This is a genomic window from Mucilaginibacter pocheonensis (genome assembly GCF_031456535.1).
GTDB lineage: Bacteria > Bacteroidota > Bacteroidia > Sphingobacteriales > Sphingobacteriaceae > Mucilaginibacter > Mucilaginibacter pocheonensis.
In genome coordinates, this window is sequence record NZ_JAVDUU010000001.1 from 1,152,596 (window position 1) to 1,210,266 (window position 57,671).

Below are 57,671 nucleotides of genomic sequence, written 5' to 3' on the forward strand. Positions count from 1 at the left end.
ATCAATTACGGACGCCTATGTGCCCTCGGGCAGTGTATCTTTTACGGTAGCTGATGCCTCGGGATTTAAGATTGGCGATATCATTAATATTAACCGGCCGGTAACCGAAAGCTGGGTGCATTTTATGGGGATGGATAATATGTGGCGCGATGGCAAAAAACAAACCTGGATCAGAACAGGCGCACATGGCGTTACCAAAAGAAAGATCATAGCAATTGCGGGCAATAAACTCACGTTGGACATCCCATTGGCTGATTCTTATGATGCAAAGTTTTTAAATCCACCGGGCGCAATAGTTGTAAAGGCAATGCCTGCCCCACGTGTTATGCAGGTTGGTGTGGAAAACTTGCATATTCAATGCCCGCCGCTTGAAATTGATTACGGGCATGCCCCTTACGCAGGTGTACGCGTTGGTGGCGATGATTGTTGGGTTAAGGATGTGTACTGCGAAGAAACGATGAACACAACCGTGCTTGCCGGCAACAGGATCACCATGGAAAAAGTTATAGTTAAGCATACTTATGCTAATCTGGGTGCATCAAAACCAACAGATTTTAGTTTGGAAGGTAGTCAAAACCTCATCGATAGGTGTGAAATCACTGGTGGCAATATGTATTTCGTGTGGACATCCTCATTAATTGCGGGTCCTAATGTTTTACTTAACTGTACGTTTAAAGGCATTGGCAGCCGCATCCAGCCGCATCAGCGTTGGTCTACCGGATTATTGGTTGATAATTGCACTGTACCTGATGGCGGTATTGATTTCATGAACCGCGGTATTGCCGGTTCGGGCCACGGTTGGACAATGGGATGGGCCGTAGCCTGGAATTGCATAGCCAAAACATATATTATTCAGAATCCACCGGGCGCTGCAAACTGGGCTATTGGCTGTATAGGTAAACGCGAACAAACTGCACGCTTGTTTGACAGCAACCCTGTTTTACCCGATGGAAACTTTGATTCGCACGGGTCGCCGGTTGGTATACAAAGCCTGTACCTGGCCCAGCTGGCAGAGCGCGCAGGTACGCAGGGCATTAAAAACATAGGTTATATTGCTAATTCAAAAAAAATGTTTCCTAATAAAGTGGTGAGTGTTTTACCGGTTAAAACAGATGGGGATAAAACATTGGGTTTAAATCTGGCCTTTGCCCGGCCGGTTAATACCAGTGATGTAAAAGGCAATACCCACGAGTTTGGGGGCGAAAAATCTGTTGATGGCAACCAAAACACTTATTGGTGTACCGATGATGGAGTTACAAAAGCAGCCCTCGAAATTGATATGGAAGGCCCGGTAAATATGAATGCCTTGCAACTTAGCGAAGCATTAGGCCAACATATTGAAGAATATAAGGTTGAAGCGCAATTAGATAGCGACTGGAAATTACTGGCGCACGGAACCACCATAGGGAAAAACCTGATCGTGAAGTTCCCCCCAACCATTGCCTGGAAAGTAAAACTAACCGTTCTTAAAGCTAAAACGAATGTGGCTATAAGTAATTTCGGATTGTATCTGGAAAACGGGAAATCAGGTAGTAAGATTTAACACCAACGAAAACGTTTTCGTAAAATTATCACCTGTCGTAATGGTACCAAACCTCACGATGATTGTACTATATAATGATAGTTAGTAGTACACCAACTGCTTACTATACCAATTAACTTGCTAACAAACATTATTATAAACCATTGCAGAGTTAGTTCTGCTACAAATAAAACCTTATGAAAAAACTTTTTATAGCGTGTTTGCTATCTGTATTTTTTATGCACTCCGCTTTTGCTCAAAAAGAACTTTCACGCGATGAGCGAATGAAATGGTGGCGAGAAGCCCGTTTTGGTATGTTTATACATTGGGGCGATTACGCCGAGCTGGCGGGCGTGTACAAAGGGCATGAAGTGGGCCGCGGCGGCGAATGGATCATGAACAGGGGCAAGATCCCCGTGGCGGAGTACCAGCAATTTGCCAAAAAATTCAATCCGGTAAAATATAACCCCGATGCCTGGGTTAAACTGGCTAAAGAAGCTGGTATGAAATATATTGTGATAACCGCAAAACACCATGACGGATTTGCCATGTTTAAATCAAAGGCCAGTAAATGGAATATTGTTGATGCAACACCTTATGGTAAAGATGTTTTAAAACCATTGGCTGCAGCTTGCAAAAAATATGGCATTAAATTAGGCTTTTATTATTCACAGGCACAGGACTGGAACAATCCGGGCGGGGCGGCTGCACGTAAGGCGAGCAGTGAAGGGTGGCCAAATCCTGATTCTGCAAAAATAGATGCTTATACGAAGGAAAATAGCGGCCATTGGGATCCGATGCAAACTTCTGCTACCATGGCCGATTATATTGACAGGGTAGCCGTTCCACAGGTAAAAGAACTGCTTACCAATTATGGTGATGTGGCCGTAATATGGTGGGATACTCCAACGGCTATGACCGATGAGTTTGCGCAGAAACTGCATGATGTTTTAACATTGCAACCCAACATTATCAGCAATGATCGCCTTAAACGTCCCAATTTTGCTGGTGATTACAAAACACCCGAACAAAAGATACCTAACCTCAGCGAGCTTGACGGAAAAGACTGGGAAACCTGTATGACCATGAACGGAACCTGGGGTTACAAAAGCTATGACCATAAATGGAAAACCCCCGAAACGCTAATCCATAACCTCATCGATATTGCTTCAAAAGGTGGCAACTATCTCTTAAATGTGGGTCCAGATGCCGAGGGCGAATTTCCGCAGGAAAGTATAACCTCGTTAAAAAGGATGGGCGAATGGATGAAAGTAAACGGCGAAGCTATATATGCTACTAAGGCAAGCCCACTGCAACCGCTAAGCTGGGGCCGTTGTACCCTTAAGCCAGGCGGTAAAAATACTGTTCTGTATTTCTCGGTATTTAATTGGCCTTCAGATGGCAAGCTGGTTGTTCCGGGGTTAAAGGGCGATGTTGTAAGCGCTAAAATGCTGGCTGGCGGAGCCGCTTTAAAAACTGAAGCCGCTAACGATGGGCTGGTTATAAATGTACCTGACAAGGCTACAGATACCACTGCCACTGTTATTAAGGTAGAGGTAAAGGGAACCATTGGCTCACAGGCTGCTAATTCAACCGGTAAAATGAAAACCGGCGCTCTCGATTAAATGAAATCAAAATTTATCATGTTTTTTAGAAGCCCGGCATTTTTAATTGTCGCATTACTACTGATAAACAACCTGCTGAAAGGGCAGGTTGTTTTGAAAGCCAACGGAAGTAATGATGCATATCAGCAAATATCTGGTGTATTGGGTGGTGACGCCTGTGAAGTGCCAGATTGCGCGCACCCTGTTAAACATATTACAGAAGTTTTTGATAAACAGCTAAATGAATATGTATTTGTTTTTCACAGCCACGTTAGAGAAGATAATGACCGGTGCAGAAATTATGACAGGGAGCGGGTAGAGATAAAAACTTATGGACCTTCTGCAGCTAAATTGAAGGGTGAGCAAGGTGAAACGGTTGTTTATAAATGGAAATTTAAAATAGATAGCGGCTTTAAGGCGCAGCCAACTTTTACCCATATACATCAAATAAAAGCCGGCGACGGGGATTCCGGGGCGCCTATTGTAACCTTTACTCCACGGTTTGGCGAGCCTGATAAATTTGAGATCATCCATACGGGTTCGGTAAAGGAAACGTCGCAAGGGGTTTTAATCCGCGTTAACCTGGCCGAATTTAAAGGAACCTGGGTTGAAGTGACCGAAAGATTACGATATGACAGTCACGGCACCTACAGCGCTGATATTAAACGTGTAGCCGATGGTAAGGTGTTGCTTAACTATACCAATAATGATATTGACCTGTGGCGAAAGGGTACATCATTTTGCAGGCCAAAATGGGGAATTTACCGAAGCTTAAAAAGCCCGGCGTATATCAGGGATGAAGATGTAAGGTTTGCTGATATAGCTGTCCTTGAACAATAACTATATAATTTATTTAACCAATAAAAAATCAAGTTGAATGAAGCCACATTTATTGAAAGTATCGGCCGGCCCTGCTCAATCGTTTAGTGTAAGGCAAGACCTCGTTCCCTGCATTAATAACCGATGGCATTATCACCCCGAAGTAGAACTGATCCATTTTAAAAAAGGCGGCGGCACACAGTTTATCGGTGATAACATACGGCAGTTTAAGGCTGGCGATATTGTGATGGTAGGTGCTTACTTGCCACATTACTGGCGGTTTGATGATAGCCATTTTTCGCAGGCCAACAGCGCCGAGGTTGATATACGCGTGGCTCATTTCAGTGAAAACTTTTGGGGAAATGGTTTTTTGCAGCTCCCGGAAAATAAGTTGATCAAAACTACGCTGGAAAAAGCCAGGCGTGGGATTCAAATTACCGGCAAAACGAAAAAAATTATAGCCGAAATTATGGAGATGCTGCTGACAGCCGGCGGCTCAAAAAAGATAATTTTATTAATGGAGGCTTTAAATGCAATTGCCGAGTGTGATCAGGCCGATTGTCTGTCGTCAATTGGGTTTAGCCCCAACGTTCAAAAATCGCAAAATGATTGCATCAATGTTATTTATGAATACTCACTGGCAAACTTCAAAAATAAAATACACATGGATGAGCTTGCCGACCTGGTAGGGATCAGTCCAAATTCGTTTTGTCGTTATTTTAAATCGCGTACGAGCAAAACGTATTCTAAATTTTTACTGGAGATAAGGGTTGGCCAGGCCTGTAAATTACTTATAGAAAATAAACTGCCCTTAAAACAGCTGTGTTACGAAAGCGGATTTAACAATTTCACAAATTTTCACAAGTATTTTAAGCTTATCACCGGCAAAAGTCCTTTAAACTATCAAAAGGAATTTATCCAGGTAAAGTCAAACCCTTTATATGAATAAATTTATACTGGCCGTTTCTTTTATTATTTTTTGCAGCGGAGCCGTTGTAACCGCGCAAAGCAATAAGCAAATCTTAATCAATACAAAAAACGTGAGTATGGTGCTCACGGTTGGCACCAATAACAGGGTTTACCAGTCGTATCTGGGGAAGCGGTTTTTAAATGATGAGGAAACCCGCTTGATTCCACAAGGTAAACATGAAGCCTATGTTGCCGGAGGAATGGAAGACCTGCTGCAACCCGCGATCCGTTTAACGCATAGCGATAATAACCCCTCGCTCGAATTAAAGTACGTTAGTCATACAACAAGAAACCCGGATGATAACGTATCAGAAACAAACATCATATTACAGGATCCAAAATACCCGGTTCAGGTAATCCTGCATTATCAGGCGTTTAACAAGGAGGATGTTATAAAATCCTGGGCCGAAATTAAAAACAATGAAAAAGGTGAAATAACACTGGAGGATTATGCCTCATCAATGTTGCACCTGGAGGCAAAGGACTATTGGCTTACACAGTTTCACGGTGATTGGGCCTCTGAAATGAAAATGCAGGAGAGTAAGCTTACAAGCGGTGTTAAAGAGATTGACAGTAAATTAGGCACACGTGCGGACATGTACCAAACTCCGGTGTTTTTCCTGGCACTGAATAAACCTACCGACGAAACAACCGGCGAGTTAATAGCGGGCACATTAGCATGGACCGGTAATTTTAAATTTCACTTTGAAATTGATGAGCGTAACGCCTTAAGGGTAATATCAGGCGTCAATTCTTATGCATCGGCCTATAAATTAAAGAAGGGTCAAATTTTTACTACGCCGGCCTTTATTTTCACTTATTCTGCCAATGGAAAGGGACAGGCCAGTCGTAATTTACATAAATGGGCTCGTAATTATGGTGTGCTCGACGGTAATAAACCGCGCTTAACGTTGCTGAATAACTGGGAGGCTACACACGTTAATTTCGATGAAAAGGAATTAGTGAATTTATTTGATGACGCCACTAAACTGGGTACCGATCTGTTTTTATTGGACGATGGGTGGTTTGGGAACAAATATCCGCGTAATAATGATAAAGCCGGTTTAGGCGACTGGCAAGAAAACAAAGCAAAATTACCAAACGGCATTGGTTACCTGGTAAAACAGGCGGAAGCTAAAGGTTTAAAATTTGGCATATGGCTGGAACCGGAAATGGTAAACCCTAAAAGCGAACTATATGAACAGCACCCTGATTGGATACTAAAGCTACCCAACCGCGAAGAAAATTATCAGCGCAATCAGTTAGTGCTTGATCTTACAAACCCCAAGGTAGCTGATTATGTGTATAGTATTGTTGATGATATGCTAACAAAAAACCCGGGTTTAGCCTATATAAAATGGGATTGTAACCGGAGCATGACCAACGCATGGTCGTCGTATTTAAAGGATCGGCAATCGGCCTTATATGTAGATTATACTTTAAGCTTGTATAAAATATTAGATAAGTTACGTCAAAAATATCCGCATTTGCCTATTATGTTATGTTCTGGCGGCGGCGGGCGTACAGATTATGGCGCCTTAAAGTATTTCACAGAATTTTGGCCCAGTGATGATACAGACCCCCTGGAACGCGTGTATATACAATGGGGTTACAGTAATTTTTTTCCGGCGCTAACCATATCCAGTCATGTTACCTCATGGGGCAAGCAGTCAATAAAATTTAAAACAGATGTTGCCATGATGGATAAACTTGGGTATGATATAAAGGTTAGTAAAATGACTGAAGAAGAGCTGCAGTTTAGCAAACAGGCAGTTAAAAACTATAACCGGCTTAGCAATATCATATGGTTTGGAGATCTGTATCGCATTATTTCACCCTACGAAGAAAACCGAATGGTAACCATGTATGTAAATGATGAGAGATCAAAAGCGGTTTTGTTCAATTATAACCTGAACACTCGTTATAAAGAGGTATTTAACCGGGTGCGTTTGCAGGGACTTGACGGGCATAAGTTATATAAGGTGCAGGAAACAAACCTTATGCCAGGCACAAAATCAAACCTTTCTGAAAATGGCCATACATTTAGCGGGAATTATTTAATGACCATGGGACTTAATTTAACACCTGGTAAATTAATGCCCCTAACCAGTATGGTCATAGAGTTAAATGCAGAAAATTAGATTTTATAATCATTTATACACTAAGTTATGTTTCAAGGTAATAGTGCTGATCTCGACCGTTAACGTTAACAATTGACAATGGCGCAAACGTTTTCGTAAATTTGTTTGATATTCTCACTCTTCTATTGCTCTTTTATTTCTACTTTAGTTTAACCAATTACAGCCCGACATGTCTGATCATAACCCTTACAAACGGTTACTGAACCTTTTACCTGCAAAAGTGCTGACTAAATGGACGAGCTGCTGTGCATGTTTACATAAGCTTAATTGATGCTGATTACATTTCGACAGCAATTTAGGAGTTTGGCACAGTGGTTTAATAGGCAAGGACAAGTCGATATGGCTATTGTTTAATCTTTAAAGAACTAAAAGTCTGATTCTTATGCCTGAAACAATTTCAATGGTGGCATTTCAAAATGGAGACAAGGAAGCTTTTAATCATATTTTTAATATGTTTTATAAGCGAGTTTGTTTTTTTGCCGCCGGGATTGTTAATGAAGATGGTGCCGAAGATATTGTTCAGGATGCCTTTGTGAAACTATGGGAACGCCGGAGGGGTTTTGATAGTTTGAACGCTGTAAAAGCTTTTTTATATCTAACTACAAAGAACAGTTGTATCAATACCTATAAACATCAAAAGGTTATTGACAAGTTTCCAAGCTTTCAGGTTGAAGTTGCAGAAGAATCAAATATAATTTATCGCCTTATAGAGGCTGAGGTATTAGAGGAAGTACAGCAAGCCGTACAGCAATTGCCGCAAAGCTACCGCAAAGTAATTTATCTCAGCTATTTTCAGGGCCTTAGTAACCAGGAAACTGCAGATTATTTGAATGTTTCTATCAATACAGTAAAAACTCAAAAGGTACGCAGCCTGCGTATCCTGCGCGAAATATTAAGGCATTCCCCAACCGCTTTAGTGCTATTGATGCATAAAATCTTATAATCCCACCAATTTGCATTATTCTGATTATTAGGATGGTATATATTTTTAGCCGCTTTTATTAAAAAAAGATTTATCACCTGTCACCCGTCTGCTCTCTTTAACTGTTTGTATGTTATTAAATGGAAAAAAACGAGCGTGATTTTTACGTAGCTGAATTGATCAGTAAACTCTTAACCGGTGATATTACACTGCAAGAGCATTTATGGTTAAAAAAATGGATTGATGAAAGCGCGGCTAACCGGACACATTTTGAAAAGCTGGCCGATCCTGACCACCTGCAAAAAAAACTGGATTTTTGGGATACTATTGATACTGAAGAGGCGTGGGGTAAACTGGAGAGCAAGTTGCAGCCCGATAAAAAAACAACGCACTTTAATTATTTATCGTTATTAAAATATGCAGCTGTAGCCATTTTAATATTAAGCGTTTCTATCTTACTATTCCGTCAAAACAGGCCTGTAAAAAAAACAAACGGACAACCTATAGCCCATAATCTAATTCACCCGGGAAGCAAGCATGCGATATTGATTCTGGGCAACGGCCAAAAGGTTGTGCTTAAAAAGCACGAACAATTGGCAATAAACGAAAATGATGGTACGGCGGTATCCAACCACAACAACGTACTGGCCTATAAAAATGATGAGCAGACCAACACCGGCCAAAAATTGATCTATAATACTATTGTGGTTCCGCGGGGGGGCGAATACCAGTTAATATTGGCTGACGGTTCAAAAATATGGATGAATTCTGCATCTACCCTGCGTTATCCAACCTCGTTTTCAGGCAAAGAACGAAGAGTTTATTTAACCGGCGAGGCATATTTTGAGGTAGCAAAAAATGCACAAATGCCTTTTATCGTAAAAACCAATAAAGCCGAGGTACAGGTTTTGGGCACCCATTTTAATGTAATGTCTTATGAAGATGAAGCTGACTGTAAAACTACGCTTTTAGAAGGTGCGGTGAGGGTTCAATCATCAACGGCAGTCAATGTGATCAAGCCGGGACAGCAGGCTATAACGAGCGGACAGGGCAGGCAGGAAGTAACCAGCAAAGTTGATGTTGACGAGGAAATAGCCTGGAAAAGCGGACTGTTCATATTTAAGAATGCTGATATAAAAAATATCATGCAGCAGGCATCGCGTTGGTATGACTTTGATGTGGTTTATAAAGGCGAGGTTCCTGAATTTCAATTTACTGGGCGCCTGTCCCGAAGGGTGGATTTTTCCGGATTTACCAATATTTTAAAATATGCCGGCTTAAACTTTACCATCAAAGGAAAAACGGTGATCATAACGAAATAACCAGGCCGATAAATGAGAAGATCAGCCTGTAAGATATAAATAAGCAATGACCAATTATTCACTTAAATTTTAAATAAATGAGAGAACATATACCTGCTACACCATAAGGGAACATACTCCACACGTAGTTATAACAACATTTGCATATAACACGATTTCCTGAAAACGATGATAAAAACCGGGAAGTGCTGGTAACACTTACCCGGTTGTATCTGGGCAAACCAATTATCCCTCGACAGCATAATTGAAAATTCAACGTCTAACCCAAACTGTACAAAAGTATGAAATTGATTTATAAGTCCGTGGCGGGCAGTTGGCCCGCCGTAACTAAAGTTTTATTGGTTATGAAACTGATTGCCATTATGATGATTACGGTCTTTACCAGTGTAAGCGCTAAAACTTTCAGTCAGGCCGTTACGCTTCATGAAAAGAATGTATCTATCAAAAAGATCTTAAAATCCATTGAAAAGCAAAGTGGCTATCAACTTATTCTGGTTAATGTAAAATCGGATATGGACCGTATACGGCTTACAAATATTGACATGGACCACGTTAAGGTTGAAGAAGCGTTAAATATTTGCTTCCGCAACCAGCCAATCACCTATAAGATTATCCAGGAAACGATAGTGGTTAAACAAAAGGGAGAAGAAACTAAACCTGATATAAAAGCCAGTATTGACATACAAGGTAAGGTAGTTGACACTAAGGGGCTGCCTTTAATAGGTGTTAATGTAAAAGTAAAAGGATCAGCAACAGGTACCATTACCGACGCGCAGGGACGGTACACTATAAAAGTACCCGATGAGCAAGCCGTGTTAGTATTTTCATATGTAAGCTTTGAAACACTGGAAATAACTGTTGGCAGCCAAAAGCTGATCGATGTGACCATGAAAGATGCTACAAATAACCTTAATGAGGTTATAGTAGTAGGATATGGTACGCAAAAGAAAGCCGATTTGACGGGGGCTGTTGCTACAGTAAGCGGTACCGAACTAAATAAAAGGGTAGCAACTGATCCTACTCAATTGCTGCAGGGAAAACTGCCCGGGTTGTCCGTTGTTCAGGGTTCTGGCGAGGCGGGTAATGAAGGTACAACCTTACGCATAAGAGGCAACGGTACTTTTAGTGGTGCAGGTAATTCACCATTTGTAATAGTTGACGGGTTACCAGGAAGTCTTACGGCGCTCGACCCGCAAAACATTGAATCGGTAACGGTATTAAAAGATGCGGCATCTGCATCCATATATGGAACACGCGCGGCAAATGGCGTTATACTGGTAACTACCAAACCAGGCAAGGAAGGTAAAATGCAACTTTCATATGACTATAATTTGGGAATAACCAGGGCAACGGCATTACCTGATAACCTGATCTATAATTCTGCACAGTACATGACCTTGTGGAACCAGGCTGCTACCAACTCAAATTATCCCAACAAATTTACGGATGCGCAAATAGCGCTTTATCAAAATCCTTCAGATCCAAAACTATATCCAAATTACAACTGGCTTGATGCCATATTTAACACAGTAAAGGTACAAACCCATCATTTGGGTATAAGTGGTGGCAGTAATGGTACTACTTATAACGTAGGCTTGGGCTTTGTTGACCAACCCGATGTTATGCTTGGCTATTATTATAAAAAATACAATTTGCAGTTTAACCTGAATTCTAAATTAAATAAATGGGCAACATTTGGTTCAAACATTACTTTAAATTATAGCGAAAGAGGTTTTACCTCAAGGGGCAGCCAGGATCAGTTTTTATCTACCCTTTCACAAACACCTTTATACGGCCCCGTATTGCCTGATGGCAGCGGCCGCTATGTAAATTCGGTTTTCCCAAGTGTTCAAACGCCTAATAAAAACCCAATAGCTATTGCTCAGAACGCCATCAATAAGCAAAACGACTATTATGTTCAAAGTAGTTTCTTCTTAAATATTCGTCTGTTGAAAGGCCTTGAATGGCGAACCAATGGTGGTTTTAACTTTGATTTTAATAAAACCACTGATTTTAAGCCGGTAATTAACCAATACAACTGGTTTGCGAAACCTGAAGACGCTCCTGAACGTACGCTTGATGTAAACGGACAGGGCATTGATGTAACCGATAACAATTCTTTTTACCCTATTGCTTATACACAACTTACGTATACCCGGTCAATCAATAACGAGCATAACTTCAAATTACTGGCCGGTACTCAGGTTGAATATAATAAATCACAAAATTTGGAAGGCATCCGCAATTTGCCTTTCGCAACCAATGCCCTGCGGGAAGTTGACGCGGGGCCTATAGCATCGCAGTTAGCTAATGGGACAAGCAATATTTACGCATTGCACTCCTATTACGGACGATTAAATTATGATTACAAAGAAAAATATTTATTGGAAGCCAACGCACGGTATGATGCATCGTCCAGGTTCCCGGCAAATAACCGATGGGCATTCTTTCCGTCTGTATCCTTAGGTTGGGTAGCTACCAAAGAGGATTTTTTAGCGAACGTGAGCTGGTTAAATAATTTAAAGTTCAGGGCCTCATTAGGTAGTTTAGGTAACCAGAATATTGGTAACTATCCGTACCAGGAAACATTCAATTTTAAAAGCTATTACAATACCAAAACAAGTTATGCTTATCCCTTTCAGGGTACCACGGTTACAGGCGGAGTAATTAATAACTCCTTAACTAATCCTAATATTAAGTGGGAAACTACCAGGGTATTTGATATCGGAACCGACTTTTCAGTACTCAACAACAAGCTCAGCTTTACAGTCGACTGGTACAATAAGCTAACCTCGGATATCCTGGAAATAGCTACTCCACTTACGCCGCTGTATTATGGTCTTACTGCGCCAACTATCAATTATGGTAAAATGAAAAATACAGGTATTGAAGCATCTTTTCAATATACTGACCGTTTTGGCCAGGTGGGTTTTTCTTTTGGCGCAACCATACAGGCCAATAAAAATATCCTGGTATCATACGGTGCCCCGGCCCCGAATACATCAACCAATACCATTAACCAGGAAGGGCAGCCTTATGGCAGTTTCTATATGCTCAAGTATGTGGGGATATTCCAATCAGCAGAGGAAATTGCCAATTCGCCAACACAGCAGTATAACCCTCAACCCGGTTATATAAAATATGCTGATACCAATAATGACGGGAAGGTTGATGATAATGACCGGGTGATAGTACCTGGTGCATATCCCAAATTTGATTACTCTTTTAATACGGGAGCAACATGGAAAAACTTTGACCTTACCGTTTTCTTTTACGGCTCTTATGGTCAAAAACTATATGTTAATGGCTGGGGCATACAACCATTTAACCAGGGATCGCCCCCACCAAAAGAATGGCTAAATGCCTGGACACCCACTAACCACAGCACTACCATGCCAATGGTGTATGTTTTAGGGCAGGGCAACATTAGCAGCAATGCCAATACGGCATCAACCTATTATTTACAAGATGCTTCTTTTTTAAGATTAAAAAACATTCAGCTTGGTTATAATTTACCGCAAAAGTTTGCCAAACATGTGTTCATGTCGGCACTGAGAATTTACTTTGCCGGCGATAACCTGTTTACTTTCACTAAGTTCCCCGGGCTTGATCCTGAACGGGTTGCTTCAAATACAAGGTTTGTTACACACCCGCAAAACCAGGTATATTCTTTTGGGGTAAGGGCAACATTTTAACATAATTTATTGAAATGACGATGAAAACAGCGATAAAATATTTGATACTCTTTTTTATGGCCACCTTAATGTTTGCTTGTAAAAAGAATCTTTTAGATCAAAATCCGCCTGCTGATATTGACAGCAAGGTTTTTTGGAAAACAAAAAATGATGCTGATATAGCTTTGGCTGGTATATACAGTTTCTTTATTCAGGGATTTAACTATACTGCGTCTGGTAATACAGGTCAGGGCTTTGGCGCGGGTACTCCATATTGGGAAAGTTTGAGTGATAACGCTTATAGCGGTGCTTATTCCAACATAGCGCAGGGTGCTATTACGCCAACTGTTGGTGGTTTGCAAACAGATGCCTACACTACATCATACAGGGCTATACAGGCATGCAATACTTTTTTAGCCAACGTCCGAAAAATTAATCTGCCTTCAGCTACTTTATATCAATACATAGCTGAAGTTAGGTTTGTAAGGGCCTATTGGTATTTTATGCTTACCCAGTTATATGGTGATGTGGTTTTGTCTACCAATCAAATAACCCTTAACCCGGCCAACAGCCAATTAGGAAGGTCACCAAAATCGGTTGTTACTGATACCATATTAAATGACCTGACGTTTGCAGCCAATAACCTGCCCAATACAGCCTACAGCGGTCACGCCGTAAAAGCAACCGCTTTGGGTTATATGGCGAAGGTGTATTTGTCAAGACATCAATATCAGCTGGCAGCTGCCACAGCCAATACGATCATTACCGATGGTAAATTCAGCATTTACACAGGCGGTTATAAAAACTTGTTTCTGAAACCCGGACAAAACGGCAACCCCGAAATTATCTTCTCCGGCCGTTATCAGGTCCCCACGGCTTTTAGTCCTGCCGATTATTTGTACACCTATAGTTCCAGTTTCCAGCCGTTAAGTTACCTGGTTAATGATTATGAATGTACAGACGGGCAACCTATTACCACATCGCCTTTATACAACCCGGCAAAACCATATGTTAATCGCGACCCCAGGTTACTGGCTACTATATTAACTCCGGGGGTTTTATACAAAGGTGGCATTCCCTTTGTTCCGGCAGATCTTGGCGCCACAGCTGGATTCCTCAATAAAAAAGGTATCGATTCTACCCGTGCAACAGTTATTGGTACGCAAAGCGATCAGGATTGGGTTTATTTAAGATATGCCGATGTTCTGTTGATGTATGCCGAAGCCCAAAACGAAGTTTCGGGCCCTGACGCCAGTGTTTATACCGCTGTTAATGCGGTACGCACGCGCCCGGGTGTAAACATGCCGCCAATACCGGCCGGCCTTTCCCAGGCAGATATGCGCGCGCGGATACGTCATGAGCGAAGAATTGAGCTTGCCCTGGAGGGACAAAGGTACTTTGACCTCAAACGCTGGGGATTAGACAGGGTGATTATACCTACTATTAAGGACCCCAACGCAGCCCAGCGGACATTCCCGCTGCGCGATACCATCTGGCCCGTTCCGCAAACTGAAATTGATATTGCTAAAGCGGTGGGTAATACCGCATTTAAGCAAACACCGGGTTATTGACCTTAATTGACAGTGTTTATCCTAATTATACATGGAAACGATAAAAAGATTAAGACTGGCCATAGGCATGATATTTTTAGCATGTAGCTATAAAAAACAGGCAGTTGTCAATACATCGGCGCTACAGATCAGTAAACGAAACCTGCCTTTGGTACGGAGCACACTCGGTGGCGGCTACAACACTGTAATGAATGTAAAACAAACCTTATGAGAAAGATTATAGCTTACACTTTGTTATTTCTACTTGATTTAATAATAGTACCTGCATTAAAGGCGCAGCAAAAAACGGTTGCTTTAGATTATTATTTTAATAATGAATATCGCAAAGATCCGGCAGGTACATTAAGCAGGTACCACTATACCTGGGAAGATACCAAAAGCAGTGGTTTTTCTATATGGGGAGATGTTTTAAAAAAAAATGGTGCCGGATTATTAAGTATAGAGGGTGAGCCGACTGCCGAAAATTTAAAAGCAGCCGATATCTACATTATTGTTGATCCTGATACTAAAAAAGAAACCGCTGATCCGCATTATATCCAGGCCAAGCATATTAAAGTTATTTCCGACTGGGTAAAACGTGGTGGGGTACTTGTATTAATGGCAAATGACAGTGCCAATGCGGAGTTACCGCATCTAAACAACCTTGCTTCAAAATTTGGTATTCATTTTAATGATGATCTGTACAAACATGTTATCGATAAGGAATTTGAAATGGGGGCTATTTATATACCCCCAGGCCATCCCATATTTAAAACCGCTAAAAAAGTATACCTGAAAGATATTGCCACTCTTAAGTTATCATCACCCGCAAAGCCCGCTTTGATTGATAGTGCTCACGTAATTATCGGTACAACCAAATACGGAAAAGGTTTAGTAGTGGCAGTTGGCGATCCCTGGTTATATAATGAATACACTAACGGACGGCTGCCGGCGGCTATGGCATTTGATAATGACAAAGCAGCCGATGACTTTAGCAAATGGCTGTTGAACCAGGTGCCCGCCAATAAAAATAGAAATTAAACATAGCCGATAAATAGATTAATGATAAGATAGATAAGTACCTGACAATGGTTTCGGAAATTGAATTAATAACATTAATTAAAGCAGGCGATATACGGGCCTTTGACGAGTTCTATAAAAGGAACTGGAGGGTTTTGTATCAAACGGCTTATCGTTCAACCTGCTCCGAAGAGGACGCGAAGGACCTCGTACAAACTGTTTTTATAAATTTATGGAACAACAGGTATAATTTAAACCCTGATGCGTATAACGCTTCCTATCTTTTCAGGATATTAAAGAACAATATCATTAATTTTTACAAACAGGATTTGGCGAGGAAAAAGCGGCTTGAAAATTTATTACACCCCGACCACACGAACCAATATACTAACGAAGATAATCTTATAGCCAAAGAGCTTTCCGTTGTAATTGACGACGAGATAAGGGAGCTGCCCCGCAAAATGCAGGAAGTTTTTATTTTATCGCGGCAGCAAAACCTTTCTGTAAGTGAAATTTCTGAAACCCTTAACATTACTCCCCGTACGGTTAAAAACCAGCTTTCAAATGCATTGAAGATATTACGTACCAAATTAGGTATGTTTTGATAGGTTTTAAAAAAAAGCAAATAAATCTGGTACCTGCGCGCCCGCAGCTTTGTATATACAATATCAAAGCCAAAAACTGTATTAGGCAGTTCATATAAACTTAAAAAACACTACAATGATGCAATGGCGAAAGCCCGTCTCCAAACACAAGGGCGGAGAGGACCATCTTCGGGATGAAGAGGCTATGCGTGCCATAGAGCTTGAAATGCTTCATAATATCCATAAAGAAATTTTTGGCAGGTGGCATTTTATAAGAACCTCTGCAGCAAAATACACTATGGCCGCCTCCGTATTGCTCATGTGTTGTTCCGCACTTTTTTATAAGAAATTAACTGCCGGTAATGAAAGTGAGTGGCTTGTAGTAAGTACAAAGAAAGGCAATATCAAAACCATACAGCTTCCTGATGGATCAACGGTTTGGTTAAACTCAGGCTCCGCCATAAAATTCCCGGAACATTTTGCCAAAACGCGCGAGATAGAATTGATCAATGGCGAAGCTTATTTTGATGTAAAGCATAATGATCAGTCGCCATTTATAGTTCATTATGGCTCATTACATGCACGGGTATTGGGAACGGCATTCAACGTAAAATTTTATAAAAATATAAATGACGTAAGGTTATCAGTTACCAGGGGACGCGTTGAAGTGGGTAATAAAGCCAAAAGCTTTGGTGTGCTTACCCTTGATAAGGAAATTATTTATGATCAGAAAGTAAATACGCATTTGATCAGGACAATTGATGCAGAGAAAGTAGCGGCCTGGAAATCAAATGAGATCAATTTATACAGCGTCCCGTTTGATGAGCTGGTAATGCGGCTGGAGAACACTTATAACGTTCACATAAATTATGACCATAACAAAATAGATCATCTAATAACAACTATCCATTTTTCAAACTATAACACTTTACAATATGTGTTGGAAATTATTAAGACTATCCACCATTTGGATTATGTTTTAAAAGGAAAGGAGGTTTATCTGAAAAAAGAATAAACCCCTAAGCAATATCCCAGGCAAGATACCGGGGATATTGATCAGAGTGTACCATGAATTATTGGCAGGTTCCAAGCTAATCCAATAATCCATTATAGTTTTTAATGAAAAAAACCTTGTAAAGATGATAAAAAAACCAACTAAATTATTTACTTTTTTTAAGAAGGTATTGATGATCGTTATTATTGGTTCCCTGGCATTTAGCCAACCATTACAAGCGAAAGAAGCGGAAGATCAGGTTTCTGATAATCCGGTTAAAATTTCGTTTGGTAGCGAATCATTGCAGAGCTCTATAGATAAGCTCGAAAAACAATCAAACGTTAAATTCTCCTACAATCCGGCCGATCTGAAAGGATATATCACGGCTCCGCATAAATTTCAAAACGAACCCCTGGGCAAAATCTTGAATTATCTGTTTGCAAAAACTCATCTGTCTTTTAAAGAAATAAATTCCGGCATCGTTATTTACGATAAAACAGCATCCTCAAAAACGAGCCTGCTTACAGACAAAACAGAGGTTCAAAATATAAATACTGAATCTGCCGACGATATTACCGTTACAGGTAAAGTATCAGATTCAGATGGCCCTTTACCCGGAGTTTCTGTTACAATTGACGGTAGCACAAAAGGGGTAGTTACCAATACCAATGGTAATTACACACTTAAAGCAGCACCTGATGCAACACTTGTTTTTTCGTCGGTTGGCTATAAAACCCAAAAAGTACCTGTTAACAATCAGAAGGTTATTAATGTAACTATGATATCTGACCTTAAATCGTTGAACGATGTAGTGGTGGTGGGTTATGGTGTTCAGAAAAAATCAGATGTAACAGGTTCAATTGTGTCTGTCAATGAACAGGCGCTTCGCGATATTCCGGCTGCAAATATTGGTCAGGCATTGCAGGGACAGGCTGCGGGTGTTGATATTCAAAAAAGTAACGGTAACAGTCATCCGGGTGCATCTCCATCTATTTTGATCAGGGGAACCAGGTCTAAAAATGCTTCAAACGCTCCTTTGATTGTTGTTGATGGTCTCCCTTTTAACGGAAGTCTTAATGATATAAATCCCGATGATATCACATCTTTAGAAGTATTGAAAGATGCCTCTTCAACCGCAATTTACGGTTCAAGGGGTGCCAATGGTGTTTTATTGGTTTCAACCCGTCGTGGAAAAAAAGGTGGTGCAACTATAAGTTATAGTGGTTATGCGGGTTTTAATAAACCGCTAGGGCATTATTACGTTATGAACGGACCTCAGTTTACAAACCTGAAAAAGTGGGGTCTTATTAATGGCAATCCGGGTAAATATACCGGGATTGATGATCCTGCCTTTTTAACGGATGGCTCTTTTGCACCGCAGGAAGTAGCGTCAATAAAAAGTGGGCGCAGTACCGACTGGCAAAACCTCATCTATAAAACCGGCTTTGTAACAGATCATCAGTTAGGTGTTTCAGGCGGGAACGATTTAACGCAATATGCTATCTCAGGTGGTTATTATAACGAAACTGGCATTTATTTTGGTCAGTCATTTGTACGTTATTCCATTAAACTGAGCATTGATCAGCAATTAGGCAAAAATGTTAAAATAGGTTTAAGCAGTTTAAATAACTTAAGCTATACCAACGGCGAAAATGCAAACCCGCTTGGTCAGGCGTTAAGGGCCAGCCCGCTCTCAACACCTTATGATGACGCTACCGGCAAACTGGTTGGTTTTACGGCCGGAAGCGCAAACCAGGTATGGAACCCGCTTGCCAATTTTGTTCCGGGTGCGGTTGTGGAAACACGTAAAAGGTTCGGCACTTTTACTACTGCATATGCAGATGTTACCCTTGCTCCGGGGCTAAAATACAGATTTAACGGCGGCGCAGAAATACGTCCTGATATTTATGGTAACTATTATGCAGGCGCTACTACCAATAACCTGGGCGGTGCATCAACAGCAAATAACCAAAGTACTTACAGTTATAATTACACGCTTGAAAACATCTTGACTTACGATAGAGTATTTGCTCAAAAACACCATATCAATTTTACAGGTCTTTACAGTTTACAGGAAAGCCAGTCGCAGTCAAACTCATTTAGTTATAATAATATATTGTCTGACGGTGTTCAGTATTTTAATCCGCAATATGGCTCAAATTTAAGTGGTACAGGGTCCTATTCAAAATGGGATATCATATCCTACATGGCAAGGGTAAATTATGGATATGCTAATAAATACCTGCTTACCTTAACTATGCGTTCAGATGGTTCATCGCGTTTGGCGCCGGGCAACAAATATCATGTGTTCCCTTCGGCGGCGGCGGCGTGGAATGTTAACCAGGAAAATTTTTTAAAGGACTCACATGTGTTATCAAATCTTAAATTAAGATTAAGCTATGGTACAGTTGGTAATACAGCTATTGACCCCTACCAAACCCTTGGAGCGTTATCATCAGTTAATTATAACTTTGGCTCTACAAACCTAACCGGTGCCTATCCAACAAACGTACCCAACCCCAATCTTACCTGGGAATATACCTCCACCTTAAATGCCGGTATCGACTTTGGATTTTTTGAGGGACGTATCACCGGTGCGGTTGATGCCTATCACCAATATACGCGGTCGTTACTGTTGCCATTGTCTTTACCGCCAACATCAGGTATTCCCAATAGTATTTTAACCAACGTGGGCCAAACACAAAATAAAGGTATTGAAATAAGCTTAAGTACTATTAATATACCCGGTAATGGCAGGAACAGCTTTAGCTGGTCAACCAGTTTTAATATAGCCTTTAACAGGGGCAAGGTAACCAAACTATCAAACGGAGTTACCCAGGATATCACGAATAACTTATTTGTAGGCCAACCGCTTGGAGCCATATTTGATTATAAAAAAATCGGGATCTGGCAAAACACTGCCGCTGATACCGCTCAGGCCAAAAGTTTAGGATTGACCACCACTGGTACAGGATCTGTAATAGGTACTATTAAAGTGGAAGATGTAAATAAAGATGGAAAGATCAATGCCAGCGACAGGATAATAGTTGGATCCGATCAGCCAAAATTTACGGGTGGATTCACTAACCGCATCAGCTACAAGGGATTTGATTTTACCGTAGTTGGTGTTTATAGGGTTGGTGGTTTAATAACCTCCAGGCTATTTCAAAGTGGTGGTTTTGTCAATACCTTCCAGGGCAATTATAATAATTTGAACGAAGATTACTGGACACCAACCAATCATCAGAATTATTATCCTAAGCCAAATTCAGCATCAACCAATACACCTTACTCTTCGTTACTGAGTTATTTTGACGGCACTTTCCTTAAAATAAGGAGCATGACTTTGGGATATTATATGCCTGAATCAATAACAAAACGTATTAAAACAAGATCATTGAGGATATATGCAACGATGCAGAACCCATTTATACTTTTTTCCCCGTACCGCAATACCTTTCATGGGCTTGATCCCGAAACAGCGGGATCCGGAGGCTTGAGCATTGATACTCCTCCTACCAAGTCAGTTACATTCGGTATTAATATGACACTTTAAATTGAAATAAGATGAAAAGGATATCTATATACTTATACACCTGTTTGTTTTTAGGTTTGATAACTGCTGCTTGTAAAAAAACACTGGTAGAAAATCCAAAATCAACCCTTACTCCGGCTTTTTTCTCTACAAGCCAGGGCTTTCAGGCGGGGCTTACCGCAGCTTATGCCGGGTTCAGGACTATCTGGGGTCCTGATAGTTATTTCGAAATGACCGTACCCGGTACCGATGAGTTTATTGCCGGTAATGATGGTAATAACGGCCTGGTAAAATATAACAGTAACTTTAACACCGCCGATGGCATAGTTGCTGGGATCTGGAAAAATTGCTACACCTATATTAATACTTGTAACGGGTTGATCAATAACGTCCCCGCCGGTGTTGATGCCACAACGGCAGCAGGTATGGTTGCCGAAGCTAAGTTTCTACGGGCAAATTACTACTTTATATTGGTGCAGTCCTGGGGCGATGTGACCTTGAATAAAAACCTTCAGGCAACTCCAACAACCTCTGCTACGCGGGCAAAGATGGCTGATGTGTATGCTTTTATCATTCAGGATTTGAACGATGCTATAGCTGTCCTTCCGGCAGGCCCGTTAACCAGCGGTGTGCTTCCGGGGAAGGCCACAAAAGCTGCGGCTATGCACATGCTGGCAAAAGTTTATTTAACAAGAGCTGGTTCATCGGCCAAACAATCAGACGACTATAAAAACGCTTATGCTACCGCGATTGATTTAATCACTAATGTTGCCCCTGCTGCAGGCTTAAGGCTGCAGCAGGATTTTGCAAGTGTATATGCAGAAGGAAATGAAGCTAACAGCGAAGTATTATGGACGGTACAGCACACGCCAACATTGGCTTATAATGGGTCGCCCACACAAAATAACAGTGGACCTGATAATTTGCTGTGCCATTTGTTTGCACCTAAATATGAAGTTCAGCCAGGTATGCAACGCAGCACACTTTATGGCCGGCCTTATATACGGGTGGTTCCTACGCATTGGCTTACTGATACCGTATTTAGTGAAAGGGTGAACGACCAGCGTTATAAAAAAACATTTCAAACCGTGTGGTTATGCAACAACGCAGCTTCTATACCTAACTGGCCTAATCCTTTACCAGCCGGCGCCCCTGCGGGTGCCCAGCCCGGCGCGCCTAAATTTGCGGTTGGTGATACAGCGATATGGATGCCCGGCTATGAAATGACCGCGGCACAAATTGCCGGGTATCGCTACCAGGTTATCCCGCCAAGTAAATATAGCATTGCGCTGTCGCCCACTATGATCAAATATTTTGATACCAAGCGTCCCGACCAAAATTCACCCTCCAGCAGGCCAATCATTATATACAGGTTAGCAGAAACCTATTTAATTGCCGCCGAAGCATTGTATATGGACGGGCGCGCGGGTGATGCAGTGCAGTATATAAACAAGGTGCGTGAAAGGGCGGCCTATCCATCGGGTAATCCGGCAGCAATGGATATTACTGCCGATAAACTTACATTGGATTTTATTTTGGATGAACGGTCAAGGGAATTATGTGGCGAACAAATGCGGTGGACGGATCTGGTTCGGACAGGTAAATTGCTGGAACGTGTAAAGCTGCATAATACCGATGGAAAGGGTAATATAAAGCCCTTTCATGTATTACGACCGATCCCTCAAACACAGATCGATGCAACAATTACCGGTACTCCGTATACTCAAAACCCTGGTTGGTAAACCAGGGTTATTTAAAATGCCATTTTGTATTTACAATCTAAAAGCGACAATGAAATATCATGAAAAACAACTTTAACAAATACATAGTGCTTTTGGCCGGGTTGGCAGTGAGTATAATGCTATATTCTTTAAAAACAGATTCTGAAGTAGTGCCGGATGCCGACAATGCCGGCTTAAAACTGTTGGATGGTTTTGGTGCTTTAAAAGTGGCCGAAACAGCAGCAAAGGCCCGGCATTTAGTAGTTACGCCACAGGGCGACATCTACGTAAAACTGGCCCGGCCCAATAAAGAGGGCAAAAGCATTTTAGTATTTCATGAAGCTCCCAATGGCAAGGCCGAACTTAAAACAAGTTTTGGTAACTATGGTGGTACTGAGGTTTACTTAAAAAACGGATATCTGTACGCTTCTTCAAATACCGAAGTATTCAGGTATAAAGTGAATGACAAAAATGAAGTGATTAGCCCTGATCAGCCCGAAAAATTAATAACAGGATTAAAGGCGGGCCGCCAGCACGAAACTAAATCATTTACGCTTGATAACGACGGCAATATTTATGTAAACATAGGTGCCTGGTTCAACTCGTGTCAGGAAAAAGACCGCGGTTTGCATTCGCCGGGGATACCGGGCTGCCCTATATTGGATTCCATGGGAGGGGTATGGCAGTTTAAAGCCGATAAGTTAAACCAAACCTACGGTGACGGTGTAAGATATGCAACCGGACTAAGGAACATGGTAGGGATGGACTGGAACCAGGAGGTTAATCAGCTTTTTGTAATGCAGCACGGCCGGGACAACCTCAACAGCTCATGGCCTGAATTATATACATCCAAACAATCTGCCGAATTGCCTGCGGAATGTTTATATGCATTAAAAAAAGGAGATAATGCGGGCTGGCCATATATGTATTATGACCAGCTACAGCATAAAAAGATACAAGCGCCTGAGTATGGCGGCGATGGAAAAAAAGAAGCAGATACAAAGTTTATAGATCCGGCAGCGGCTTATCCGGGCCACATGGCTCCTAACGCTTTGCTTTTTTACACCGGTAACCAATTCCCCGCAAAATATAAGAACGGGGCCTTTATTGCTTTTCATGGCTCATGGAACCGCGCCCCCGAACCGCAAGCCGGATATTTTGTGGTTTTTCAACCATTCAAAAACGGAAAGCCTGACGGTAACTGGGAAGTATTTGCAGATGGTTTTTCCGGCTCGCCCGAAAAAACGGCTGCCGGCCGCGCAGATCATCGCCCTTGCGGTTTGGCCCAGGGGGCGGATGGTTCGCTGTATGTTACCGATGATTCAAAAGGAACTATTTACCGTATTATCTACACCAAAAAACAATAGCCAAAAAATGCAAAAACACCTGATAGCCATTTTTCTTATTTTTTGCTGTATTACATTAATGGGCCAGGTTAAAACCAAATCCCGGGCCCGCCCGCAACCGAGCGTAGCACCCTCAGCTGTAAGCGGTAAAGGCATATATGAAAAATATTGCTTAACCTGCCACCAGGCCGATGGAGGAGGAGTGCCTAATATGAACCCTCCGTTAATTAAAACCTCCTATGTGTTGGGTGATAGGTCTCGCCTTATAAAAGTTGTACTTAATGGATTTTCGGAAAGTGTTGATATTGATGGCGAATCATATTCCAATGTAATGCCCGCACACGATTTTTTGAAAGACCAGGAAATTGCCGCGGTTTTAACCTATGTCAGAAAAAATTTTACCAATAAAACAACGGCTATCAGTACCGCGCAGGTAAAAGCGGTAAGGGCAATTAACAGAAAAAAGTAAGCCATATTTAACTTAACCAAACTAAATAACAAATTATGAAATCATTTTTAAGCTTGTTCCTTATTGCCTGCTCAGCCACCGTATTCGGGCAGGGTACCAGTACCGAAGAAGTGATCCGCCGGGTTGCTGATAATGTAATTCAAAACACCTCGTTCAAATTTATAAATACAAATACTAAGGAAAAATATGATTCAACTAAAGGCCTGGCATCTTCGCCAGATATTAAGGCCGATAGTAAGTACAATAAATGGATGTATGTAAATGGTGTATTGACTATCGGCATGATGCAAACCGCCAATGTGCTTAATGATAAAAAGTATTCCGATTACTCCCTTCACAATTTTTCATTCATTTTTGATAACCTGGGTTATTTCGAAGCGCTTCGGAAAAATAAAGCACCTAAAGTGGAATATGGAGCAGTATTTAATATTAGTAACCTGGATGCCTGCGGTGCCATGTCGGCCGGGTTATTTGATGTTGACGTGCTGGCAAACAGGAAAGATTACAAAGCCTACTTAAACAGATCTGCCGATTATATTTTAACCAAGCAGTTGCGTTTACCCGACGGTACACTTTCGCGCCCAAATCCGCGTAACATGACCCTTTGGGCTGATGATATGTTTATGAGCATCCCGTTTTTAGCGCGCATGGGTAAACTTACCGGCGACAGCAAATATTTTGATGACGCTATTAAACAGGTAGAGAATTTTAATAAGTATCTTTATGATCCTACTACCGGTCTTTTCTTTCACAACTATTATTCTGACGATCAAACCAATGGTGTTGGGCATTGGGGGCGCAGCAACGGCTGGATAGCTATGGCACAGGTAGAACTGCTGAATAATTTACCCGCAAATCATCCAAAACGTCCGGAATTGATCAGGTTATTGTTAAGGCAAATAGTTGGTTATTCCCGTTACCAGGATCAAACTGGCTTATGGCACCAGTTATTGGACAAACCCGACTCATACCTTGAAACATCAGTTACCGCTATGTACACTTATGCTGTAGCCAGGGCGGTTAATCAGGGCTGGATCAATGAAAAATATATAGCCATAGCACAGGAAGGCTGGAAGGGCTTAACTTCAAAAATTACCGCCGACGGCCAATTGCAGGATGTGTGTATAGGTACCAATATGGATACTGCCATCAAGTTTTATTACACACGACCAACCGAATTGAATGATACTCATGGGATCGGTGCTTTATTACTGGCCGGAGCCGAAGTGCTTAAAGCGGAAAGGAAAAAATAACCATGTGCAAATCAGTCAGGTTATTGTTGGTTGCTGTTTTGGTTTCAATATGTCATTTAGGTTTGTTTGCTGCCGATGTGGATATTACTGCTTGCGGGGCAGTGGGCAACGGCACAACTTTAAATACCAATGCCATTCAAAAAGCTATTGATGTTTGTTATAAAAGCGGCGGTGGGCGAGTGATTATCCCGGCAGGAATTTTTTTAACCGGCACAATTGCTTTGAATGACAATATTACCCTGCTATTAAAAAAAGGCGCTGTGCTATTGGGCAGCACCGATGTTAACGATTATAAGAATCTTGATCCGTTTGTAGACGGCCTTGGCATTAGTGTGGGTTGGGCGTTGGTTGTGGCTATCGATAAAAAGAATATAATTATTGAAGGCGAAGGTATTATTGACGGCCAGGGATCAAAATTAAAAGCACAGCAAATATTAACTGACACTCGCCCGGAATCCCAACGCTGGGGCCGGCGGCCTTTTTTATTGCGTGTTGTACGTTGTCAAAACGTTTCAGTACAGGGCGTTACCTTAAATTATTCAGCGGCCTGGACCTCGCATTATTTTCAATGCAAACAGGTAAATATCGCGAATGTAAAAATTGTAAGCCATGGGGTAGCACACAACGACGGCATGGACATAGACGGCTGCCAGGATGTTACCATTAAAAATTGTGATGTGGTAAGCGGCGATGATGCACTGTGTTTTAAAACAACATCAAGTAAAATGGCCTGCAAAGATATTGTTATATCAGGCTTGCGGTTAAAAAGCGGTCAGGGCGCTATCAAGATAGGAACAGAATCAATGGCGGCATTTGAGAATATAAAAATATCCGATTGTTATATCTACGACACGGCCAATGGCGGCATCAAGCTGCTTTCGGTTGATGGGGCGCACATCAGGAATATCGATATTCACGATATCACCATGGTAGAGGTAAAAACCCCAATGCTTATTCGATTAGGAGCGAGATTGAGCGTGTTCCGTAAAGATCAGGATACGCAGCAGCCTGTGGGGACATTGGAGAACGTGACTATAAAAAATGTAAAGGCAAAAGCAGCCGATAATGCGCAGCTTATGCCGCCATCTGGAGTATTAATAACTGGTATCCCTGGTCATAATATCAAGAACCTGACTTTAGAGAACATTGAAATAAACCTGGCGGGTGGTGGAAGCAGCGAAAATGCCCGGCAAGTTGTGCCTGAGGCTATTGATAAATATCCCGAGGTAAAAACATTTGGTCCGCTGGTGCCGGCGTATGGCGTTTGGGCCAGGCATGTGGACGGATTAAAGATCAATAATTTAAAGATTACCCTAAGCCACAATGATCAGAGGCCTGCCTTTATTTGCGAGGATGGTAAAAATATTGAATTGAATACCTGGACAATTCCGGAAACTACCGGTGCTCAGGCTGTGATCCGATTAGAAAATGTTGCAAGGGCGTATATAAAAAATAACACAGTAACCGGCTCTGCGGGTGCATTTGTTCGTGTAGAAGGCGATGGAAGCAGCGGGGTGCATATATTGAAAAATAAAATTCCCGGTATACAAAAGAAGGTTGAGTTATCTGCCGGCCTGAAAGCCAATACTGCTGTTTTAAATTAAGCGGCGATAAATTGATAATTAGCGATAGCATGAAGACAAATACATACAAAATATTTTTAGGCTTCCTGGTTTTTTTGTTACCGAGCATGGTGTATGCCCAGCAGGATGCCTTACCCGCGCAAACAAACCGCTGGGCCATTCAGCCTGATGGAAGCATTAAATGGATCATAAATGGAAGGCTTCCCCACACAGATCATATCGAGATGTCGGGCGAAAAAGTATCGGTTTGGGTGCTATATGGATTAGATAGCGCCGGGAGTTCCACTGTTTCACGAACGGTGGTATTTCCTACTTTCAGGATGCTGCCCGATGGTACCCGCAGCCATATTGATTATACTTTTCAGGATAATGAGCTGCCACGGTTTTTCGTCAATAACCGTCGGCTAAAAACTGACCTGGCTGCCGGAAAAAAATCTGGTGATCTTTCCTATAACATCAAAAGCATCAGTCATAAAGGCATTATGCGGATAGATGCCACAGCAGGTAACCCGGCGGTGGTTAAAATTGAACGGAGCATTTTTCCGTCGGTTGACAAGCCTATGGCCATTGAAAAATTTGTATTCAGGAATATCACCGATAAACCTGCCATCATTTCTATGGAATACCTGAAACGCGAGGTGAGGACGGATAGCTTAAAAAGCAAAGGCGGGCCGCATAGCGTTATTATGGGATCTGTAAATGATGGCAGCCAAACAGTGCAGCCGGGTGGTGAGGCAACTTTCGCAGTCTACTACAGGGCAACAGATTTTCCGGACCAGCCTTTTACCATTAATGCCGATGCTGAGGAAAAAGCCCGAGAAAAGCGCATAAATATTATTTTAACACCGCTTCAATTAAAAACACCGGATACTTTGTTAAATACCGCATTCGCTTTCGCCAAGATCAGGGGAACGGAGAGTATCTATAAAACAAAGGTTGGCTACCTGCATGGTCCCGGCGGTTTGGCTTATTATGCTGCTATATGGGCTAATGACCAGGCCGAATATATAAGTCCGTTCTTTGCATTTTCAGGCGATAGCATAGGCAATCTTTCGGCTATGAACTGTTATCGCTTGTTTGCCAGATATATGAATCCGGAGTATAAGCCCATACCCAGCTCCATAGTAGCCGAAGGCGATGCCGTTTGGAAAGGTGCCGGCGATCGGGGCGACCAGGCCATGATAGCTTACGGCGCCTCCCGCTATGCATTGGCCTATGGTCAGCCCGATTCGGCAAAAAAACTATGGCCGCTGATAACCTGGTGCCTTGAATATAGTCACCGTAAATTGAATGATCAAGGTGTGGTTAATTCAGATCATGATGAACTGGAAGGGCGGTTCCCGTCGGGTAAAGCCAATCTTTCCACTAACAGTTTGTATTATGATGCGCTTATATCCGCGGCTTATCTCGGCAAGCAACTGCATCAGCCCAAAGCACTAACCGACGGGTATTTAAAACAGGCGGCTGAACTTAAAAGCAATATTGAAAAATATTTTGGAGCAACCATCGACGGTTTTAACACTTACAAGTATTATGAAACCAATGATGTATTGCGTGCCTGGATCTGCCTGCCGCTTGCCATGGGCATTTTCGACAGGAGCGAAGGGACTATTAATGCACTGTTTTCACCCAAATTATGGACGGCTGATGGATTAGCGACTCAAGCGGGTAAAGAAACCTTCTGGGACCGATCAACCCTGTATGCTCTTCGTGGTGTATTGCAGGCAGGTGAAACCGGGAAAGCATTAGACTACCTGCGCTATTATTCGCGCAGGAGGCTCCTGGGAGAGCATGTACCTTATCCCGTTGAGGCTTATCCCGAAGGAAACCAACGGCACCTGTCGGCCGAAAGCGGCCTTTATTGCAGGATATTTACCGAGGGACTGTTTGGCATGCGCCCAACCGGTTTTAAAAGCTTTGATTGTACGCCCCGCTTACCAAACGGATGGGATCAGATGGCTTTGAATAATATCCATTCATTCGGGCACATTTTTGATCTTAAAATATCACGTCAAAGCAAAGGCAAGCTGCTTATTACTATTGCTGAAGGCAGCAAAATAACTAAATACAAAATAAACGATGGTAGCACACAGCCGATGATGTTATAAATAATGTGCTCATATAAAATTTTACCAGTATGAACAAATTTTCAAAACACTTCTTGTCTGTTTTAATGTCATTTGCCATTTATAGCGGCTTGGCGCAAACACACAAGCTGGAAAAACTATGGGAAACTGATACCATAGTAAGAGTACCCGAATCTGTTTTGCCCGATTTTAAAAAAGGGATACTATATGTATCGGAAATTGATGGCAACCCTAATGCAGTTGATGGTAAAGGCGGTGTCGCTAAAATTACCGTTGACGGAAAGATCATCGATCTTGATTTTACAACAGGTTTAAATGCACCGAAAGGCCTCGGGCGCTTTGGCAATGAGTTATATGCAGCTGATCTGTCAGAGGTTGCAGTTATTGATATCAATACGGGTAAGATCAAAAGCAAGATCGCTGTTGATAGCGCGAAGGCCCTGAATGATATTACAGTGGATGCCAAGGGGATAGTGTATGTATCTGACAGTAAAACAAAAAAAATACATCGCATTGAAAATGGAAAGGTAAGCACGTTTTTAACAAACGTAGCCGGCGTTAATGGCCTTAAAGCCGTAGGCGATGAGCTTTTTATATTGGGCGGACAAAAATTCATGAAGGCAGACAGCCGCGGAAATTTAACGCAAATAGCTATGCTCAGTTGCGGAGGTGATGGATTAGAGCCCGTTGGTAATGGCGATTTTTTAATCACCTGCTGGGCAGGTCATATTTTTTATGTAACTGCAGACGGTAAAATAGAAACCCTGCTGGATACCCAGGAGAAAAAAGTGAACACCGCTGACCTTGCCTATGACAACATAAAGCATATTTTATATGTGCCTACATTTTGGGGTAATAAAGTAATGGCTTATAAATTAATAACTACCAAATAGCATGGGATTTTATAAAATACATTTCTTAAAAAAATGCCTTATTGTGGCATGCGTGGTAGGTACAAGCCTTGCAGCTGCTCAGACACCTGATAATGATACTTATTTAAAATTGTGGTACACAAAGCCTGCTGCGGCCTGGGAGGAGGCGCTGCCTTTAGGCAATGCCACAACCGGGGCCATGGTATTTGGCGGTGTAAACCATGAGCGCTATCAGCTTAATGATCATAATCTTTGGTCGGGTTTCCCTGAATCAGGAAATAACCCTCAAGGCCCTGAATATTTACCGCAGGTACGGAAAGCCATATTTGATAACGATTTTGACAAGGCTGCCGATTTATGGAAAAAGCATTTACAAGGACCCTACACTGCCAGGTATCTGCCACTGGGCGACCTGCTCCTTAACTTTAACCTGAAAGACAGCACTCATTATTACCGCGACCTGAATTTAAATAATGCGGTTTCAACAGTAAGGTTTGAAGCCGGTGGCGTGCATTACCTGCGCGAAACATTTATCAGCTATCCTGATAAAGTAATGGTGATGCGCATTACTGCCGATAAAAAAGATGCTATTAATTTTACTGTCCGTTTGCAAAGTAAGCTACGTTTTAAGGTGGCAAATAATGGCAACAACGCATTGGTTTTAAAAGGCAAAGCCCCAAGCTATGTAGCCAATCGTGAATACGAACCGCGGCAGGTAATTTATGATGAGCCCAAAGGCGAGGGTATGAATTTTCAGATTGATCTGAAAATAAAGAATACAGGTGGGCGGCTATCCACGGGTGATAACGCATTGCAGGTAACAGGTGCCAGTGAGGTAACTATTTACTTAACTGAGACCACCAGTTTTAACGGATTTAATAAATCGCCGGGTTTGCAAGGTAAGGATCCGGCTGTTGAAGCAGATAGCCGCCTGCTGGCCGCATCGAAAAAAACATATGAACAACTTAAACAACGGCATATTGTTGATTATCAGCGTTTGTTTAAACGGGTTGATCTTAATTTGGGTGTTGATGCCGGGATGATAAAGCAACCTACTGATGAACGGCTCCGAAATTTCAGCGTGACCAATCCCGATAAACAATTACAAACCCTGTATTATCAGTACGGGCGTTATTTGTTGATAGCCAGCTCAAGGCCTGGCAGCGCGCCTGCCAATTTACAGGGTATCTGGAACGACCAGGTATCACCTCCCTGGGGCAGTAATTACACCACCAATATCAATACAGAAATGAATTACTGGCTGGCCGAAAATACTAACCTTTCAGAATGTCACCAGCCCTTGTTTGATTTTTTGAAACAACTCCGCGTAAATGGTGCTATTACAGCTAAGGAAAATTATAATATTGACGAAGGCTGGGTTGAACACCACAATAGCGATATATGGGCCAAAACTTCAACAGTTGGCGGTTTTGATCATGACCCTAAAAGCTCGGTAAGATGGTCGGCGTGGCCGATGGGTGGTGCCTGGATGAGCCTTCATTTATATGATCATTACCTTTTTACCGGTGATAAGGAATTTTTAAACAAAACCGCTTATCCTATTATGAAAGGTGCTGCGCAATTTATGCTGCACTGGCTGGTGATAGATCCTAAAACGGGATACCTGGTAACCAATCCATCTACATCACCGGAGAATACCATAAAGATCAATGGTAAAGAGCACCTGGTGAGCATGGCTTCTACCATGGATATGTCCATCATCCGCGAGTTATTTCAGAGTTGTATCAGCAGCGCACAAGTATTGGGTACCGACAAAGTTTTTGCCGCGAAAGTAAAAGCCGCCTATGATAAACTTTACCCTTTTCATATTGGTAAACATGGCCAGCTACAGGAGTGGTTTCAGGATTGGGATGACCCGGCCGATACACATCGCCATATATCGCATTTGTTCAGTTTATTCCCGGGCAGACAGATCTCTGTATTCAACACCCCCGAGTTGGCGGCCGCGGCAAAACAGTCAATGATATACAGGGGAGATGTAAGCACAGGTTGGTCAATGGCCTGGAAGGTAAACTGGTGGTCGCGCATGCATGATGGCAACCATGCTTATAAAATATTAGGTGCAGCGTTTAACTATATGGACCCGCTTCAGAAAAAAGAACAGATGAGCGGCGGGGGCACTTATCCTAATTTGTTTGACGCGCATCCCCCTTTTCAGATTGATGGCAATTTTGGAGGCACGGCGGGCATGACCGAAATGCTGCTGCAAAGCCAAAATGGCGAAATAGAATTGTTACCGGCCCTGCCCGATGCCTGGGCCGATGGCAATATTAAAGGAATTAAGGCGCGCGGAAATTTTGAGGTGGCCATTGACTGGAAAAAGGGGAAGTTAAGTAAAGCCCGTATTCTGTCAAACATGGGAGGTAATTGCAGGTTACGCACACCAATACCTGTAAAGGTGCTGGAAGCGGGCAGCAGAACTGCTGTTGGTGTAAATAAAAATACGTTGAACGCGCCGCCTGTGACACCCGTTTATCAAAAAGCCGATAATGCCGGGCTGACCGAGATATCTTTTAACAAAGGTTATGTAATTGACTTTATTACCCAAAAGGGAAAAACCTATACCATTATACCCAAGTAATACAATGAGAGTTTCAAAATACTTTTTACTTTTTTGTTTGTTTTTAAGTTTTGTCACAAAGCTTAACGCGCAATCTATAAACTGGACAGAAATAGAGCCCGGAATATGGAAAGGCGTAATAGGGAAGCCCGAAGAGTTTGATTTGCTAAAAGCAGCAGGGGTACAGCCTTATCACGCAGGATTACAGCAAATGCCTAAAGTGGGTTTCCCCTTAGTGCAGGAAGAAATTACCGCTCATGTGCAGGATGGTAAAACTTACCTTAGTTTTCCCTTACAAAAAAAAGAACAATTGTTTGGGTTCGGTTTAAATTTCCAGACCGTGTTTCAGCGCGGAAAAGTGCTCACATTGCATGTTGACAATTATGCAGGTAAAGATAACGGCCGTACCCATGCGCCTACGCCGTTTTATGTATCATCAAATGGTTATGGTGTATTTATTAATTCGGCCAGATATATCAATGTGTACGCGGGTACAGCAGTAAGGCGTGACAGTAAAGTACCTCCGGAGGTAAAAGACCGAAATTTGGATAAAACATGGAGCTCCCACCCATATTCTGATGCTGTAGAGATGCTGGTACCCGCAGCAGGTGCGGAGATCTATATATTTGCGGGCCCTACCACCCTTGATGCTATACGGCGTTATAACTTGTTAAATGGAGGCGGCTGCCTGCCACCGCGCTGGGGCCTTGGTTTTACCCAACGCATGCAACGCTTAACCGATGCGCAGGGCGTTGCTGCCGAAGCACAGGCGTTTGAAGAAAAAGGTTACCCCCTGGATTTTATTGGTCTGGAACCCGGGTGGCAAAGCAAATCATATCCATGCACCTTTGAGTGGGACAAAAGCCGGTTTCCCGATCCCGAAGCAATGGTACAAGGCATGTTGAAAAAGAATGTAAGGATCAATTTATGGACCAATCCATATGTATCGCCCGAGGCGCCTGTTTATAAAGATATTTTACCCTATAGCGCTTCCCATACTGTTTGGAATGGTATTGTGCCTGACATCAGCATGCCCGCGGCCCGAAAGATATTTTTTGGCAACCTGGAAAAGGGAAAAATAGATATTGGGATCAGCGGGTATAAAATGGATGAGGTTGACGGCGGCGATAACTATTTATGGCCTGATGTAGCTGTTTTTCCATCGGGTCATGATGCCGAGCAAATGCGGCAAACATACGGACTAATGATGCAGCGTTACACCAGTGAAATTTATCATCAGCGGAACCAGCGTACTTTTGGGCTGGTGCGTGCCTCAAACGGAGGTGGCTCATCATTCCCCTATGTGATCTATAACGATTATTATGATCATCGTGATTTTATAACAGCGTTGGTAAACAGCGGTTTCGCGGGTGTGCTATGGACGCCGGAAGTACGATCGTCCAAAACCGGCGAAGAATGGCTGCGCAGGTTTCAGTCAAATGTATTCTCGCCGATGGCCATGATCAATGCATGGGCAAGCGGCACCAAGCCATGGTCATTTCCAGAAGTTGCCGAACAGGTGAAAACCATGGCCAATTTGCGTATGCAAATGATGCCATACTGGTATAGTGAGTTTGCCAAATACCATTTTGAAGGCATTCCGCCGTTCAGGGCAATGTATCTGGAAGACGGTTTTGCCGGAAGCGAAACCAAAACCGAGAACAAAAAGTTAAATCTGGAGGAGAACCCTTATGAAGAAGCTATAACCAAAGAAGTTAAAGATCAGTATATGGCTGGCGAATTTTTATTAGTTGCGCCCATGTTTGCAGGCCAAACCAGCAGAAAAGTGATATTACCAAAAGGCAGATGGTTTGATTTTTATACCGGGAAGTATGCGGGGAATGGTGAAGTGATCAGCGTTGAGCCGGGTTTGGATAAAATACCTGTTTATGTAAAAGATGGGGGTATTATACCTATGATGCCAATAATGCTGCACGCCCCCAAAGCCGGGCAAAAGGTTAATATTGAAATAAGATATTACGGCGATAAACCAGGTACTTATTCGTTATATGATGATGATGGCGAAACATACGATTATGAAAAAGGCAATTACACTTTCCGTAAGATTTCGGTAAGCAAGACGAATGGTAAATTAAAGAGCGGTATAACACCTGTACTAAAGGGTAAACCGGACAATATTGGTAAGGTAACCTTCAGAATAATGACAGGGCAATAAATTACGCTTATGCTGAAATAAAAAGAGACTTTCCCAATCAGGAAAGTCTCTTTTTAATAAGGTCAGTCAAACCGTTAACATACCACCACATATGGTAGTTGTTATACGTATCTTAAAATATTTAGATGTGTTTTTTTAATAAATTCCTTTAAAATAATATACTATATTATTGAATAATGAAATGAAAGACTTAAAACTGGATAATAAAGTCCATTCTTCATGATAGTTACGAGATAAGTTGTTTGTTATATCCCGGGTTTCCTGCTGAAGTATTATTGCTAAAAGGATAAGAAAAAGAATGGAAGTTTTAAGAGGGACTTCCAGGATTGCCAGGGGCCTTTTCCTGTTTTTTTTATTAGGGTTCATTGCGGCAAATGTATAAAGAGTTAAAAGTCCCCGCAATCCGTTAAAACACGGTATTTATTTATAGGATTATGGGGTATTGCGCAGGTTTTATTTGTTTATTTATTTGGCATAGCTTTTAAAACTTAGATGAAAAGGCCATCGTATAAAGACGACCTTTTTACAATAACAGTTGTTTTCCTGATTTGTTATAGTTTTATTTTTATAAAGTATAAGCTGTTATGATCAACTGTATTTGTTGTCGGTAGTATTTTGGCTGAAAACCCACCCATTCCATTATCAACTACACCAAAATCGTCATCATTTGAAACTACCAGTATATTGCCTGGTAACAAGGCCAGTCCCTCTGCCTTATCATGCGGATAAACTGTTGGCAGGTCTTTTAAAAGATCAACAACAAGGGTTTTTGAAACCGGGGCTATTCCAGCCGATTGAAGCCCGGCCAGGTCATTTAGCTCCTCAACGGTTTTGCCATTGTAAAGCTTACCGTTTGCGCCATTTGTAGCGTCTGATATGTCTGTAGCCCCGTTAAGGCTAATTTTAAATACTTTTTTAAATGCAGAAGGATTAGTTGGCGCTCCGCCATATAATCCATCGCGCTCAATGGTTAAAAAGGTTGTACTGTTAACTGCTACAATATCGCTTACGCCGGTAAGCGATGGCTTGTCCATTAAATAAGCGTATTGTTTAGTTGCACCAGTGGCTATCTCAAAAGTAAGGATACGCAGAACAACAGAATTGCTTACTGCCGCTTTGGTAGGGTTAAACATGGGCGATTGCATTATGCCTACCAATGTTTTTCCGTCAGGAGTAATGGTCAGTCCCTCCATACCACGGTTTGGCTTGCGTTTGGCAAACACCAAAGGTATTTTACGGCCGCCCGTGCCCGAGCCAAATGGATTGATGCGCTCGATAGTACGGCCTGTTGCATCAAAGTGTGCAATATGAGGTCCATATTCGTCGCTGATCCAGAATGAGCCGTCGGCTGCTAAAACCATCCCTTCTGAGTCAATACCGTCAGCGCTGGGGGCAATTTGTTTACCAGTCAGATCATAGGCTATTTCTCCCGTAGCGCCCTGCCCCGCTGGGTTAGGCAGGCCGTTTAGTTTTTGGCCTGAAGCGTTTTTTAATTCGATGGTTTGTTCCAATACCAGTTTACCATCCTTTAACCTGAACTTGCCTATTTCTGGAGTAAAATCAGCTTTGCCAAAAATAATGGCGTCATTATCAGAGCCTGCGGCGTTAGGGCCACGGTCTGTAAGCAGGTAAAAAACATTAGGGTCGGAGTGATCTGGAGCTACCGCCGAGCCAAAGCCGCCGTTATAAACTTTCACCCCGTCAGATGTGGTCATTAAAATGGCTGGGTCAGTAGCCTCGGCCATATCCGGATAGGTTGTTGGGTTGTTTCCTTGCCCGTCCTTTTTACAGGCAGTTATCACAATTGCTGTGAAGGTGCAGAGTATTAATAAAGATTTTTTCATGAGGCTACTTGGTTATGAATATAGTTTCACAAATTAAGCCTCCTGCTGTAAAGAAATTATTAACTTAAAAACAATTGATTGGGAAATTATTTATTTAACGATAACAGTTATTTTTGGTGATAAACAAAAAGATGAATATAAAACCAATTATATTATTAACCGCTGCACTATTAACAGGGCTTTCAGGATATGCACAGCAGCGCAATGCAGATTCGGTGGCAAATAAACCGTCATCTACCGTAACAGCAAAAGAAGATTTTAAGGACGATTGGGCTGCATTGTCACATTATGCTATCGAAAATAAACAGATAGGGGCACCCAAACCAGGCGAAAAACGGGTGGTTTTTTTAGGCAGTTCTATTTTTGAGCGATGGAAAACCACTGTCCCGGAGTTTTTTGAAGGCAAGCCATATCTCAACAGAGGCATAAGCGGACAAATATCGCCACAATTACTTATCCGGTTCAGACAGGACGTGATTGACCTGAAACCTAAAGCGGTGATCATACTTGCTGGCAGCAATGATATAGCCGGGAACACCGGTCATGTCACCAATGAGCGTATCATGGATAATATCAAGTCAATGGTTGAACTGGCCAAACTGCATCATATCAAAGTTATATTGTGTGCCTACCTGCCAGTTTATGATTACCCCTGGCGTAAAGGATTGGAACCTGCCAATAAGATCATAGCGCTTAATAAACTGATAAAAGCCTATGTTGTGGCTAATAACCTGATCTTGCTTGATTATTTTACGCCTTTTGCTGATGAGCGAAACGGCCAAAAGGCCGACCTTACCGTAGATGGTGTGCATCCCAATGCGGCGGGCTATCATATCATGGCGGATGTTACCGAAAAGGCTATCAGCAAAGCGCTCAATTAATTGTTATTATTATTATTAGAGGACTTTGCGTACTGTTAAGCTGTACCGGGTAAAAGCCGATACTTTTTAAGCCTTGCTTAATGGTCGCAAGCTACTGATCTCACTAAATCAATAATTTATTTTAAATGTTGATTATACAGTATATATTAGCGCTTCTGAATCATGTAAATCATTTTAGCAATCTGCCCTGCAGATGTTTGATAACCAGAACCTATGAGAAAACTGCTCCTCCTTACTGCTTTTTTAAGTACCGTTATTGCCGTCCGGGCAAAAAGCACCCCTATAACACCGCGTGATACGGTAATTAGCGGCAGCGCCACGGTACCCACTGAAATTGAAGACCCGAAAAATATCGGCATTAATAAAGAACCAGCACATGCGTCTTTAATGCCCTATGCAAATTTGCAGGAAGCGCTTAAAGCTAACAGGCGTGCATCATCATTTAGCAGGAGCCTTAATGGTTTATGGAAATTTAATTGGGTGTCATGGCCACAGCAACGGCCTGTTGATTTTTATAAAACCAGCTATGATGTGTCGGGCTGGAAAGATATTAAAGTGCCATCAAACTGGCAAATAGAGGGTTACGGTACACCTTATTACAGTAACTATAACTATATTTTTAAGAAAGATTTTCCCCGGGTAATGAGCGAGCCGCCCAAAAAGTTTACTGCTTATGCTGAACGTAATCCGGTTGGCAGCTACAGGCGTAATTTTGATGTACCTGCTAATTGGAATGGCCGCAGGATATTTATCACTTTTGACGGTGTTGATGCTGGCTTTTTTATATGGGTTAATGGTAAAAAAGTGGGCTACAGTGTAAACAGCCGTAACGCGGCCGAGTTTGATATCACTAAATACGTGCAACCCGGCAAAAACATGGTTGCTGTTGAGGTTTACCGCTTTACTACCGGCACTTACCTGGAAGACCAGGATATGTGGCGCTTAAGCGGGATCTTTCGTAATGTAACGCTCTGGAGCGCGCCTCAGGAACACATCAGGGATTATTTTGTGAAAACCAACCTGGATAAGCAATATAAAAACGCCGTTGTTGAAGTGAACGCCAAAGTGAAAAACTATGGCAGCAGTGTTACCAAAGCCAACCAATTGATTGCTACGCTTTATAATGGCAGCACAGTGGTAAAAGGCACCACTGGCAGGGTACCATCATTAAAACCCGGTGAAGAGGTAACTGTAAAAGTAAGCTTCCCTGTAAATAACCCTCAAAAATGGACCGCCGAAACGCCAAAATTATATACTACGGTTTTAACCCTGAAAAACGGGAGTAATACAACTGAAACCATATCATCACGCACCGGGTTCCGTACCATTGAGATCAAAGGACGTATATTCACTATAAATGGCGTGCGTGTAAAATTAAAGGGAGTAAACCGTCATGAGAACTGGCCAGAAGTTGGCCATGCTATTACTGAAGAGCAGATGATAAGGGACATAGTACTGATAAAACAGGCTAACTGTAACCATGTGCGCACATGCCATTATTCTGACGATCCGCGCTGGTACGAACTATGTGATCAGTACGGCATTTACCTGGTTGCGGAGGCTAATCTGGAAAGCCACGGAGCTTGGGATGAATTTAATGAAGACCCAAGAATAAAGGACGCCATCATTGACCGCAATGTAGCCAATGTGCAGAATTTCAAGAATCATCCTTCGGTTATCATCTGGTCGTTGGGTAATGAATGCGGCAGCGGCGGGTCAAATTTCAGGGCAGCATTAGATGTAATTAAAAGTATTGACCCAACACGGCCCACACATTATCAGGGCTTTGGCATTGGCCAAAAAAATCCGGCTGATATTGATAGTGAAATGTACACGGATTTAGAATCGTTGGAAAGGAATGCCAAAGATGAGAAACTTACCAAGCCGTTTTATTTATGCGAATACGCACATGCTATGTTTAATTCAATGGGCTCTGTTGATGAATATAACGACCTGTTTGATAAATACCCAACACTTTTAGGTGGTGCAATATGGGAATGGCAGGACCAGGGTATATGGAACAGGCGCAACCCTAAACACCCTATATTAGCATTTGGCGGTGGTTTTGGCGAATATCCTAATGATCACTACTTTATACATAAAGGTGTGGTTGCGTCTGACAGATCACTCAAACCACATTATCCTGAATTAAAGCATGCTTATCAATGGATTTCGGTGCAAGCTAAAGATCTTAAAAATGGTACCGTAACAATAAAAAATCGGTACCAATTTATAAACCTGGACGGTTTTACCGGCAACTGGCAGTTAAGCGAAAATGGGGTAGTTACTACAAAAGGTAATTTTAACATTGGCAAAATTAATCCGGGCGAAGAAAAGGACATTAAAATACCATATAAAATAATAGAACCCAAGCTTAAAGCTGGTGTGGAGTATTTTCTCCGGATTTCGTTTACTTCTGTCGCAGATAAATTGTGGGCTAAAAAAGGTTTTGAAGTGGCTTCTCAGCAACTGGAGCTGCCGGTAATGCCCGCTGCTTTGACGGTTGACCCCGCATCGCAGCAAAAACTTGATCTAACTGATGGTAAGAACGAAGTAAAAGTAAAAGGCCGCGATTTTAAAATTGAATTCGATAAAAAAAACGGAACATTCACCAAATTGGAAAAGAACGGCGAAAATGTATTGGAAGATAACGGCGGTCCAAAGCTGCATTTATGGCGCGCTCCTCATCGTAACGACGATATGTGGGCCAATGAGATTTGGGAGAAAACCGGCATCAAAACCCTTAGCTGGGTAGCCGCTGATGTTACCGCTGTGCAAGCTGCCCCGGGCAAAGTGGTAATCAGTGCCAATTTAACCGGTACCGGCAAACAGGGTTTTACTGTGCATCATAAGGTTACCTATACCATATTGGGTAATGGAGTTATAAAGGCCGATAATGATGTTTCTTTTAGTGATCCCAAAGTGGTGCTTGCACGGTTAGGCGTACGTATGTTCCTGAAAGCTGATCTTAACCAGTTCTCTTATTTCGGTCGCGGCCCCATGGAGAATTACGTTGACAGAAAGCGTGGTTTTGATATAGGAGTTTACTCGAGTACGGTAAACCAACAGGTTACGCCTTATGAAAAACCCATGGAAAATGGTAATCACGAAGATATTCGCTGGGCCAAACTGAGTGGGAAAAATGCCTCGCTAACCATTAAAAAAGATGACAAACTGTTACAGGTTTCGGCACAACCCCACAGCGACGAGGAAATGGAGCCCGTTGAATATAAGATCGACTTGCCCAAAAGTACTGCTACTGTACTAACTGTTAGTGCCCATACGATGGGTGTAGGTTCAAATTCCTGCGGCCCCAGGCCGCTGCCACAATGCACAGTGTACGCAAAGCCCGAATCTTTTAGTTATGAGATGCATTTATAATTTTAAATAGAGCTTTGTAAATAATATGATTATTAAAAAAGCGGACAGGGATCATTCCCTGTCCGCTTTTTTAATTTGAACTGCAATTAATTAGGTGCTACCGCGGTAGTTTTATTGGCGTATGGCCATATACCGGGTTTTGGGAAAGCTATACCTTTGTTACTACCCCGCAAACCATTATCCTGACCAAAGTAATATAAAGGCCAGCCTTTGTATACCAGTTGTGATTTTCCAGATACGGTGATTAATTCAAATTGGGTTTTGTCCAGTATTGAAGGTATATTCTGAATGGTTTTTACAGTATCAATTGGCCAAACTTTATTATTGCTAAAATCGGGAGTAGTAAAAGTGTTGGTTTTAAACTTGTCATGGCTAAAAGAATATAAAGTTTGACCACGGTCGTCAACAATGTATTGGGTAACTGCTTTTCCCGGTTTAAACAGGCTGTCATATTCAACATTGTCAATCCCTATAAGCTGGCTATTGGCAACCATTACCGTATAATCAGGTTTAGCTACAAACCAAATGCTGCCAACACCGTCGCCATTGATATCGCCCGCTTTGATATCATCTTTGTAATAATACAGCGGCCAGCCTTTATAAGTAGTTTGCTTTGAGCCATCCGTACGGGTGATGGTAGCGAAATCTTTAGGATCGAGCCCATTGTCTAAAGTCAGGTTTGCCTGGTAAAAGGTAGGCCAGGCCACAGAGCAACCATCATTACAACCTGAGCTGCCGTTGGCATCTATTGCAAAAAAGTAAAGTGTTTTTCCTTTTGAATCGGTCATCACGGTGCCGAACTTTGAGTCTGACACCAGTTTAACACTATTACCAGGTTGTTCCGGGTTGTTTGTGTTGTTGTTTTTTGAACAAGACCAGCTGGCAAACATAACAGCGATACCGGCAATTACGAGGGGTAGATTTTTAATTAATTTCATGGTGTTTTGAACTAATGGGTAAATGATAATTTCCTTACATAACCCAATACGTCATGAAAACCACCTTTGGTTGCCTGTAGTAAGATAATACCCAAAAAAATAAATATAATTTTATTGTAAAACTTTGGCAGCAATTTTACCTCTCCGGTTCTTTGATTGGCTGCCCTGGTCCATTTTAACCGATATAAAAAGAAACAGCTGATTTATAATCAAAGTGAAACCGAAATTGCCAATGGAACTCATATATAGCTCAATATCAGCACAAACAAAACGTAAAGTTAAAAAACGGAGGCAGGAACAGCGCATAGAAATTGTATGATTAATTAATAAAAAAAGCTGATGTTGTTGTTAATTGGTGCTTTTATTAAGTTTTCTTAAAATCCATAATATTATTTCATTTATTTTATTTATTGAGTTATTTAAATGTAAATTCGTTGTATTAAACGGTGATTTATTGATAAGTATTAATTTTTAAAGCCGAACCCTTAACATTACACGTTTAAATGGAGTTTTTTTGATTGTGCTGAAACTTTATTTATAAACATAATTGATCCGTTTATGGCCCCCAGCTATTCTGTGTCATTATCTGCGAGGGTAATGAAAACAATGATGCTATCAATCTGCCTGCTAACTATGGTTGGTAGTAAGGCATTTTCACAAACAATACCTGTTGGAAGCTATGCCGAAGATATTGTCCGCAGAGATCAGTTACTCGGTAAAAGCCATGATCTGTCATCGTTTAGTATCCGCCCGGTGAACGGTCAGGTAAAAACGCGCGATTCATCCCTTAAAAAACTTGTGGCAAGTAAAGTGTATGCAAAGTTTAAACTAATGGGAGAGCCATCAGGCGTCCAGGTGTTGCCCTTTAACTGGCTTAATGAATACAATGTAAACCGGCCTTATGGTTATAATAATTCATCGTTATATCCCAATGCAGGTTATCAGACCATGCTGAGCGGTGGACTTTTACTAAAAGCCGGCATATTAAGGGTTCAGATAAAACCTGAGTTTGTATATGCGCAGAACAAAAGGTTTAACACGTTTGCTGATGTGCAGGCCAAAAGTACCTCTTCATCACTTTTAGCAGCTTATTATTGGTATGTAAACGGTATAGATGCTCCCGAAAGGTTTGGTAATAAATCTCTGCAGCATTTATACCCGGGGCAGTCAAAAGTAACGGTCAATTTCAAAAACATGGAATTGGGCGTGTCAACGGAAAACATCTGGTGGGGGCCAGGAATAAAAAACTCCATCATGATGAGCAACTCGGCTCCAGGATTTTTACACTGGACATTTAATTCGGCAAAGCCCATTAAAACCCTGATTGGATCATTTGAATGGCAAATAATAGGGGGAAATTTAAAGCAGTCGGGCTACCTTCCGCTTGATACAGGGAAAATAATAAATGGCAAAGGTTTATATCAGCCTAAGCCTAAAGTTACGCGTTATATATCTGCCTATACCATCAACTGGCAACCTAAGTGGCTCAAGGGATTATATCTTGGAGTAACCGGTTATGATTATCTGGATAAGGACTCGCTGTATCATAACCGAAATTTTATCCGAAAATTTTTCCCCGTAATTGCAGGCTCATCTATAAAAGCAAACGATATAAATAACGAAACCCAGGGTGACGGGCAGGATTTTGCCTATTCTGTAAATATACGCCAGCTATTGCCGCTTTACAACGCGGAACTCTATTTTGAATATGCTAAAAATGACCGCACAGGTAGTACAGCCAATTTTTTTCAGGAGCCAGAGCATGCTTCGGCTTTCACTTTAGGCGGGCGTAAACTATTTGAGATAGCAAAAGACAGCTATATACAGCTTAAAGGCGAGATGACCCAGTTACAACGACCATCTACCTTTTTGTTGCGGGACGAACCAACATGGTATACCCACAATTTAAGCCCGCGTGATGGTTATACCAATAAAGGCCGGTTCATAGGCGCGGGAATAGGCCCCGGCGGCAATAGCTTTCTGCTTGATATTAGTTATTGGAGAGGGATTAACTCTTATGGCCTGGCTCTTGAGCGGCAGCTTCATAATAACGACCTGTATTATTCTGCGTTTAGCGGAACGGGTAACTTCGAGTCGCATTGGGTGGATCTTAATAGTACATTTTATACCAACATAAAACTAAAAAAATATCTCGTTTCGGCTGAGATCACTCCAGTTTACTCCTTGAATTACCAATACAATCGTGGTAACAGCTTTAATTTACATGCAAGGATCAATCTCACTTACTACTTTGAATGATCATGAAAATGGGTAAGTCAATGATTATTTAAATTCCACTTTATTTTTTGCACAGGTGTTATGTCTGGTACCAATGATGCGTATAGTAAGCCATAAGAATATCAATGGAAGATATTACTGTGTGTATTTGGCGGGAAATTTTGCAAATAAGTTATAATCAATAAAAATGTAAATAATAAAAAAATAAGTTGCTGGAAATGATCATTATGAATCTGATACCGAGTAACGAATACACCGTTAAATAAAATTTAAAGGCCTATACAGGCTCTTTAATAATAAATTGATTTACATTTGCGAAAAAATAAAAATACTTTATTAGAGTATTATTAAAAAATACTCTGGTAACTTTTTCTTATGAATAAAATTAACTTTCGTATATTCTTAATACTCTTCATTATTTGTTGCGGAGTAATCAATCATGTTTCGGCCCAGGCCAACCTTCAAAATCTTTCTTCTATTAATGTTGATGATCTTTCTGATCAGCAAATAACACAGTTTTTGGAACAAGCCCAAAATGCAGGTTTAAGTGAAGCTGATTTGATCAGGCAAGCCCAATCAAGGGGAATGAGCAGTGCTCAGATCCAAAAGCTGCAAGCCAGGATTCAAAGTATTCGCAATAAAGCCACGGGAAAAAATAGCACCCTGGAAACCGATTCCCTTAACAAAAATACCGGTCGTCAGTTAAATTATAAGCCCGACAGCCTTGATACAACTTTTATAAAAAAAGATTTTTTTGAAAGCTTGAGGCCTAAAATATTTGGAGCAGATCTGTTTAAAAATAAAAACAGCTCTTTTGAGCCAAATTTAAAAATGGCAACGCCGGTAAATTATATTATTGGCCCGGATGATCAGCTTAATATTAATGTGTACGGCAATTCTTCGGTAAACTGGAAACTGGACGTTTCGCCCGAGGGAAACGTTAATATTCCCGGCATTGGAATTGTAAATGTTGGCAGTAAAACTATTGAGCAGGCCACCTCCTTGATAAAAAACAGGCTTGCAGCTAATAATTATGCTATCGGGCATGGTACCTCCGTACAAGTATCGCTTGGTAACATACGTAGCATTAAGGTAATTATAGTTGGGCAGGTGCAAAAGCCCGGTACTTACACGTTGTCTTCGCTGTCAACGGTTTTTAATGCTCTTTATGCATCGGGAGGCCCCACTGATAACGGTAGTTTAAGGCAAATAGAAGTGATCAGGAATAACCGTATTATAAGACATCTGGATGTTTATGATTTTTTGGTGAAAGGCAGTCAAAAAGATAATATTTCATTACAGGATCAGGATATTATACGCGTACCAACTTACAGGACCCGGGTGCAATTAGTTGGACAGATAAAGATACCAGCGCTGTTTGAAGTGATACCCGGCGAAAGTTTGGACAATATTTTAAACTATGCAGGCGGCTTTACAGATAGTGCTTACACTGCACGTATCAAGGTATCACAGATAAGTGACCAACAGCGAAAAATAACAGATGTAGTTGAAGCTGATTACAAAAATTATATTCCGCTACGTGGCGATAAATATACTATAGAGTCAATCATTGACCGTTTTGAGAACCGGGTTGTAATTAAAGGGGCTGTTTTTAAGCCCGGCGATTATGAGTTGCAAAACGGTTTAACGTTAAGCCAGTTAATTTTAAACGCAGCTGGTTTAAAAGAGGATGCTTTTATGGAGCGTGGAACTATTACAAGGCTAAAGAATGATAATAGTACAGAAGTAATAGGATTTAGCGTAAAAGATATTTTAAATAAAGTATCAGACATTCCATTGAAACGCGAGGATATCGTTAATATCTCTTCCATATTTGATCTGCGTGATAAGTATATAGTGACCATAAACGGCAGCGTTAGAAAGCCTGGGAAATTTGCTTTTTCGGAGAATATGAAGGTTGAGGACCTGATTTTAAAGGCCGGAGGATTTGCTGAGGGAGCTAGCACAAAACGCATTGAAGTTGCGCGAAGGGTAAGTGATGCTGATCCAACATCTCAAAACAGTTCTGTTGCGCAGGTTTTTAGCGTTAACATAGATGGGCAGCTAAAACCAGCAGAAGCCAATTTTGTATTAAATCCGTTTGACATAGTATCTATCTATTCCTTACCAGGTTTCGAAAAGCAGAAAACTGTGCGTGTTGAAGGAGAGGTAATGTATCCGGGATCCTATACTATAAAGACAAAAAATGAAAAGATATCTGATCTTATTGCCCGTGCGGGTGGTTTAACAGCTTCGGCTGATGCTGATGGCGGATCATTAAAAAGAGAGAACATAGCCATTCTGGGTATAGATAAACGTAAGGCAGACACCCTGGAAATAGCACGTGAAAGAATGGATCGTTTATCCCGTTTAAAAAGAAGTTATAAAGACTCCACTAAAACCACGGAAGATACCGTGATGCGCAATAATTTTGTGGGTATCGATCTTCCGAGAATTTTGAAATCCCCAGGTTCAAAAAATGATCTGCTATTGGAAGATGGTGATATTTTAAGAGTTCCCAAGCAGCAGCAAATTGTGCGTGTTAATGGCCAGGTGCTTTATCCAAGCGCGGTTGTTTATGAAAAGTCAAAGTCATTTAATGATTTTGTTTCCAATGCAGGCGGGTATGGCCCGGATGCATTAAGAAGAGGCGCTTATGTAGTATATCCAAACGGAACTGTAAAAGGTACACGAAAATTTTTGTTTTTTAATAATCATCCAAGTGTTAAAGCCGGAAGTGAGATATTTGTACCTAAAAAATCCGAAAGCAAAGGTAATACTGCTCAAACAATTTTAGGATTTACTACCGGATTGGCTTCCTTAGGAGCTATAATTTTGGGAATATTGAGTTTGAACAAATAATTATTTACGGCTAAATTTATAATTGATATAACTTGGTTGTTACTAAATATATATCACTCTTCATTTAAGAAAATACTTCAAAATATCAATATGCGCATTAGAAACTACGATGGGTACAAAGGTTGAGTCTAGCGAAATATCCGTAAAGGAAATTATATTAAAGCTTAGGGGCGGTATTAAATATATCAAAACCCAATGGAAGATTATTGTGATTTTTGTTCTAATTGGCTCGGCATCAGGGCTGCTGTTTTCAATTTTTAAAAAGCCAACTTATAAAGCGGTTTGTACTTTTGTGTTAGAGGATGGTAACAAAGCCAGTGGTTTAGGACAGTATTCTGGTTTGGCATCAATGGTAGGTTTAGATATTGGTGGTACAGGGGGAAGCGGTATTTTTCAGGGAGATAATATTATTGAATTATATAAATCAAGATTGATGCTGGAAAAAACCTTGTTGAGCGAGGTTGTGATTGACGGAAAAAAGCAAATGTTAATTGACAGGTACATTGATTTTAATAAATTAAGAGTTCAATGGAAAGAAAAAAATCATATAAATAATATATCATTTGATAAAGATCCGAGTCATTTTACCCGTACACAAGACAGTATAGTTTCAGATATAGTTGAGCTTTTTAATAAAAAAGTATTAATGGTTAGCAAACCTGACAAAAAGCTAAGTATAATTAGGGTAGAGATTGTAAGTGAGGATGAATTGTTTGCGCGAGATTTTACATTAAAGCTCGTTGAAACCGTAAATAATTTTTACACACAAACCAAAACTAAAAAGAGCAATCAAAATGTAAATATTTTACAACGCCAGGCTGATAGTGTTAAGCGGGTTTTAAATTATTCAATTACCGGAGTTGCATCTTCTATTGATGCTACGCCCAATGCTAATCCGTTATTACTTACCCTGAAGGTACCTTCACAAAAAAAGCAGGTCGATGTACAGGCAAGTACTGCTATATATGCAGAGATTGTTAAGAATCTGGAACTTTCAAAAATTTCGTTAAGGCAGGAAGTGCCGTTAATTCAAGTTATTGATGAGCCGGTGCTACCACTAACCAAAGAAAGAGTTGGAAAGCTTAAAGGAATTATTGCAGGTGGTTTTTTGGCGGGCTTTTTATGTATGGTATTCATTATTTGCAGAAAGGTATTTAAATCTATAATGATGTGATTATTATTATACCTCGGATAATTAAAATAAAATGAAGGGGTTGGGGTATCGTATCCGCAAGAGATTTTTAAAGTGAGGTTATTTATGTTTTTTAATTATTTGTATGTCTAATTTTACACTTAAAATTATAGAAAAATATAATGAAACCGATGATACGGTAACTATAGTTTTTAAACAGCCCGGGTTAAAGAAAATTAAATACCTGGCTGGTCAATATCTTACATTGATATTTAGAATTAATGGCAGAAGATATCTCAGGCCATACTCATTTTCATCAGCTCCGGAGGTTGATCAAACATTAGCAGTTACAGTGAAAAGAATTCCCGGCGGCATTGTATCAAATCATATTATTGATCAGGTAAAAGTTAATGATGTTATTGAGGTATTGGAACCATTGGGTGATTTTACTTTAAAAAGCAATTTGGTTTTACAAAACACCCATATTGTTTTGTGGGGTGCAGGTAGTGGTATTACGCCGTTAATGTCAATAGCAAAGTATGCGTTACATAAATACGATACAAGTCATGTAACGCTTGTATACGGAAATAGGAATTTTGAAAGTGTAATTTTTAATGAAAAAATTAAAGAATTGCAAAGCAGGTATGACAATTTTTCGGGCCTGCATTTCTATACACAAGCTACAATAGGAATGGATAACCCTAATATTATTCAAGGTCGTATTGATCCTGATATGGTTTTATCAATCATGCAGTGCGAGGGTGAGCTTGGTAATACAGTCCATTATATATGCGGACCCACAGGTTTAAAAGAATCGGTTAAAGCGGCCCTTCTAAAACTGGGAATAGATAAAGAAAGGATTTTTTCAGAGGATTTTGAAATAATAAGAAATCCTTTGGATTTTGAAGGCATTACAACCCGTATGGTATCTATTAATCACAATAATAACATTGCTGCAGTTGAAGTGGTTAAAGGTAAGAGCATATTAGAGGCCGGATTGGATGCTATGATTGAATTACCATACGCATGCCAAACAGGAAGCTGTTTGGTTTGCAAAGGCCGTGTTATTAAAGGAGAGCTTAAAACGATTGGTATATCGAAATTGCCCGAAGAATTAGAGAGCAATGAATGCCTTTTATGTTGTAGTTTTCCATTAAATGATGATGTTGAAGTTGCTGTAGATAATTAAAATTAATTAAATGAAGGTTGTAATACTTGCTGGTGGCTTAGGAACCCGTCTCTCAGAGGAAACTGTGCTAAAACCAAAACCGATGGTTGAAATTGGTGGAATGCCTATACTTTGGCATATCATGAAAATTTACTCTGCACATGGTTTCAATGATTTTGTAATATGCTTAGGATATAAAGGTTATGTTGTAAAAGAATATTTTGCAAATTATTTTTTACATAAGTCCGATGTTACTATTGACTTATCTGATAATTCAATAAAAGTGCATGACTCACAGGCTGAGCCATGGAAAATAACCTTGGCTGACACCGGCAATGATTCCATGACTGGTGGGCGTATAAAAAGAATACAGCAGCACGTTAATAATGAAACGTTTATGCTTACTTATGGCGATGGCGTAGGCAGTGTGGATATTACCCAATTATTAAAGTATCATCAAGAGAAAGGAAAGTATTGTACAGTAACATCTGTTCAGCCATCAGGCAGGTTTGGGGCATTAAATTTAAGTGAGGATAATGAGGTAAAATCATTCATGGAAAAACCCAAAGGTGACGGTTCCTGGATAAACGGTGGTTTTTTTGTTTGCGAACCAGCAGTTTTTGATTACATCGATAATGATAGCACTATATGGGAAAGGGAACCCATGGAAAAAATAGCTGCTGATGGCCAAATGGTAGCATTTAACCATGAAGGTTTTTGGAAGCCAATGGACACCTTAAGGGATAAACTGGAACTGGAAAACGACTGGGCTCAAGGTAATGCTAAATGGAAAAACTGGTAAGGTATGAACTCATTTTGGAACTGTTATAAAGGAAAAAAAGTTTTAATTACCGGGCATACCGGATTTAAAGGATCATGGCTGGCTATATGGCTGCAACAATTAGGTGCGGAAGTTTATGGTTATGCATTGGCCCCAAATTCAAATTTGGATAATTTTATAACCTGTGATCTTACAAATAAAATTAATCACTATGAAGGGGATGTTAGGGATGCAAAAAAAATGCAAGCCTATTTTAAATCAGTACAACCCGATATAGCTTTTCATTTAGCTGCCCAACCGCTGGTTTTATTATCATATCAGGATCCGGTCGGCACTTTTGAAACCAATTTGATGGGTACGGTTAACTTTTTTGAGGCGGTAAAGAATACTCCTTCTATTAAAGTTGCAATTAACGTAACTAGTGATAAATGCTATGATAACAAAGAGTGGGTTTGGGGATACCGGGAGAATGATTCGATGGGGGGGAAAGACCCTTATAGTGCATCAAAAGGTTGTTCCGAATTGATAACATCATCCTATTTAAATTCCTTTTTTAAGGATGAGAACACTTGTCTTGTAGCCTCAGGCCGGGCGGGAAATGTAATTGGTGGTGGAGATTGGGCTCAGGATCGTATTTTACCAGATTATTTCAGGTCTGTTAAGGCCAATCAGAAATTAATGATTCGGAATCCTCATGCTACCAGGCCCTGGCAGCATGTTTTAGAACCGCTTAGCGGATATTTAAACCTGGCAGCTGCCTTATGGATAAAAGGCCGATCGTTTACTGGCGGATGGAATTTTGGTCCCGAAGACACGTCTAATTACTCGGTTAAAGAACTGATTGAAAAAATATTGCTGATTGATAGTAACGGTGGTTATACAACCCCTGAGCTTACTGAAAAACCACACGAAGCAGCTTTATTAAAGCTGGATATTTCAAAAGCTGTAAACCAGCTGAACTGGCGGCCAGTACTAAGTTTTGATGAAACGGTAGAATTTACCGTAGCGGGATACAAGGATGATATGAATGGAGGCAATATGTTTTCAAAAAGGACAGAACAAATAACAGATTATACTAATAAAGCTGTATCCAGGGGCGTAGCTTGGGCAACAGGATATGAAAATAAATAACACTTCCCTGCCAGATATATTCGTTCTTGAGTTATTTTCATTTAAAGATAACAGGGGGGAGTTTGTGAAAACCATTCATGATACCACTTTTAAAGAAAATGGCCTCGAATATCAGTTTACAGAAAGCTTTTATTCAGTATCTGAAAAAAATGTAATAAGAGGTATGCATTTTCAAGCACCCCCTCACGACCATGTTAAATTGGTATACGTTGTTACCGGCAGTATTTTAGATGTTGTGGTTGATTTACGACGTGACTCAGCTACTTACGGCCAATCATTTCAAGTTGAATTGAGTGACAAAAATAGAAAAGCAATATATATAGCAAAGGGCTTTGCTCATGGTTTTTTGGCGTTAGAAGACAGATCAATAGTTGAATATCATTGTACAACATCCCAAAACAAGGAAGCCGAAGGTGGTATACTGTACAATTCATTTGATTTTGAATGGCCTGTAAAACAGCCTATATTATCAGTGCGGGATAATGAATTTTTGCCATTAAAGGAATTAAATACACCATTTTAAAAAAGATGAAGATTTGTGTTGTAGGTGCCTCCGGATTAGTTGGATCTCATTGTGTAAAAGTATTTGAAAATGAGCATTGGAGCGTTATAGGTACTCATTTAAACTTTGCTACCGAAAAAACTGTATACTTTGATCCATTGAAAGATTCAACGGGGAATTTTGATATAACGGCTTTTATGCCCGATGTTATAATTCACTGCGGAGCTTTAACCAACGTTGACTATTGCGAAGATAATGAAGCTGAGAGCGAAAAGGTTACCGTAAACTCCGCAAAAAAACTTGCTGAATATTGTATCGCTAACAATGTTAAGCTGGTGTATATCTCAACGGATTATATATTTAATGGTAAAAACGGGCCTTATACCGAAGACGAAGAACCTGATCCGATAAATGTTTATGGAAAGCATAAACTTATGGCAGAGCAAATAACCAAAACAACTAATAATTATTTAATAGCACGTATTACTAACGTTTATGGTGAGGAAATAAGGTCGAAAAATTTTATATCACGTTTAATCTTGATGTTACAAAATACAGAGGAGAAAGAATTAAAATTACCTTTTGATCAGTTTTCTACACCGGTATATGCAGGCGATGTTGCCAGAATGTTATATAAGTTGATTGCGGATAATAAAACAGGTGTATATCATTTGTCTTCTACTGATTATTATACCAGATATCATCTGGCCGAAAGAGTACATTCTTATTTTATTGATAATAATGCAGTTAAGATAAAATCCGTACCTACTAATTATTTGGGCCAACCAGCTCAAAGGCCTTTAAATGGAGGGCTGCTTAATATAAAATTTGTTAGTGAATATAATGATTTCAAACTCTCAAATGTTGACGACTTTGTAAAAAAAATGAAAAATGATGAGCTATAAACATATTGATCCCATATTAGAAAAACAGCTTTTTGAAATAGCAAAAAAAAATACGACTCAAAATATTGTTGCCGGCGAAAATTATATACCTGTGTCAGGTAAAGTGATAACAGCAGATGATTTATTACTCGGGGTTGATTCCGTTTTAGATGGCTGGCTAACAGCCGGACGTTTTTCGAGGCAATTTGAAAAGGATTTGGCTGCTTATTTCGGAAGTTTTCATGCATTAGCGGTAAATTCTGGCTCTTCAGCCAATCTGGTTGCTTTTTATGCCTTAACGTCGCCTAAACTTGGTGAGCGGCAAATAAAGCCGGGCGACGAAATTATTACTGTAGCTGCAGGTTTTCCAACCACTGTTAACCCCTTAATTCAATACGGGTGCTTACCTGTTTTTTTAGATGAGCACATACCAACTTATAATATTGATACAGAAAGGTTAGAAGAAGCCGTTACTCCCAAAACCAAGGCTATTATGATAGCCCATACCCTGGGCAACCCCTTTAATTTGGCGGAGGTGAGCCGGGTAGCAAAGAAATATAACCTTTGGCTAATAGAGGACAACTGCGATGCGTTAGGCGCCGAGTATGGTGGCCAAAAAACCGGAACTTTCGGTGATTTGGCAACGCTGTCTTTTTACCCTGCTCACCACATCACTATGGGTGAAGGCGGAGCTGTTTTAATCAACAACCCGTTATTAAAACCAATTGCTGAAAGTTTTAGAGACTGGGGCAGGGATTGTTATTGTGAACCTGGTAAGGATAATACTTGTGGTTGCCGGTTTTCGCAACAATTAGGTGATTTACCATTTGGATATGATCATAAGTATATTTACTCACATATAGGGTTTAACCTGAAAATTACAGATATGCAAGCCTCGATAGGGCTTTCGCAATTAGGTAAAGCAGATCATTTTATACAGCGCCGTCGTGAAAATTACGCTGCCTTATATTCAAGGATGAAGCAGTTTGAAGATATTTTTATTCTGCCAGAACCTACATCCAATAGTAATCCCTCATGGTTTGGATTTTTATTGACCTTGCGTGACGGTGATGCCAATGACAGACAAATGCTTGTTCAGCATCTGGAAGAAAATAAAATTGGCACTCGCTTATTGTTTGCAGGTAATTTACTACGACAGCCAGCATATGCGAATACCAATTACCGGGTTGTTGGCGACCTAAAGAACACAGATATTATTATGAACCAATCATTTTGGTTAGGTGTATGGCCGGGGCTTAATGAAAGCCATTATGACTATATCGAAAAAGTGATCAAAGATTATTTAAGCTAAGACATAACTTACCCTATGCCAAATGATTTAACCATCGCTATACCTACTTATAATAGGAATGATTATTTGATTAAAATTTTAAATACCATTCCGCATGATAAGAAAGTTATTGTTGGTGACAATGGAGGAGCGGTTACAGAAGATATTATAAGTCAATATCCGGGTTTTTCGTTTTTACGTCCGGATAAGAAGCTCGACATGTTTGAAAACTGGAATTTTTGCATTGATCATGTAAAGACCCAGTGGTTCATTATTCCATCTGATGATGACTTATATTATCCTGACGCATTTAATAAAATAGAAGATGCTTTAGATAATTATCCAGATGCTGATATCATACTGTTTGGTCATCGTGTTATAAATGAGCATGATACGATTTTGTCAACATGGGCACCTGCCAGTGTCAATGTATTTGAAAAACCTAAGGGATATGATTATTTTAAATATGGTGTAGAGGCCAGGTTGCCCAGTATTATTTTTAAAACATCGGTTGCAAAATCATATGGATTATTTGATGAAAGCTATGTATACACAGCTGCAGACAGTTTACTGATTCAAAAGTGCATGTTATACGGCAAGGCAGTTGTTTTACCTCATATAATATCGGGTTACCGGGTTTGGCCTGATAATTTTACCAACAGATATGTTTCGTCAGCTGACTGGCTTGCAAAAATCGATAAGTGGCAGACTGAGATATTACAGCATGCCAAAATAGTATATGAGGAAAATAATCTAACCATACAGCCGGCATACATAAAAGATGAAGTGTATGCGGGCAATCTATTAGCAGGAGTGGCTAATAAAAAGGCAAAATCTGGGTTTAAAGATACCCTTGCATTTGTAAAAAGTGTAAGATTTCCGTGGAAAGCTAAATTAACTACCCAAATGAAAATTATTAAGGCTTTATTAATCGGATGAAAGTTAATTACAATGTAATCAAATCCATATTTGGTTCAACTGCATTTAAGCTATCCTCTGCGGCAATTTCATTTATTACAGTTCCCTTGCTATTAAAAACATTGGGTACAAATAACTATGCTGTTTGGGTTACATTAACAGCTTTGCTATCATGGCTTAATCTCTTTGATTTTGGGTCAGGCTATAGCCTCAAAAATAAAGTGACGGAATCGAGAGCAAGTAACGATAACGAACATGTTGCAGTGCTTATAGCCGGAACAATGCAATTTTATATACTTATGTCGATCCTGTTGATGATTATTTTTATAATCTCTACATTTTTTGTCAATGTATTTCAATCGCATCTGCAATTGGCTTATATCATTTATGTGCCTATTATACTTTCTTTTCCGTTCACATTAGGTCATTTTATCATTCAGGGAATTAAGAAGTTCAATTTATTCAATTCTATATTGTTTAGTCAGAATGCAGTTTGGCTGATTATACTGATGATCTATAAATCAAAAATTTTTGAAGTTGATATTTATAAATTAGCGTTCTTTTACAGTGCACTTTATGTAATTGCTAATTTTATTATTATTAGTATTTCGTTGAAGAACCTGCATTTTAAATTGGATCAAATTTTTAATTTCAGGCACTTTATCGCCTCCAAAAAATCATTATTAACAGGAACTAAATTTTTTGTATTGCAGGTTTCTTCATTATTCTTATATTCTATGGGTAATATACTAACCTATAGTAATCTTTCCCTGAAAAACGTGGCCCAATATGATACCGTTAACAAAGTTTTTTTACTGGGCATGACAATCTTTAATGTTGTTATTTCTGTTTTTTGGACTGAAGTATCGCACGCAAAAGCATTAAAGGATAAGGTGAAACTTAACAAAATATACAAACAGCTGTTGCTGTTGGCATTGGCTTTTAGCATCGGGACTTGCCTTGTTACATTTTTTGTTCCTGTACTGATAAGCCTATGGACTAACAAAGCAATAATGATAAGTAACATAAAGGATGTATACCCATTCGCATTATTGGTTATTATACAATGTTTTTCTTATTGCGGAGCCGTTTTTTTAAACGCTTTTGAAAAGTTAAAGGGACAAATAATTTTATCAATTACTGCTTCTGTATTAATGATCCCTTTATGCCGGCTATTATTTAGTTTGGAAGTAGGTATCGGAACCGTTCCTTTGTCTGCTGCTATTCTTACTTTGCCTACATTGGTATTTGTTATCTATAAATCTAAAGTTTGTATTAACGAAATTAGTTTATGATAGGGTTTATATTACATAAAATTAAGCAACTGCTTTTTTTAAGGCGCTTAAAAAAGGCTAAAAAATACATTTCCGTCGGGAATTCGCATTTTTTGGAAGCTTTTGATTTATTATTGAATAGCCCAGAACCCCATAGGGTTTATGTAAAAGTAGGCGATGACTCTATGCTCAATTGTAACATCATATTTGAGTCAGGATCCGGTGAAGTTATCATAGGCGATAGGTCGTTTATAGGAGCAAGCCAGATTATTTGCAAAAGTAAAATAGAAATTGAAAATGATGTTTTTATAGCCTGGGGCTGTTGTTTATATGACCATGATTCACATGCCATTGATTACAAAGAAAGGCAAAAGGACATTGAGAGGCAATTAAGTGATTTTAGGAATGGAAAGAACTTCATTGAAAGTAAGGACTGGAATGTGGTAAATTCAAAACCGATAAAAATTTGTTCAAATGCCTGGATTGGAATGAACTGTATTTTATTAAAAGGTGTTACAATTGGTGAAGGTGCAATTGTCGGAGCTGGGAGTGTTGTTACCAAAGATGTGGCGCCCTGGACAATTGTTGGTGGTAACCCTGCAAAATTGATTAAACAGATACCAGTTGAATTACGAAAAAGAATAATATGAAAAAAGTTCTTATTACCGGAGCTTATGGTTTTTTAGGAAGATATACTGCAAAGGCATTTAGTGATGCAGGTTATCACGTGAGTGGCATAGGGCACGGAAAATGGCATAAATATGAATACAATTTATGGGGTATTGATGATTGGCACGAATCAACTATAACATTTGAAGCTCTTATTAACCTCAATAAATCATTTGATATTGTTGTTCACTGTGGTGGTAGCGGATCCGTAGCATTCTCCTACCAAAACCCATATGAAGATTTTCAAAAGAGTGTTCAAAGTACTTTAGCCTTGCTAGAATATCTCAGATTGCAAGGCAAGCCTTGCCATTTTATATATCCTTCAAGCCCGGCCGTTCAAGGGGATTTGGGCGATAAACAAATTAGAGAAAATGATCCGTCAAACCCTGTTTCACCGTATGGTTTTCATAAAAAAGCAGCGGAGGAATTATGCTTTTCATATAATAAGAGTTTCGGGTTAAAGATATCTATCATCAGATATTTTTCTATTTATGGCGTTGGTCTTCAAAAGCAATTGTTGTGGGATGCCTGCATGAAAATAAAAACAGCCACCAATGAAATAACTTTATTTGGTACCGGTAAAGAAACTCGTGATTGGTTGTATGTTAAAGATGCTGCACAATTGGTGTTGGCTGTGGCAACAAACGAAAAAAGCAGTATTAATATTATAAATGGGGGCAGCGGCATAAAAACAACCATACATGATACCATAAAACTGTTGGTAAAACTATATGAGAAGAAAATTGACATTAAATTTACCAAGGAAGTAAAGGCCGGCGATCCGCGTTTTTATCATGCAAACATTTCATTAGCTCAACAATTGGGCTGGAAACCCGAGATTGCTTTAGAGGATGGCATTGGTCAATACGTTAACTATTTTAAAAAGCTACAAAATGATTAGAGTTGCGTTTTTGATTAATTTCTCAAAAGAATATAAAGGCGGAATAAATTATATCAAAAATCTTTTGTATACTAATTGCATTACTAAGTTTCCTGATTTGGAATTTTATGTATTTGTTCCATCAAATATTGA

The 57,671-nt window shown here is 40.5% G+C and carries 41 protein-coding genes (2 of these 41 running past the window's edge); 39 read left to right on the plus strand and 2 right to left on the minus strand.

Annotated elements, in window-relative coordinates:
* The 23 genes from J2W55_RS04765 to J2W55_RS04875 all read left to right on the plus strand — a co-directional run.
* Positions 1 to 1,543: the 3' portion of a discoidin domain-containing protein gene (locus J2W55_RS04765; RefSeq protein ID WP_310092537.1), read on the plus strand. The gene continues 518 nt to the left of window position 1, outside the view; only the last 1,543 of its 2,061 coding nucleotides appear in the window; the start codon falls outside the window, past its left edge; the stop codon is at positions 1,541 to 1,543.
* A gap of 176 nt (positions 1,544 to 1,719) precedes the next feature.
* Positions 1,720 to 3,147, plus strand: coding sequence for an alpha-L-fucosidase (locus J2W55_RS04770; protein ID WP_310092539.1), 1,428 nt, complete (start codon positions 1,720 to 1,722; stop codon positions 3,145 to 3,147).
* An 18-nt stretch (positions 3,148 to 3,165) separates the two neighbouring features.
* Entirely contained in the window at positions 3,166 to 3,966 is an 801-nt protein-coding gene (locus J2W55_RS04775) for a heparin lyase I family protein (RefSeq protein ID WP_310092541.1), read from the plus strand.
* Between the two features lie 37 nt (positions 3,967 to 4,003).
* Positions 4,004 to 4,894, plus strand: coding sequence for a helix-turn-helix domain-containing protein (locus tag J2W55_RS04780; protein WP_310092543.1), 891 nt, complete (start codon positions 4,004 to 4,006; stop codon positions 4,892 to 4,894).
* Positions 4,887 to 7,055 carry an alpha-galactosidase gene (locus J2W55_RS04785; RefSeq protein WP_310092545.1) on the plus strand — a complete coding sequence of 723 codons (2,169 nt, stop codon included), beginning with the start codon at positions 4,887 to 4,889 and terminating at the stop codon, positions 7,053 to 7,055. The genes J2W55_RS04780 and J2W55_RS04785 overlap by 8 nt, the downstream gene beginning before the upstream one ends.
* 382 nt (positions 7,056 to 7,437) lie before the next feature.
* On the plus strand, positions 7,438 to 7,998 hold the full coding sequence (locus J2W55_RS04790) for an RNA polymerase sigma-70 factor (protein ID WP_310092547.1): 561 nt from the start codon (positions 7,438 to 7,440) through the stop codon (positions 7,996 to 7,998).
* A gap of 119 nt (positions 7,999 to 8,117) precedes the next feature.
* Positions 8,118 to 9,299 (plus strand): FecR family protein, encoded by a 1,182-nt coding sequence (locus J2W55_RS04795; protein ID WP_310092549.1) that lies wholly within the window; start codon positions 8,118 to 8,120, stop codon positions 9,297 to 9,299.
* A 281-nt stretch (positions 9,300 to 9,580) separates the two neighbouring features.
* A complete protein-coding gene (locus J2W55_RS04800) occupies positions 9,581 to 12,994 on the plus strand; it encodes a SusC/RagA family TonB-linked outer membrane protein (protein WP_310092551.1) in 3,414 nt (1,137 codons plus the stop codon).
* 20 nt (positions 12,995 to 13,014) lie between these two features.
* On the plus strand, positions 13,015 to 14,544 hold the full coding sequence (locus J2W55_RS04805) for a RagB/SusD family nutrient uptake outer membrane protein (RefSeq protein ID WP_310092553.1): 1,530 nt from the start codon (positions 13,015 to 13,017) through the stop codon (positions 14,542 to 14,544).
* A gap of 31 nt (positions 14,545 to 14,575) precedes the next feature.
* Positions 14,576 to 14,755, plus strand: coding sequence for a hypothetical protein (locus J2W55_RS04810; protein WP_310092555.1), 180 nt, complete (start codon positions 14,576 to 14,578; stop codon positions 14,753 to 14,755).
* Positions 14,752 to 15,564 (plus strand): DUF4350 domain-containing protein, encoded by an 813-nt coding sequence (locus J2W55_RS04815; RefSeq protein WP_310092557.1) that lies wholly within the window; start codon positions 14,752 to 14,754, stop codon positions 15,562 to 15,564. The genes J2W55_RS04810 and J2W55_RS04815 overlap by 4 nt, the downstream gene beginning before the upstream one ends.
* A gap of 47 nt (positions 15,565 to 15,611) precedes the next feature.
* Positions 15,612 to 16,148 (plus strand): RNA polymerase sigma factor, encoded by a 537-nt coding sequence (locus J2W55_RS04820; RefSeq protein WP_310092559.1) that lies wholly within the window; start codon positions 15,612 to 15,614, stop codon positions 16,146 to 16,148.
* Between the two features lie 115 nt (positions 16,149 to 16,263).
* Positions 16,264 to 17,142 carry a FecR family protein gene (locus tag J2W55_RS04825; RefSeq protein WP_310092561.1) on the plus strand — a complete coding sequence of 293 codons (879 nt, stop codon included), beginning with the start codon at positions 16,264 to 16,266 and terminating at the stop codon, positions 17,140 to 17,142.
* 124 nt (positions 17,143 to 17,266) lie between these two features.
* On the plus strand, positions 17,267 to 20,677 hold the full coding sequence (locus J2W55_RS04830) for a SusC/RagA family TonB-linked outer membrane protein (protein ID WP_310092563.1): 3,411 nt from the start codon (positions 17,267 to 17,269) through the stop codon (positions 20,675 to 20,677).
* 11 nt (positions 20,678 to 20,688) lie between these two features.
* The gene (locus tag J2W55_RS04835; protein ID WP_310092565.1) at positions 20,689 to 22,398 is read left to right on the plus strand and encodes a RagB/SusD family nutrient uptake outer membrane protein; all 1,710 of its coding nucleotides are present in this window, start codon (positions 20,689 to 20,691) and stop codon (positions 22,396 to 22,398) included.
* A gap of 59 nt (positions 22,399 to 22,457) precedes the next feature.
* A complete protein-coding gene (locus J2W55_RS04840) occupies positions 22,458 to 23,744 on the plus strand; it encodes a PQQ-dependent sugar dehydrogenase (RefSeq protein ID WP_310092567.1) in 1,287 nt (428 codons plus the stop codon).
* Between the two features lie 7 nt (positions 23,745 to 23,751).
* Positions 23,752 to 24,192: a c-type cytochrome gene (locus tag J2W55_RS04845; protein WP_310092570.1), complete on the plus strand. Its 441-nt coding sequence runs from the start codon at positions 23,752 to 23,754 to the stop codon at positions 24,190 to 24,192.
* 35 nt (positions 24,193 to 24,227) lie between these two features.
* Positions 24,228 to 25,445 carry a glycoside hydrolase family 88/105 protein gene (locus tag J2W55_RS04850; protein WP_310092572.1) on the plus strand — a complete coding sequence of 406 codons (1,218 nt, stop codon included), beginning with the start codon at positions 24,228 to 24,230 and terminating at the stop codon, positions 25,443 to 25,445.
* Positions 25,446 to 25,447: 2 nt separating this feature from the next.
* Entirely contained in the window at positions 25,448 to 27,049 is a 1,602-nt protein-coding gene (locus J2W55_RS04855; RefSeq protein WP_310092574.1) for a glycoside hydrolase family 28 protein, read from the plus strand.
* Between the two features lie 29 nt (positions 27,050 to 27,078).
* Entirely contained in the window at positions 27,079 to 29,136 is a 2,058-nt protein-coding gene (locus J2W55_RS04860) for a hypothetical protein (RefSeq protein ID WP_310092576.1), read from the plus strand.
* 29 nt (positions 29,137 to 29,165) lie between these two features.
* Entirely contained in the window at positions 29,166 to 30,008 is an 843-nt protein-coding gene (locus tag J2W55_RS04865) for an SMP-30/gluconolactonase/LRE family protein (RefSeq protein ID WP_310092578.1), read from the plus strand.
* A 1-nt stretch (position 30,009) separates the two neighbouring features.
* A complete protein-coding gene (locus tag J2W55_RS04870; protein WP_310092580.1) occupies positions 30,010 to 32,589 on the plus strand; it encodes a glycoside hydrolase family 95 protein in 2,580 nt (859 codons plus the stop codon).
* A 4-nt stretch (positions 32,590 to 32,593) separates the two neighbouring features.
* Positions 32,594 to 34,744 (plus strand): glycoside hydrolase family 31 protein, encoded by a 2,151-nt coding sequence (locus J2W55_RS04875; protein ID WP_310092582.1) that lies wholly within the window; start codon positions 32,594 to 32,596, stop codon positions 34,742 to 34,744.
* Positions 34,745 to 35,295: 551 nt separating this feature from the next.
* Here J2W55_RS04875 and J2W55_RS04880 read toward each other — a convergent pair.
* On the minus strand, positions 35,296 to 36,588 hold the full coding sequence (locus tag J2W55_RS04880; RefSeq protein WP_310092586.1) for an esterase-like activity of phytase family protein: 1,293 nt from the start codon (positions 36,586 to 36,588) through the stop codon (positions 35,296 to 35,298).
* A gap of 131 nt (positions 36,589 to 36,719) precedes the next feature.
* Here J2W55_RS04880 and J2W55_RS04885 point away from each other — a divergent pair, with 131 nt between their 5' ends.
* Both J2W55_RS04885 and J2W55_RS04890 read left to right on the plus strand, forming a co-directional pair.
* Positions 36,720 to 37,469, plus strand: a complete 750-nt coding sequence (locus J2W55_RS04885; protein WP_310092588.1) for an SGNH/GDSL hydrolase family protein — start codon at positions 36,720 to 36,722, stop codon at positions 37,467 to 37,469.
* 213 nt (positions 37,470 to 37,682) lie between these two features.
* Complete coding sequence (locus J2W55_RS04890; protein WP_310092590.1) at positions 37,683 to 40,850, plus strand: glycoside hydrolase family 2 TIM barrel-domain containing protein; 3,168 nt, start codon at positions 37,683 to 37,685, stop codon at positions 40,848 to 40,850.
* Positions 40,851 to 40,936: 86 nt separating this feature from the next.
* Here the strand turns inward: J2W55_RS04890 and J2W55_RS04895 are convergent, their stop codons facing one another.
* A complete protein-coding gene (locus J2W55_RS04895) occupies positions 40,937 to 41,788 on the minus strand; it encodes a hypothetical protein (RefSeq protein WP_310092592.1) in 852 nt (283 codons plus the stop codon).
* Between the two features lie 606 nt (positions 41,789 to 42,394).
* Here J2W55_RS04895 and J2W55_RS04900 point away from each other — a divergent pair.
* From J2W55_RS04900 to J2W55_RS04965, 14 genes are all read left to right on the plus strand, one after another.
* Positions 42,395 to 44,047, plus strand: coding sequence for a capsule assembly Wzi family protein (locus J2W55_RS04900; RefSeq protein WP_310092594.1), 1,653 nt, complete (start codon positions 42,395 to 42,397; stop codon positions 44,045 to 44,047).
* 354 nt (positions 44,048 to 44,401) lie between these two features.
* The gene (locus tag J2W55_RS04905) at positions 44,402 to 46,888 is read left to right on the plus strand and encodes an SLBB domain-containing protein (RefSeq protein WP_310092596.1); all 2,487 of its coding nucleotides are present in this window, start codon (positions 44,402 to 44,404) and stop codon (positions 46,886 to 46,888) included.
* 292 nt (positions 46,889 to 47,180) lie between these two features.
* A complete protein-coding gene (locus tag J2W55_RS04910) occupies positions 47,181 to 48,062 on the plus strand; it encodes a lipopolysaccharide biosynthesis protein (protein WP_310092598.1) in 882 nt (293 codons plus the stop codon).
* A 103-nt stretch (positions 48,063 to 48,165) separates the two neighbouring features.
* The gene (locus J2W55_RS04915) at positions 48,166 to 49,209 is read left to right on the plus strand and encodes an FAD-binding oxidoreductase (RefSeq protein ID WP_310092600.1); all 1,044 of its coding nucleotides are present in this window, start codon (positions 48,166 to 48,168) and stop codon (positions 49,207 to 49,209) included.
* Between the two features lie 10 nt (positions 49,210 to 49,219).
* On the plus strand, positions 49,220 to 49,990 hold the full coding sequence (gene rfbF / locus J2W55_RS04920) for a glucose-1-phosphate cytidylyltransferase (protein ID WP_310092603.1): 771 nt from the start codon (positions 49,220 to 49,222) through the stop codon (positions 49,988 to 49,990).
* A gap of 3 nt (positions 49,991 to 49,993) precedes the next feature.
* Entirely contained in the window at positions 49,994 to 51,100 is a 1,107-nt protein-coding gene (gene rfbG / locus J2W55_RS04925) for a CDP-glucose 4,6-dehydratase (RefSeq protein WP_310092605.1), read from the plus strand.
* Positions 51,087 to 51,623, plus strand: coding sequence for a dTDP-4-dehydrorhamnose 3,5-epimerase (gene rfbC / locus J2W55_RS04930; protein ID WP_310092607.1), 537 nt, complete (start codon positions 51,087 to 51,089; stop codon positions 51,621 to 51,623). The genes rfbG and rfbC overlap by 14 nt, the downstream gene beginning before the upstream one ends.
* 5 nt (positions 51,624 to 51,628) lie before the next feature.
* Entirely contained in the window at positions 51,629 to 52,507 is an 879-nt protein-coding gene (locus J2W55_RS04935; protein WP_310092609.1) for an SDR family oxidoreductase, read from the plus strand.
* A complete protein-coding gene (gene rfbH / locus J2W55_RS04940; protein WP_310092611.1) occupies positions 52,494 to 53,798 on the plus strand; it encodes a lipopolysaccharide biosynthesis protein RfbH in 1,305 nt (434 codons plus the stop codon). Before J2W55_RS04935 ends, rfbH begins: the two co-directional genes overlap by 14 nt.
* A gap of 15 nt (positions 53,799 to 53,813) precedes the next feature.
* Positions 53,814 to 54,716, plus strand: coding sequence for a glycosyltransferase family 2 protein (locus J2W55_RS04945; RefSeq protein ID WP_310092614.1), 903 nt, complete (start codon positions 53,814 to 53,816; stop codon positions 54,714 to 54,716).
* A complete protein-coding gene (locus J2W55_RS04950; protein ID WP_310092616.1) occupies positions 54,713 to 55,990 on the plus strand; it encodes a lipopolysaccharide biosynthesis protein in 1,278 nt (425 codons plus the stop codon). Before J2W55_RS04945 ends, J2W55_RS04950 begins: the two co-directional genes overlap by 4 nt.
* Positions 55,987 to 56,619, plus strand: coding sequence for an acyltransferase (locus tag J2W55_RS04955; RefSeq protein WP_310092618.1), 633 nt, complete (start codon positions 55,987 to 55,989; stop codon positions 56,617 to 56,619). Before J2W55_RS04950 ends, J2W55_RS04955 begins: the two co-directional genes overlap by 4 nt.
* Positions 56,616 to 57,539 (plus strand): NAD-dependent epimerase/dehydratase family protein, encoded by a 924-nt coding sequence (locus J2W55_RS04960; RefSeq protein ID WP_310092620.1) that lies wholly within the window; start codon positions 56,616 to 56,618, stop codon positions 57,537 to 57,539. The genes J2W55_RS04955 and J2W55_RS04960 overlap by 4 nt, the downstream gene beginning before the upstream one ends.
* A protein-coding gene (locus J2W55_RS04965) for a glycosyltransferase (protein ID WP_310092622.1) crosses the window boundary here: on the plus strand, positions 57,532 to 57,671 show its beginning. Its footprint extends 1,045 nt past the window's final position; 140 of the gene's 1,185 nt are visible here — the first part of the coding sequence; its start codon is at positions 57,532 to 57,534; the stop codon falls past the right edge of the window. Before J2W55_RS04960 ends, J2W55_RS04965 begins: the two co-directional genes overlap by 8 nt.

Coding starts and splice junctions, on each gene's coding strand:
- J2W55_RS04770 (WP_310092539.1), top strand. CDS start 1,720: ATGAAAAAACTTTTTATAGCGTGTTTGCTATCTGTATTTTTTATGCAC.
- J2W55_RS04775 (WP_310092541.1), top strand. CDS start 3,166: ATGTTTTTTAGAAGCCCGGCATTTTTAATTGTCGCATTACTACTGATA.
- J2W55_RS04780 (WP_310092543.1), top strand. CDS start 4,004: ATGAAGCCACATTTATTGAAAGTATCGGCCGGCCCTGCTCAATCGTTT.
- J2W55_RS04785 (WP_310092545.1), top strand. CDS start 4,887: ATGAATAAATTTATACTGGCCGTTTCTTTTATTATTTTTTGCAGCGGA.
- J2W55_RS04790 (WP_310092547.1), top strand. CDS start 7,438: ATGCCTGAAACAATTTCAATGGTGGCATTTCAAAATGGAGACAAGGAA.
- J2W55_RS04795 (WP_310092549.1), top strand. CDS start 8,118: ATGGAAAAAAACGAGCGTGATTTTTACGTAGCTGAATTGATCAGTAAA.
- J2W55_RS04800 (WP_310092551.1), top strand. CDS start 9,581: ATGAAATTGATTTATAAGTCCGTGGCGGGCAGTTGGCCCGCCGTAACT.
- J2W55_RS04805 (WP_310092553.1), top strand. CDS start 13,015: ATGAAAACAGCGATAAAATATTTGATACTCTTTTTTATGGCCACCTTA.
- J2W55_RS04810 (WP_310092555.1), top strand. CDS start 14,576: ATGGAAACGATAAAAAGATTAAGACTGGCCATAGGCATGATATTTTTA.
- J2W55_RS04815 (WP_310092557.1), top strand. CDS start 14,752: ATGAGAAAGATTATAGCTTACACTTTGTTATTTCTACTTGATTTAATA.
- J2W55_RS04820 (WP_310092559.1), top strand. CDS start 15,612: ATGGTTTCGGAAATTGAATTAATAACATTAATTAAAGCAGGCGATATA.
- J2W55_RS04825 (WP_310092561.1), top strand. CDS start 16,264: ATGATGCAATGGCGAAAGCCCGTCTCCAAACACAAGGGCGGAGAGGAC.
- J2W55_RS04830 (WP_310092563.1), top strand. CDS start 17,267: ATGATAAAAAAACCAACTAAATTATTTACTTTTTTTAAGAAGGTATTG.
- J2W55_RS04835 (WP_310092565.1), top strand. CDS start 20,689: ATGAAAAGGATATCTATATACTTATACACCTGTTTGTTTTTAGGTTTG.
- J2W55_RS04840 (WP_310092567.1), top strand. CDS start 22,458: ATGAAAAACAACTTTAACAAATACATAGTGCTTTTGGCCGGGTTGGCA.
- J2W55_RS04845 (WP_310092570.1), top strand. CDS start 23,752: ATGCAAAAACACCTGATAGCCATTTTTCTTATTTTTTGCTGTATTACA.
- J2W55_RS04850 (WP_310092572.1), top strand. CDS start 24,228: ATGAAATCATTTTTAAGCTTGTTCCTTATTGCCTGCTCAGCCACCGTA.
- J2W55_RS04855 (WP_310092574.1), top strand. CDS start 25,448: ATGTGCAAATCAGTCAGGTTATTGTTGGTTGCTGTTTTGGTTTCAATA.
- J2W55_RS04860 (WP_310092576.1), top strand. CDS start 27,079: ATGAAGACAAATACATACAAAATATTTTTAGGCTTCCTGGTTTTTTTG.
- J2W55_RS04865 (WP_310092578.1), top strand. CDS start 29,166: ATGAACAAATTTTCAAAACACTTCTTGTCTGTTTTAATGTCATTTGCC.
- J2W55_RS04870 (WP_310092580.1), top strand. CDS start 30,010: ATGGGATTTTATAAAATACATTTCTTAAAAAAATGCCTTATTGTGGCA.
- J2W55_RS04875 (WP_310092582.1), top strand. CDS start 32,594: ATGAGAGTTTCAAAATACTTTTTACTTTTTTGTTTGTTTTTAAGTTTT.
- J2W55_RS04880 (WP_310092586.1), bottom strand. CDS start 36,588: ATGAAAAAATCTTTATTAATACTCTGCACCTTCACAGCAATTGTGATA.
- J2W55_RS04885 (WP_310092588.1), top strand. CDS start 36,720: ATGAATATAAAACCAATTATATTATTAACCGCTGCACTATTAACAGGG.
- J2W55_RS04890 (WP_310092590.1), top strand. CDS start 37,683: ATGAGAAAACTGCTCCTCCTTACTGCTTTTTTAAGTACCGTTATTGCC.
- J2W55_RS04895 (WP_310092592.1), bottom strand. CDS start 41,788: ATGAAATTAATTAAAAATCTACCCCTCGTAATTGCCGGTATCGCTGTT.
- J2W55_RS04900 (WP_310092594.1), top strand. CDS start 42,395: ATGATGCTATCAATCTGCCTGCTAACTATGGTTGGTAGTAAGGCATTT.
- J2W55_RS04905 (WP_310092596.1), top strand. CDS start 44,402: ATGAATAAAATTAACTTTCGTATATTCTTAATACTCTTCATTATTTGT.
- J2W55_RS04915 (WP_310092600.1), top strand. CDS start 48,166: ATGTCTAATTTTACACTTAAAATTATAGAAAAATATAATGAAACCGAT.
- rfbF (WP_310092603.1), top strand. CDS start 49,220: ATGAAGGTTGTAATACTTGCTGGTGGCTTAGGAACCCGTCTCTCAGAG.
- rfbG (WP_310092605.1), top strand. CDS start 49,994: ATGAACTCATTTTGGAACTGTTATAAAGGAAAAAAAGTTTTAATTACC.
- rfbC (WP_310092607.1), top strand. CDS start 51,087: ATGAAAATAAATAACACTTCCCTGCCAGATATATTCGTTCTTGAGTTA.
- J2W55_RS04935 (WP_310092609.1), top strand. CDS start 51,629: ATGAAGATTTGTGTTGTAGGTGCCTCCGGATTAGTTGGATCTCATTGT.
- rfbH (WP_310092611.1), top strand. CDS start 52,494: ATGATGAGCTATAAACATATTGATCCCATATTAGAAAAACAGCTTTTT.
- J2W55_RS04945 (WP_310092614.1), top strand. CDS start 53,814: ATGCCAAATGATTTAACCATCGCTATACCTACTTATAATAGGAATGAT.
- J2W55_RS04950 (WP_310092616.1), top strand. CDS start 54,713: ATGAAAGTTAATTACAATGTAATCAAATCCATATTTGGTTCAACTGCA.
- J2W55_RS04955 (WP_310092618.1), top strand. CDS start 55,987: ATGATAGGGTTTATATTACATAAAATTAAGCAACTGCTTTTTTTAAGG.
- J2W55_RS04960 (WP_310092620.1), top strand. CDS start 56,616: ATGAAAAAAGTTCTTATTACCGGAGCTTATGGTTTTTTAGGAAGATAT.